We start from the raw sequence: 47,217 nt of genomic DNA, 5'->3' as shown, positions 1-47,217 counted from the left end.
CGAGGCCTCTCTCGTCGACATGCCGTCGTCGATCCCGAGCAGGAACAGCTCGACGGTCTCCCTGGAGTGCATGCGGACCTCCGTTCCGACGCCCGACGGGCGTCCAACTTTTTGTCCGCGGTCCCTTCTGAGGCTGATTTCGGAACATTCTTGCCCGAGTTTCGCGGAGTGTCTGCCACGGTGGGCGCGGCGAGCTCTGCTGCGCCCGCCACGGACGGAGTGGGAGGTGCTCGTGAGTAAGAAGAATCGGCAGAAAGCCAAGGCGAAGCGGTTCGGCGAGGGCTCGGCGCGCGCGGCGGTCGATGCTAGCACCTACGGCGCTGGCAACGCATTTGGCTCGGCCTTTGTGTCGTCCACCGTGGTCGACCCCGCCCGCGGCACCAACTCACGCGGCCAGCGCGAGCTTTTGGTGGTCGATGGCTACAACGTCATCCACGCGACGCCGCGCTACGAGCAGCTCATCTTCGACCGCTCCGATGACCCGTATTCCAACGACGTCTACGACCGCGCCCGCACCGCGCTCATCGCGGACGTGGCCGCGTTCGCGCAGCGCCGTTATGATGCTGTGATCGTGTTCGACGGCGCGGGCAACGTTTCGGCGGATCGGCCCAACCTCCCGCAGGCGGGCGTGCGAATCGAGTTCTCGCCCACGGGTGTATCTGCGGACACGGTGGTGCAGCGCCTGTGCATCGAGGCGCGCGAGGCGGGACGCGCGTGCTCGGTGGTGACGAGCGACGGTACCATTCAGGCGACGGTCATGGGCAAGGGTGTCACGCGTATTTCGGCGAGAATGCTCGTAGACGAGATTCGCTCGATCGATGCCGATGTGGCGGAGGCAGAGGAGGCGCCGCAGGTGAAGCTCACGCTCGGGAGCCGTCTTTCGCCCGAAGCTTTGGCCAAACTCGAGGCCCTGCGCAATCGCGGATAGCCGGACGCGAGCAACCGCTGACGTGCGATGCGAATTCCCTCTGTCCTGATTTCGCATGCTTGCGCGGTTGGCGCACTTTCAGTATCCTGAACAAACTAGACGCCAGCGTGGCTCAACGGTAGAGCAGCTGATTTGTAATCAGCGGGTTGCGGGTTCGATTCCTGTCGCTGGCTCCAGAAGCATGAGAAGCCCGGTGCCCTCGCGGTGCCGGGCTTTTTGCTGCCGCGCGATAGAAACGAGTTCGGTTGCGGACTTTCTGGCGAGATGTAGTTGCCCTCCGCGCTGCCGGTCGAGGTTCAGACACCACCGGCGCCGCCGGGCGACATTCGGACGCTCGCCGCGCTTTCGGGCCGGATTTGGACGCTAGCTGGCTTCTCGGGCGACAATCGGACGCTCGGAGGCCTCTGAGCGTACGAAACCCGCTCGAAGACGGCGTTTGTGTCCGAAACCCGCCCGAGTTTCGAGACGAGACGGTTGTGCCGGAGACATGAGACAGTTGTGCCGGGTGAAACTGTCTCACGTGAGGCATGAGACAGTTGTGCCGGGTGAAACTGTCTCAGGTGGGGACCGTTGTAAGCCACGGCACGCGCGATGGGCTTATCGCGTGAGGAGCAACGGGCAATCCACAGGACATTCACGACTGGAGCTCCTGAATCAGCTCAAAAAACAGCAGGTCAGCGTCTATAGATACGCCCGGGCGCGTGTATTTAAGCAATTTGGTTGACAGCTCAACGCACATCGTCGTACTATTCATCTGCTCGCAGGGGCGGTAGTTCCGTTATGGACGTATCCAATCCGGCGAGGCTTGCTTCTCTGGGAGTGTGCCCGAGTGGTTAATGGGGACGGGCTGTAAACCCGTTGGCTCTGCCTACCAAGGTTCGAATCCTTGCGCTCCCACCAGCAAGCAAGCGCCTGTGTAGCTCAGTCGGTAGAGCACCTCGTTGGTAACGAGGAGGTCACCGGTTCAAGTCCGGTCGCAGGCTCCAGTACGGCGGTGTAGCTCAGCTGGTTAGAGCACACGGTTCATACCCGTGGCGTCACTGGTTCGAATCCAGTCACCGCTACCAGGTAACACGGTGGCTTTCCTATGTACGTGGGGGAGCCACTTAGTTCAAAGAGGCATGTCCCGGCGGGGACGACCTTAAGGAGGAGGGCTTTATGGCCAAGGAAAAGTTCGAGCGTACAAAGCCGCATGTTAACATCGGCACCATCGGCCACGTCGACCACGGCAAGACCACGTTGACGGCCGCCATCACCAAGGTTCTCTCCGAGACCGAGGGCTGCAAGGCTGACTTCACTGCCTTCGAGAACATCGACAAGGCTCCCGAGGAGCGCGAGCGCGGCATTACCATTTCCGTCGCCCACGTTGAGTATGAGACCCAGAACCGTCACTATGCTCACGTCGACTGCCCCGGCCACGCCGACTACATCAAGAACATGATCTCCGGTGCTGCCCAGATGGACGGCGCTATCCTGGTCATCGCCGCCACCGACGGCCCCATGGCCCAGACCCGCGAGCACATCCTGCTCGCCCGTCAGGTCGGCGTGCCCTACATCGTCGTGTTCCTGAACAAGTGCGACATGGTTGACGACGAGGAGCTTATCGACCTCGTTGAGATGGAGACCCGTGAGCTCCTCTCCGAGTACGATTTCCCCGGTGACGACATCCCCGTCATCCGTGGTTCCGCTCTCGGTGCCCTCAACGGCGAGGAGAAGTGGATGGATTCCGTCCGCGAGCTCATGGCTGCCGTTGACGAGTACATCCCGACCCCCGAGCGTGACGACGCCAAGCCGTTCCTCATGGCCGTCGAGGACACCATGACCATTTCCGGCCGTGGTACCGTTGCTACCGGCCGTGTCGAGCGCGGCGTGCTCAAGCTCAACGAGCCCGTCGAGATCGTCGGCATCAAGGAGACCCAGTCCTCCGTTGCCACCGGCATCGAGATGTTCCGTAAGACCATGGACTTCTGCGAGGCTGGCGATAACGTCGGTATCCTCCTGCGCGGCATCAAGCGCGAGGACATCGAGCGCGGCCAGGTTCTCTGCAAGCCCGGTTCGGTGCACCCGCACACCAAGTTCACCGGCGAGGTCTACGTCCTCACCAAGGAGGAGGGCGGCCGTCACACCCCGTTCTTCGATGGCTATCGTCCGCAGTTCTACTTCCGTACCACTGACGTGACCGGTACCGTCAAGCTCCCCGAGGGCACCGAGATGGCTATGCCTGGTGACCACATCACCATCGAGGGCGACCTCATTCACCCGATCGCCATGGAGGAGGGCCTCCGCTTCGCTATCCGCGAGGGTGGCCACACCGTTGGCTCCGGCGTCGTGAGCACCATCATCGAGTAACTTAGGCTATTCCTGAGTAATCTCGGTTTCGCCGACTTCAAGGGACCCGGCTCCATCTCGGGGCTGGGTCCTTTTCTGTGGGGCCGTGTCACGGGCCGTCTGCAGGTATGTTGAGCTGAGCACGTATAGGCTCAGGTGCACATACCGTCGAAAGATGTGGAACGTATCTGCAGATAAACCGCGACATGGAACATCACATTGACAACGTCGCAGGTAAGATGCTAGTCTTTTCCATCGTGCCCGTTGGGGGCGGTATTTGGAGGTAATTGATTCATGCGTACTCTCGTCACCCTTGCATGCACTGAGTGCAAGCGTCGCAACTACACGACGACCAAGAACAAGGCAACCATGCCTGATCGTATGGAGATCAAGAAGTATTGCCCCTGGTGCCGTCGTCACACGGTGCACAAAGAGACTCGCTAGTCTCTTATCGTTTACACGCCAGTAGTTCAATTGGTAGAGCATCGGTCTCCAAAACCGAGTGTTGAGGGTTCGAGTCCTTCCTGGCGTGCCAGTCTTCAATCCGTAAGCCTCGTCGTTTCGGGGCTTACGGTTTCCTGTGTTAAGCGCTCATTGCGCCGGAGGTAGCTACTATGGCCAACAAGAAGAACAAGAAGAAGGCTACGCAGAAGACCGACGCTGCCGCTGCGCCGTCTTCGAAGGCCGAGGCGAAGGCTACCAAGAAGAGCGCCGAGGCTAAGCCTAGCAAGGGCGCTCGCGGCGCTAAGGCCACAAAGGCCACTGCGGTGACCAAGTCCAATGAAAAGGCGGCCAAGGCGAAGGACAAGAAGGGCAGCAAGCCTGGGTTCTTTGCCGGCATCGTGCGCTACTTCGCCTCCGTGAAGAGCGAGATGCACCGCGTGACCTGGCCGAGCAAGAAGGAGCTCATCAACTACTCCGTGGTGGTGTGCGCTTCGCTCGTGGTGGTCGGCGTCGTCATCGCGCTGCTTGACTTCGTGATCGGCGAGGGTCTCTTCCTCGTCTCTGGATTGAGGGGCTAAGCCATGTCGAAGCGTTGGTATGTAGTTCACACCTACTCTGGTTACGAGAAGAAGGTCAAGGACACCCTTCAGCATCGCATCGAGACGATGGGCATGCAGGACCGCATCTTCGATATCCAGATCCCCATGGAGAGCGTGACCGAGATCAAGGAAGGCGGTAAGCGCGAGACCAAGGATGTCAAGGTCTTCCCGGGCTATGTACTCGTCCGTATGGAGATGGACGACGATGCCTGGACGTGCGTCCGCAACACCGAGGGCGTCACTGGTTTTCTTGGCGGTAACGGCAAGCCCGCTCCGCTCTCCCGCGATGAATATAACAAGATGATGCGCAAGTCCAAGACGGGCGACGCTCCCAAGCGCACCACCGTTGGGCTCGAGGTCGATATGGCCGTTAAGGTTACCTCTGGTCCGCTTGCAGATTTCGACGGCAAGATTTCCGAGATCAACGCCGAGGCCGGCAAGGTCAAGGTCACGCTCGAAATCTTTGGCCGCGAGACCCCGGTCGAGCTTGGGTTCGACCAGATCGAGGTCATTTCCTAAGGTTGGATTGTACGCGGGCCGGTGTTTCCCGTTCAGACCGCTCATCCGAACGGGTGCTTCTAGCACGGGCGCGCTTACGATAGTTCGATTTCACGTCATTCGGTTCAGGAAGGTTTTGAGATGGCTGAGAAGAAGATTGCCACCGTCATCAAGCTTCAGATTCCTGCCGGTCAGGCCAACCCGGCGCCCCCTGTCGGTCCTGCCCTTGGTGCTGCCCAGGTTAACATCATGCAGTTCTGCCAGGCGTTCAACGCCGCCACGCAGGACAAGGCGGGCGATATCATCCCCGTCGAGATCTTCGTCTACGAGGATCGCTCCTTCGACTTCGTGACCCACACGCCTCCGGCGGCCCACCTCATCAAGAAGGCCCTCGGCCTCAAGAGCGGTTCCGCCGTGCCGCAGCGCGACAAGGTTGGTCAGCTCTCCCAGGAGCAGCTCACCCAGATCGCCGAGACCAAGATGCCGGACCTCAATGCCAACGACATCGAGGCCGCTAAGAAGATCATCGCCGGTACCGCTCGCTCCATGGGCGTCACCGTCGCTGAGTAACGTTGTTTTCCTGCGGGTGCGCTAAGGTGGAGCACCCGTTTGCGCGCAATGGGGCGCGCGTTTGATGTGGGAGGGCATATGCCCGTTGACCACAGGAGGTAGAACATGCCGAAGCATGGAAAGAATTTCCGCGCCGCTGCGGAGAAGGTCGAGAAGTTCAAGCTCTACAGCCCGCTTGAGGCCGTGAAGCTCGTCAAGGAGGTCGCTCCGGCCAAGTTTGACGAGACCGTTGAGGCCCACTTCCGTCTGGGTATCGACACCCGCAAGGCTGACCAGAACATCCGTGGTTCCATCTCCCTGCCCCACGGCACCGGCAAGACCGTTCGCGTCGCCGTGTTCGCCGAGGGCGAGAAGGCTCGCGAGGCCGAGGAGGCCGGCGCCGACGTCATCGGTTCCGACGAGCTCGTTGCTGCCATCCAGGGCGGCGAGATCAACTTCGACGCCGCCATCGCTACGCCGAACATGATGGCCAAGGTTGGCCGCATCGGTAAGATCCTTGGTCCCCGTGGCCTCATGCCGAACCCCAAGCTCGGCACCGTGACCATGGATGTTGCCAAGATAGTTGGCGAGCTCAAGGCCGGCCGCGTGGAGTATCGCGCCGATCGCTATGGCATCTGCCATGTGCCGCTGGGTCGCGTGTCCTTCGACGACCAGAAGCTCGTTGAGAACTACGCCGCTCTCTACACCGAGATCCTGCGCGTGAAGCCCTCTTCCGCCAAGGGTCGCTATGTGAAGAGCATTGCGCTCAGCTCCACCATGGGCCCCGGCGTCAAGGTCGACCCGTCTGTCCAGCGTGACTTCATGGCTGAGTAGCTCCTGCGACATAGCTCTTGCAGCTTGTTTGCTAAAGCCCGAGTGCCCCTGCGGCACCCGGGCTTTTTTCAGTGAGACAGTTGTGCCAGGTGAAACTGTCTCATGGGGCGTTTTTATACGCAAAGTGATAAAACGAACCCGGTTCGTTTTATCACTTTCCGAAGAGGCGAGCAGCGAGAAACGTTACAACAGAAAATATATTTCTAAAAAAGTATATCGACACACATAGTACTCTGTGTTACAGTTACCTCAGAGTAAGAGCGGGGGAATACGCCCCCGCATCGAAAACGCCAGGAGGTGACGGTATGGCAACACGAGATGCGGTGAGCGACCTCATCAGGGGAAACATCGATGCCATCATCTTGTGCACACTCAAGGACGGCGATAGCTACGGCTACGAGATCCTCAAGGATATCGCCATCGCCAGCCACGGTGAGTACGAGATGAAGGAGCCCTCGCTCTACACCTGCCTCAAACGCCTTGAAGGTCAGGGCAATGTGGAGAGCTACTGGGGCAACGAGACGCAGGGAGCTCGGCGCAAGTACTATCGCATCACAGATGCGGGTATCGGCGAGTTGGCCGAAGCGACCGAGCGCTGGGTACGCGTTCGCAGAATTATTGACAGACTGCTCAAACAGGACGGGGGAGACCGATGAACGAGCTGCGTATGTACGTCGAGCACCTCTTTGAAGGACGGGTGCTCACGCAGGAAAGTATTGAGCTGAAGGAAGAGATCTACGGTAACCTCGTCGCGCGGTACGAGGATTACGTCGCGGGCGGCATGTCTGAGGCCGAGGCGCTGGAGAAGACAAAGGCGAGCTTCACGAGCATCGAGGACGTGTTCAAGGAGTCTGGAGAGGCCGAGGGCTCGAGTGCGGAGGAGGCTGCATCCGCCGAGGCGGGAGTGCGTGGGGCTGCGAGCTGGAATGCAGGCGCTACGCAGGCTGTGCCCGGTGCAGACGGAATGGGCTCCGCTGCCGAGACCGCGCAGATGCCGCACCCCGAGGGAGTGCCGGTGCCGCCCGATGGCGTGGGCACCGAGGGCCAGGCCACGGCGGCCGCCCAGACTACGTCCAAGACCCGCGCGCCGCGCAAGATATGGCCGTTTGTCGTGGGCGGTGTGTTGGCAGCATTCATTTTGCTGGCCATTGTGGGCACTGCCGTGTTCGGTCTTATAGACGAGGCCGATGTGGGCGAGCCGTCTTCGACCGCACAGAGCATCACGCAGAGCGATTCTGTGGCAACCGATGCGACCCAGGGGACCGCGAACGGCCAAGATAGCTCGATCAGAGGCGGAGGCACCTCGAACCAAACCTATGACGACCTCGATGACCAGCGGGAATACGAGGCAACAAAGGCTGTGGACGACGCCATTGCGGCGCACTCCATCGACACGCTCAAGAGCTATACGGGAAACAGCCTGCCCGACCAAGGGTTCTTCGAGCACTTGCCGCTGAGCATGTATGTGTCGAGCACGGGCTCGGAACAGGGGAGCAACGCGAGCTACAACGTTTACTACGCCGGAGTGTCGGACGACATCGATGGCGATGGCGTCGATCGAGCGCTGGTCTACAACGCGGTGGCGGCGTTCAGCGTGTATCCGGAGCTGCAGACGATTAACTTCACCGTGCAGGACGCAGACGATACGGCCCACGACGCAAATGTCTACTCGTTCAATCGCGATACGCTGGAGCACGCCTTCGATAACGCGAGCGGCGGGGCCATCACGCAGCTCAACAGCTCGCTGTACGAGTCGCAGGAGAGCTGGGACCAGGTGCGTGATTACGTGACACGCAACCACTTCTACGACCGTCAGACCGACTTGGCCGAGATTGACGACTAGCCAACGACCATCAGCCGCGCCAAATGGGGACAGACCCCGATTTGGCGCGGCCTCGGCAATTCCCGGCCCTTGCGTTAACAGACGGGACGCTTGCCGAGAGCAGGCTTGCGCGCCGTGCGCATTCTGCTAGACTTTAGCGCAATGCAGTGCCCGCCGGGCGCTGCGGGCGAAGGGATGGACATGATGCTCGCATCGAACAACAGCGCACGGGTGGCCCCGGTGGCCGCTGCCGCGCTGATGCTATCCCTAGACGAGCTACTACTAGGCGCTTGCGCGTAGGGTACTTCGTCTGCTTATTCGCTAGATGGCTCATCTGAAGCACCCCACGCGTATCGGACGTCTTGCAGGACGTGAAACGCGGCGGGGTGCTTCTCGTGTATCGCATGGAAACGCTTTACCTCCTGCAAGCGCAAGCAACGAGCCCGGGCACAACCGCTGCGGGCGAGAGCAGGAGGAAGCATGACCAGGAAAATCAACATCTTCGATACGACCCTGCGTGATGGCGAGCAGTCGCCCGGCGCCAGCATGAACACCGAGGAAAAGCTCATCATCGCGCGGCAGCTCATCCGCATGAACGTCGATGTTATCGAGGCGGGCTTCCCCATCTCCAGCCCCGGCGACTTCAAGAGCGTCGCCGAGATTGGCCGCATCGCGGACGATAGGTGCACCGTATGCGGTCTCACGCGCGCCGTCGACAAAGACATCGAGGTTGCAGCCGAGGCGCTCAAGACCGCCAAGCGCCCGCGCATCCATACCGGCCTGGGCGTTTCGCCGAGCCACCTGCGCGACAAGCTGCGCATGACCGAAGACGAGGCCATCGAGCGCGCCATCCATGCCGTGAAGTTCGCCCGCAACTTCGTGGACGACGTGGAGTTCTATGCCGAGGACGCCGGCCGTGCGGACCAGGATTTCCTCTGCCGCATCATCGAGGCAGCCGTGAAGGCGGGTGCCACCGTGGTGAACATCCCCGACACGACCGGTTACAACATGCCGTGGGCCTTCGGTGCGCGCATCGCCGACCTGCGCGAGCGCGTGGACGGCATCGAGGACGTGACCATCTCCGTACACACCCACAACGACCTGGGCATGGCCACGGCGCTCGCGATCGAGGCCGTTCGCAACGGAGCCACGCAGGTCGAGTGCACCATCAACGGCTTGGGCGAGCGCGCCGGCAACACGGCGCTCGAAGAGGTCGTCATGGTCATCCGCATGCACGGGCAGGAGCTCGATGCGCACACCGATATCGTGACGCAGGAGCTTACGCGCGCAAGCAAGCTGGTGAGCTCCATCACCGGCATGACGGTGCAGGCCAACAAGGCCATCGTGGGCGTCAACGCCTTCGCGCACTCCTCGGGCATTCACCAGGATGGCGTACTCAAGGCGCGCGACACCTACGAGATCATCGACCCCGCCGATGTGGGCGCCGGTGGCTCGCAGATCATCCTCTCGGCGCGCTCCGGCCACGCAGCGCTCCGCCACCGTATGGCAGAGCTCGGCTATACCTTTGAGGACGACGAGTTCGAGAGCATCTACCAGGCGTTCCTCGAGGTCGCTGACAAGAAGAAGGAAGTCTACGACGAGGACTTGGAGAGCATCGTGCACGAGCGCGAGCGCGTGACCAAGGCCATCTGGACGCTCGGTGCGGTGCAGGTGAGCTGCGGCTTCCCGCTTACGCCCACGGCGACGCTCACGCTCGTGGACGAGGGCGGCGAAGAGCACACCGTGGCTGCCTTCGGTACGGGTCCGGTGGATGCCGTCTACAAGGCCGTGAACCAGATCGTGAGCGTGGAGAACGACCTTTCCGAGTTCGCGATCAAGGCCGTGACGCGCGGCATCGACGCGCTGGGCGAGGTTACGGTGCGCGTAACTGCAGGCGACGGCCAGGTGTACACCGGGCGCGGCTCCGATAACGACATCATCGTGAGCTCCACGAAGGCCTACATCAACGCCCTCAACCGCCTCATCTCCGATCGCCAGTGAGTCATTTTGGGACGGGGTTGTTTTGACCCATTTTGAGACAGTTTAACCCGGTACAACTGTCTCATGCGCGTTCCCCGGAGGAAACCGTCACGTACATGTCCGATTTCCCTTCATCAGCAGGAAGGATTGATCCAATGCCACGACCGATGACCGTAGCAGAGAAGATTCTCGCAGCTCATGCTGGGCTGGACGAGGTTCGCCCCGGCCAGCTCGTAGAGTGCGATTTGGACCTCGTGCTCGCGAACGATATCACCGCGCCCATCGCGATCGACGTGTTCCGCGAGCTGGGCGCCACCGAGGTGTTCGACCGCGACCGCGTGTGCCTGGTGCCTGACCACTACGCGCCCAACAAGGACATCAAGAGCGCCGAGCAGACCAAGAAGATGCGTGACTTCGCCCACGAGCAGAAGATCACCCATTACTGGGAGCAGGGCTGCGCGGGCATCGAGCATGCCCTTCTGCCCGAGACCGGCACCGTGGTGCCCGGCGACCTCGTGATCGGTGCGGATTCTCACACCTGCACGTACGGCGCGCTCGGCGCGTTCACCACGGGCGTGGGTTCCACCGACGCCGGCGTGGGCCTCGCCACGGGCCGTGCGTGGTTCAAGGTGCCGCCCACCATTAAGTTTGAGATTGAGGGCGAGCTCACGGACGGCGCCACCGCGAAGGACATCATTCTGCACATCATCGGCCTCATCGGGGTTGATGGCGCGCTCTATCAGGCCATGGAGTTCACCGGATCCACCATCGCGAGCCTCTCCATGGAGGGCCGCATGTGCATCTCGAATATGGCGATCGAGGCCGGCGGCAAGGCGGGCATCATGGAAGTCGACGATGTGGCGCGTGCGTGGCTCGAGGGCCGTTGCCAGCGCCCGCCGGTGGAGTACCACGCCGACCCGGACGCCGAGTACGCGCGGGTCGTGCGCATCGACGCGGCGGACATCAAGCCGTGTGTGAGCTGGCCGCACCTGCCGAGCAACACGCACCCGGTGAGCGAGTCCGGCCACATCACCATCGACCAGGCGGTGATCGGCTCGTGCACGAACGGGCGAATCGAGGATATGCGCGCCGCCGCCGAGGTGCTGCGCGGACGGCGCGTGGCCGAGGGCGTGCGCTGCATCGTGATCCCCGCGACGCAGGCGGTCTTCAAGCAGTGCATGGCAGAGGGCCTGGCGGATGCGTTCATTGATGCTGGCTGCGTGTTCTCCACGCCTACGTGCGGCCCGTGCCTGGGCGGCTACATGGGCATCCTTGCCGCGGGCGAGCGCTGCGTGTCCACGACGAACCGCAACTTCGTGGGCCGCATGGGCGACCCGACCTCCGAGGTGTATCTGGCGAGCCCGGCCGTCGCCGCTGCGAGCGCCGTGGCCGGCCGCATCTGCGCCCCGTCCGACCTGTGAGTCAATTGAGTCATTTTGGGACGGGGTCATTTTGAGTCATTTTGTCTTACGCCCCGTTCTAGCCTGCTCCTTTTCCCGTTCCCGTCCATCCCTTCCTGCGAAAGGATTTCTCTATGCACTATGAAGGTACCGTTTTCCGCTACGGGCGCGATGTCGACACCGACGTCATCATCCCCGCGCGCTACCTCAACAGCTCAGACCATGCTCACCTGGCAGCGCATGCGATGGAGGACCTCGATCCCACCTTTGCCGAGCGCGTGCAGCCCGGTGACATCGTGGTGGCGGAGGAGAACTTCGGCTGCGGCTCCAGTCGCGAGCACGCGCCGGTGGCGCTCAAAGCGGCGGGCGTGAGCTGCGTTATCGCCAAGAGCTTCGCGCGCATCTTCTATCGCAACGCCATTAACGTTGGCCTCGCCATCTTGGAGTGCCCGGATGCCGTGGACGCCATCGCCGACGGCGCGCGCGTGGCCGTGGACACCGAGACCGGCACCATCACGAACCTCGATACGGGTGCGGCCTTCACCGCTGAGCCCTTCCCGCCGTTCATCGCTGAGATTATCGAGGCCGGTGGTTTGGTGGAGCGCACGCGCCAGAAGCTCGCTCGCGGGAACTGAGACACCGCGCTTGGCGCGGCCGTCGGTGGCCGTACGCAGGGTGTGTTCCCCCTCATTCACGCCAATGTGCGGTACCTCGGCCTCGCTATGGGAAACCCGCTCAGTTCCCTGCTTCATTTGCGAGACAGTTTAACCCGGCACAACTGTCTCATTGCCGTTATGAGACAGTTTAACCCGGCACAACTGTCTCATCCGATTGCCAAGGAGGGCATATGCCGCTTGATAATCCGTTCGCATCTGGCCCCAGCTCGGAGAGCTGGAGCTGCAACGTGAAGAAGACCTACAAGATTTGCTGCTTGCCGGGCGACGGCATCGGTCCGGAGATCATCGCCGAGGGTAAGAAGGTGCTCGCCGCAGTGGGCAAGCGTTACGGCGTTGATTTCAAATGCGAGGACGCGCTCATTGGCGGCGCAGCTATCGATGCCTGCGGCGACCCGCTGCCCGAGGAGACGCTCGCTGCCGCTCGTGCGTCCGACGCCGTGCTGCTGGCTTCGGTAGGCGGGCCCAAATGGGATTCGACCGATCCTGCAGCGCCCCGTCCCGAGCAGGGGTTGCTGCGCATCCGCAAAGAGCTCGGCCTGTACACCAACCTGCGTCCGGTCCAAATCTTCGCGGCGCTCGCCGATGCATCAACGCTGCGCCCCGAGGTCATCGACGGCGTGGATATGATGATCGTGCGCGAGCTCACGGGCGGTCTGTACTTCGGTAAGCGCGAGCGTTTCTACGACGAGCCCGGCGCCGGCACGGCGGGGGCGCCCGGCCAGCGCGCGTACGACACGCTCGAGTACCGCGAGTACGAGATCGAGCGCATCGCGCGGCAGGCGTTCGAGGCGGCGCGCAAGCGCCGCGGCAAGGTGTCGAGCGTGGACAAGGCCAACGTGCTGGAGACAAGCCGCATGTGGCGAGAGATCGTTCACCGAATCGGCGCCGCGGAGTACCCGGACGTGGAGCTCGAGGACGTGCTCGTGGACAATGCGGCCATGCAGCTCATCAGCCGCCCGGCCGATTTCGACGTGGTGGTGACGGAGAACATGTTCGGCGACATCCTCTCCGACGAGGCCGCGCAGATCACGGGCTCGCTCGGCATGCTCGCCTCGGCGAGTTTGGGCGACGGCGTGGCGCTCTACGAGCCGAGCCACGGCAGCGCGCCCGACATCGCGGGGCAGGGAATCGCCAACCCGCTCGCGCAGATCCTCTCCGTGGAGATGATGCTGCGCTACAGCTTCAACATGGGCGAGGCGGCCGACGCGGTGCGCGTCGCGGTGACGGCCGTGCTCGACGAGGGCTGGCGCACGCGCGACATCGCCGACGCCGCGACGCCCGTGGACCGCATCCTCGGCACCGCCGCCATGGGTGACGAGGTGGCCAAGCGGATCTAAGGGCGAGCGCCGTCGGACGCCGCGCCGCGCACCCATATACACCATCCATCGGGGGCTTTCGCAGAGGCGAGGCCCCCTTTTTCTGGTGCCGTTTTGGAGCAACAGGGCCTCGCCGGCGCTCCCGATATTAGATTCGCGACACTAACAGCTGGTTGATGGATACATGAGCCTCCGCCGCCTCGATGGCAACTCGTCGGTGCTGCTCGGGTGTCATGCGCAAGGGAAACTTTCCGCTGAACCGACGACGCCCCAAGGGGATTGGCGGCTGCTCTCCTGCTTCAGCCATATCGGAAAGCACATCGCCAACAAGGCCAACCAAGCCGTTCAAGGCGTCCTGTTGATGGTCGGCGATATGGGAGAGACTGGGGAATTCCGCGACCGTTGCGACGTAGCCCTCATCCTCATCGGACCAGAAGACGCGATAGGTGTACTCATCTGCCTTGATATCCATCGTTCACCACCCGTTCTACTGCGGCTATCATCTGACGTACTTGATATGGGGAGACCATGCCGCCGCGGTTTTGGATGTTGACCCGCGGGTCTCCGACCCAAGTGTGTGCACAAACATATGTTCTATATACTAGAACAGATGTTCGTACTTTGCAAGAAACACTCTGTCCTGTTTTCGCATATCCTGTTTCTGCACACGGAGGGGCATGAGCAGGCTTCAAATCGTTCATGGCTCTCCATGAGAAGCCATCTTCTACAGAAAGGGTATCATGGTGATGCTGCGCGGAAGGTGAGAGGGGGAGGCATGACCGAGGAACATCTGACGGCGGACTTACTCAAGCAGCTTTCCGCTGCTGCAAGACCAGAAGACTACCTGCTCCAGGGCGAGACCATCGATCGAGAGCTGTCGGATTACCTCAATGAGCTGAGAAATGATCGCGGTATGAAGCGCGCTGCGGTGGTACGCGAATCTGCGGTGAACGAAACCTTTGTTTATGACATCTTCAAAGGGAAGAGCCTCCCCGGTCGCGACAATGCTCTCAAGCTTGCATTTGCTTTGCGCTGCAGTCTCATTGAAACGCAGCGGATTTTGCGGCTTGCAGGCGTTTCAGAGCTTTGGCCCAAACGCTCACGTGACGCGGTCATTATCTGGTGCATCGAACGTGGCCTCACGCTGGCGCAATGCGATGACGAGCTCTATCGCCTGGGTGAGCAAACGCTGGTAAACCCAGAGGATGATTCCGCATGAGCCAAGACGGCAAGCGCGTTCTGCATGGGATGAATATCGACGATGTCTACGTGGTCGAGCGCCAGCTAGCGCATGGAGTCGACGGTGTGACGGAGCTCGTGTCGCTCGACGGCACCGGGCCGTTTGTGCGTAAGCGCATTCCGACCGATCGGGCGCACCGCATGGTGTGGGCCGCGCTTTCCGAATGCGATAGCCCGCATCTTCCGCATGTTCACGCCGTGTATGAGATGCCCGATGAGTATGTTGTGGTATATGACTACGTACCGGGTAAAACGCTTGAGGACGCCATGGGGGAGCGAGGGCATCTTCCGCTGGTTGAGGTGGCGCCGATCCTTGCGTCTCTATGCGAGGCTACGGCCGAGCTCCATGCGCACGGGATAATCCACGCGGATATTGCCCCTCGTAACGTGGTGCTCGCTGCTGACGGTGCGCATCTTATTGATTTCGGAATCGCGCAGATGGCGTTCGACGAGCCGAAGCGCGATGATGCGGCGTGGGGGACCAGGGGGTTCGCCGCGCCAGAGCAGCACGGCTTCGCGGCGATGGACGCGAGGTCCGATATCTATGCTATCGGCCGGCTTGCAGGGTATCTGTTGACGGGTGCGGTGCTGCCAGACAAGACCTTCGAGGGCGAGCTCCGCTGCTCGGGAGTGGTGCCTGAGGGCGTGTGCCGGGTGCTGGGACGCGCTTGCGCTTTCGAGCCGAGCGCTCGCTACCAAACGGCCAAGGACCTTGCAACTGCGTTTGCCGCAGCATGTGCGGGAGATGCTGCTCCAGCGAGTCAGAGCACTCCTCCGGTAGGCTGGCCGGCGTACGAGCAAAACGCCACGTATGCAAGGCAACCTGCGCCGCATGATTCGGAGCCTATCAAGCGGAGCGGTGAACGGCCGCCCCTGTATCGCAAGGTCATCATGCTCGCGCTCACGGCTCTTGCCATCGCATGCGCGATAACTGCCATGTATCTGCTGGTCTCCGATAGGTCAACTCCACATAGGGCACAGCAAGATACGCCGATATCGATGTTGGCGAATAGCTCTGGCGGGTATGAAGACACGGGCGATGCCTATGCAGGCAACTCATCGACCGATTTGGTCGAAAAGGCTGTTGAAGGTCTTAGAATTGCCGAATCGACGTGGTACGTATCGAACGGATTCGTGCATTATGCGATAGCGATAGAAAACGCGAGCGACGACGTGGTCGCACTGTTCCCTACGGTGACCATAACGGGCAGAGCGGAGGACGGCAGCGTCCTCTTCTCGAGCGAACAGGTACTCAATGAGCTGTATCCAGGTGAGACCAGGTATTGGGGGAGCATAGCGGGCGACGGATCGTCGGTGCCGGCTAGCGTTGAGTTTTCTATGAGCCGACCGGCAGACGGAGAGGTGCAAGCTGCCTCGGGCGAGCCAAGTAGGCTGAGCGTATCTAACGTTTCGACAAGAAGGAACCAGTTTTCTGACGTCGTCGTTACAGGTGAGGTGACCCTGGAATCGCTTTCTGCGGGAAGCACCGCTTCCCAAGTGCAAGTTATTGCTATCGGGCGCGACGCTCAGGGTGCTATGGTCTTCGGATTCGAGGGATATGTCTCGCTGCCTGCGGAGGGCGACACGGTGCCGTTTGGAGTAACCAGCTTCGATGACGTTCCCGAGTTCGAAACGGTTGAGGTCTACGCTTACACCTGGTAGGCGGGCCGGTCTACCAACTTGGCGGCTGAGCTCTCCACTCCTATTCTCACTGCAAGGCGAATGCTTGCGATTGGTGTCTGCCGTCGCGGGCGCTTCGTGCCCATAACGGGCAGAGCGGGTGCGCGCCTGCGCGGACGGCGCGCCAGCACCGTGCCGCCCGTATAACCGTCCGTTCGCCGGAACGTTTCCAAAACTCAGTTGGCAACTGAGGAAACCCCGAGACTTCTCGCGAAAATTGCAATCGCTCTTCCGGAAGAGCCCGCCCACAGGGCGGTGCTGCGGTTCTCCAGAAGGGAGTTGCGATGAAAGAAAGGCAAGGGCTTGGAGCTACGGGCGCGGGGCGTGAGCTGCGTGCCTGGCTGCTCGGCCGCTCGCCGGGCCTCGGTGTTCACATGCTTGCCGCCCGCTTACCGGGCGGTACAGCATGGAGGGCGAGGGAGGTGCCTATGTGGAAGCGGTCGGACGTTGAGCGCCTGACGGGCCTCACGCGCCACATGATCCAGGACCTATGCAACCCCAATACCAGCAGGGATGGCCTGGGGTTCTGGGAGCCGGCGATATCCAAGCCGGGGTATTCGCGCTTTGACGAAGGCGATCTGCTGGCGTTCTACCTAGTGCGCCAGCTCATGAAGGCTGGGTTCACGCTCAAAGAGATCGAGTCGGCGGTGTTTGATCTGATGGAAGATGACGATTCGTTTGAGCGCACGCTGCGTCGGAAGGCGACGGTGCTTCATCGGCGCCGGGCTGAGCTCGATAGCAAGCTGAGTGCGCTCGAGTATTTGGAGGTGGCCGCGACGGCGGCGACCGATGATCGCCTGTACGCCGTGATGGAGGTCGCATTAACGCAGAGTGCTGAGCGCGCTGTGCAAGTTGCGACGACTGAGACACAGGCGGCGGAGGCGGATGAGGTGCTTGTGCGTCGTGGCATGCGCGAGCTGGTTGCTGCCGTGCTTGGCGTGTTGCGTGGCGAGGGCGCGCCTGCCGAGATGGGCGGGCGCGGGATTGCCCCGCTAGTTGCTGGCTGGGCGAGAGCAGTTGCCGACCTTCTTGCCGATGACGCGGCGCCTGCCACCGCCGGTGCCCAGAGGCTGATCCGGAAGATGGCGCATGCAGTTGCGGGCGAGGGTGCGAGTGCGGGCAGGCACGCTGGCAACGCGTGCGACGCCCTTGCAAGCGAAGACGCCGGCAACGCACGTGACGTCCTTGCAAGCGAATGCACCAGTAGCGCACGCGATGCTCTGGCGGTCCGTGCCCTCGCCGCATTCCTCAACGAATCGGAAAACGGCGTTCCCATCGAGCTCGTTTTTGGCGAGGGCTCGTTCGCGTTTCTCGCGCAGGCAGCTGTAGCCCGCGTGAACGATATGGATAAGCAGCTCAGATAGAAGGGATGGCTGGATATGGGAGAGGCAAAGATGCCGCGCGCGGGGTTGGGGGCAGCGCGCCTCGTGGCTCGTATCGCGATGGTCGTAGGCGCCCTCATGTTGGTGGCGGCGTTCTTCTTGCCATGGGCTTCGGCGGGGGACGAGTTCCGCGATGCTGCAGCGCTCGCACCCGACGTTGTGTTCTATGAGCCAACGGGGATGACGGTTTCCGGTGCGACCGATATCTCGCTCATGGAGTACGCCCAGGTGTATGGCTCCATGGGAGGAACGTGGCAGGTATATATGGTCATCATGTACGCGACGGTGGGCGTAGCCGCTGTTGCCTTGGTTTTCGCTGCATTTGGGAGGCCCGTTCCAACGGTGGTCTTCGGCATCGCAGCCTTTGCTGTCTCACGCCTTTTGGTGTGGGACTTCGGTGATCGCGGGGTGCTTCCCAGCAGTACGCACGATTGGGGCCTCGCGCCAGCGGTGTACGTCGTTGGCCTTGTTGTGGTGTTAGCTGCGTCGGTTTGGATGTTCATGCTCAAGCGGCAGGAGGGCAAACGTCAGGGGAAAGACGCTTCCGCTCGGCCGGCGGGGGCGCCTCGCTAGATGTGCTGGAGCAAAACGTAATGGTATTCGAGGTAAGGAGAGTACGATGAAACGATTCTGGATGATTGCTGCGATGGGTGCCTTGGCCATCGTCCTTACGGGTTGCAACAATGGGGGAGGTGCTGAGCCCTCTGCGGCGGGATCGCAGTCGGCGGGGCAGGACGCGTCTGCTGGCGCGGCCTCCGCTCAGCAGAGCACGGTCGAAGCGGGGAGCCCGGAGGAGGTTCTCGCCAATATACAGGCCGATTTTAACGATACCGCTCAGAAGTTGTATGACGAGCAGGCGGCGATGTTTGATGAGGTTGGTGAGAGCTTTGACGACTATACTGCCAACCAGCAGCTCGTTAATGACTGGTACGCGCTTGCGCTGAGCGAGACGGAGGCGCTTGGAGAGCGCACCTATGAGAACAGCAAGGTGTACTTCCAATCGGTGATTAACACGGTTGATCCCAGTGACGATGATGCAATTCACGATGCCATCGAAGCGTACTATGATGCGATTTATGAAGACGCCTATGGCGACTACTACGATGCCGTCTACGAGGACGCGTTCAAGGACGCCTATGATCAGTTCTACGACGGCATTCTTGCTGATGCGCTTGATGCTGAGGACTATGGTGTCGTTTCGGATGCAAGGTCTGAGGAGTATGACAGCTGGTCCGATGCGCGCTCGGACATCTATAACGCGATTTCCGATGCTCGTTCGGATGTTTACGATGTGAGCTCCGATGCATACAGCGCGTACTATGACGATGAATTCATTCTCGATGAAATCTTCCGGGATCCGGTCGTCAACGTGAAAAAGAATGACGAGGAGTAAGGACCTGGAGGCGCGGTGCCGTTCGGTCCAAGTGGCTTAGAACTCCACGAGTTCGCGCACCGGCGTATCAAGCGCTCGCGCGATGCAAATGAGGATATCGATGCCGATGTCGGCCGTTCCTGTCTCAATCTTCCAGAGATAGGAACGGCTGATTCCCGTCATGAGGGCAAGTTGCCGCTGCGAGATGCCTTGCTCGGTGCGAACGGCCCTGATCCGGGAGCCCAAACTTCTCTTTTCGCGCACGTTATCCATGTTCTGAGCATACGTGCGGTATAGTGTGATGTGGCTCACTGTAGAGAGCATATATCGGGGAAGCATGATTGGGGTGCATCATGGCATTTAATCTATCGAAGGGAAAGATGAAGCTGGCAAAAGCTGGTGCTATCGGCGCGTTAGTCGGCCTGTTGCTGGGTATCGTGGGCACGCTATTTCTCTCAAATTACAATCCGCCCGATGACAACTCGCATAACGAGGCGTCGGTCGTATTCGGTAGAATCGTTTCTCAGAATGAGCTCGTATCGGTTTCGCAGGATTACAACATCGTCGATAAAGTCTCAGACGCTAATTCTTTTTTCGGATTATTCGATATTCCGTTTACTGGGAACAGCTTTTGGTATCGCTATACCGGGACAATTAAGGCTGGCGTGAACTTGGAGACGGCGAATATCGACGCGCAGGGGACCAAGATTACCATCACGCTCGATCCCGCGTACATTATTTCGAACGAGCCGGATATGGATCAGTCCGGGGTGCTCGAAGAGAACAACAACGTCCTTAATCCAATTCACGTAGATGATGTTGACGAGTTTCAGCGTTGGTGCATTGAACAGAGCGAGGCGGACGCAATTGAAGGCGGTTTGCTCGAGGACGCCCAGGTTGAAGCGGAAAGCAGGCTGTCTAATCTCTTTTACGTTGCGCTCGGAGACGAATATACCGTTGAATTTGTCTGGCGCGAGGCACCGTTAGAGACGGAAGAGGCTGCGGATTAAGTCGAGCCGCCTTGAGCGGGGAACTTTGATGATGAAGAACAGGTGCACTAGCGCATGCGGCCGTCGATGCAGCGCACCTTCGGTCTCACACGCAGAGTTGGGGGCTACTATGGCGTTTTGCGCTTCTTGCGGAAATCAGTTGGCACACGGAGCTCGGTTTTGTCCCAAGTGCGGTGCTCCGGTCGATTCTACTCGGGAAGATGCAGCGCCAGATGGCGCGGAGCTTGCGGTTCCTGTGCCCAAGGCTGAATCATCGCAAGCGTCAGAAGATGAGCTGTTCGAAAAAGCCCTCGATATGATCGGGGTGGTATCGAAGATTCAGTTTATCAAGGTCGATCGCAGCGATTTTCTCACCAAGCAGTTCGCGAACTCCCCGTATCTTGAGCAGATACTTGCTGACGGACCGCAGGTAGTGTATTCCGCCGACGCGTTACGCAAAGAGGCAGACAAAGTGATTATGGAAAACACGACCAAGTCCGCTGCCACCTCTTTCGTCTCTGGCCTTCCATCAAATCCAGTTGTTATGGTTGCTGCCGGCGGAGCCGACGTGGTGCAATACTTCGGCTTCGCTATGAATCTTGCCCAGAAACTTGCCTATCTCTTTGGCGAAGACGCGCTGTTTATCGACGGAACCTCCGATATGCCGCTTGAGGCCAAGTATCGTGTGGTTGCATATCTTGGCGCCATGTTCGGAGCGGGTGGTGCGGCGAAGCTCATTTCAACCACATCGGTTAAGGTGGGCGAACAGGTTGGTAAGCGCGTGGCGGCAAAAGCGCTTACCAAGACGGCGTGGTACCCGCTGTTCAAAAAGGTCGGCTCGCTGGTTGGTCAGAAGATCACGAAGAAAACGGTCGAAAAGACCATCACCAAGGCCGTTCCCGTCATTGGCGGTGTTGTTTCCGGTGCGTTGACGTTCGTCACCTTTAAGCCAATGGGCGAGCGGCTCGCGGATGTGTTCACTCAGAACTTGAAGGGCGAGTTTGCCACCGATGGCGTCTTGGAGCTCAATCCAGAGTTTGTCGCAACGTTGGACGCGGAGTCTGGTCGCGCATTGACGGAGTAGGATGGATGCTGCTTCGGCTGATGTTGCGAGCATCAACGTGGGAACACGCGACAACGATGCCCCCTGTTCTGTACATAATTATGTACGTTATTAGCTACAATATAGTCTGAGACCAAGGAGGTGGCCATGGATGCAATCTATTCGGCAACGGCGCTGCGCGATCATCCCCGTGAGGTGAAGCGTGCTGCTCAAGAGCGTCTCGTACGCATTACCGAGAACGGCAAAGGCGCCTATGTGTTTTGTTCTGAGGAAGTCTTTCAGCAGCAGATAGACGATGCGGTCGAACGTGCTCTATACGTGCAGCGCGCTGAGGCGGCGATTGATGCGGGGCGGCGTGCGTTCGAAGCGGGGGACTATATCGAGGGCATCGATGCCGCTCGACAGGCAGTGGCAAAGCGGCGGGTTCCTCGTGGCTAAGCTGCTGTTCACCGCTCCGTTTCTCGATGATCTGGCCCAACTCGATGAGCGAGTTGAGGCAGAGGTGTGGCGCAAGCTCGAATTAGTGCAGAGCGTGCCGGGCGTGGGCACTTCTCTTGTTGAGCCCCAGCTCATCCGCTCGTATGGCACATCCTGCCTGAAGATAGCTGTTTTTGGCTTTGATGCCCTGTATGAGCGACATCCCGCTGCCGACGATGCGGGTGATGAGTTCGTTGTTGTTTTGGGAATCATCTCCCAGCGGCGCGTTCGCTGAGCGTATCAGCGTTTCACGCATCGCGACGCCCGGTAGGTGGTAGACGCCTGTAGCGATGTCCGCATACCGTCGCGATGCATACGTGGTAGAAAAATGCTCCAAATGGATTATCTCGGATTGCTTTGCCGCTAAAGCTCTTGTTCGGCAATTGCTAGCCGTTCGCTCACGTTGGCTCTTGCAAACAACACGCGGGCAATAGTGACGCGCTGGGTATCTTCCTCGACCCAATAGAATGCGACGTAGTGGCCTGAGCGTATGGTTCGATACTCATGGGCAAGCGGTCGAACCGGTACGTATACGGAGCGACGGTACGGCATGCTGGTCAGGCTTTCCGCAGCAGCGATGATCCCTTCAATGGTGCGAGTTGCCGCTTCAGGATTATCAAGGGCAAGGGTAATGTACCGTGCGATATCTTCGAGGTCCTGCCGAGCGGTAGGAAGATATGAAACGCTATACATGGCTGGCGGCATAGGTTTGCTCGGCGGCCCTTGAAATGACGTTTCGAATCGACTCCAGCACCTCATCTGAAGAGTATCGCGTGCCCGTCGTTTCGGCTTTGCGCTCTGCCTCCTGCAGTTTTGCGTATACGCGGCTATCAAATTCCAACGCCTCGTACGTCTCCATGCTCATGACCACCATGTCGCCGACGCCGTTTTTTGTGAGGAATATAGGCTCGCCGCTATCGTGCACATCCCGCGAAATCTCGGCAAACTTGTTGCGAAGGTCGGATATGGGGCGAATGCTTTGCATGACAGCTCCTCAAAGTACAGATGCCTTAGCTATCATAATTATGATAGCTAAGGCAAAGAGCAGGAGCAAGAACAATAGCCTGGAGTAAATCGTCGCTGTTCGGAGAGTATAAATATGAGCAAAGCTTTTCTGATCCATGGTAGCCTGTACCGTGGTTAGACAACTTCTTTTGAGCAGGCGAATGAAAAAGAGGTGGCTTGCATGAACATCCAGATCTTCGGAACCAAGAAGAGCTTCGACACCAAGAAGGCGCAGCGCTACTTCAAGGAGCGGCGCATCAAGTTCCAGTTCATCGACCTGCGCGAGAAGGAGATGAGCAAGGGCGAGCTGCAGAGCGTGATGCGCGCGGTGGGCGGTCTCGACGCGCTCATCGACCCCAAAGCCAAGGACCAGGACACGGTCGCGCTCATCACCTACCTCGCCGAGAGCCAGAAGTTCGACAAGCTGCTGGAAAACCAGCAGATTCTGCGCGAGCCCATCGTCCGTAACGGCAAGCAGGCCACAGTGGGCTACGAACCCGATACCTGGAAGACCTGGGAGTAGCGGTGCCCTTCGCTGCTGCGTTCTAGGGAGGCTGCGGCACAAACGGCCCGATGCGCCCGCATCCCCAGAGCGAAGCCGCTCCCTCCACCCGCCGGCCCGCGCCCTCCGCGGTGCCCATGCCCAGCCAGACTGTCGCTTCTGCCGCCGTCATCCATCTCGCGCCTCCGAAAGGAACCCCCATGAGCACCCTCATCGTCTACTGCCACCCCTACGAGCAGAGCTTCTGCCACGCGATGCTCGATGCCCTCTGCGAACGCTACGACCGCGAGGGCACTCCGTACCAGGTCATCGACCTGCATGCAGACGGCTTCGACCCCGTCCTCTCGCGCGACGAGCTCGCGGTCTACGGCGAGGGCACGGCGCTCGATCCGCTCGTGACGCGCTACCAGGGGCTCGTCGCCGGCTCCGACCGCCTCGTGTTCATCTTCCCCATCTGGTGGAACGACATGCCCGCCATGCTTAAGGGCTGGCTCGACAAGGTGCTGCTGCAGGGCTTCTCGTGGGAGCCCACGGGCGCGGGCCTCAAAGGCACGCTCACCTACATCACATCGGCAGAGGTCTACACCGCGTCTTCGAACCCCACCGAGTTCCTGCGCGAGCAAACCGGTGACGCCATCCAGCGCATGTTCATCGAAGGCACGCTGTGGCAGCTCGGTATCTCGAGCGGTACCTGGGAGAACTTCGGTAGCATGGATGTCTCCACGGAAGAGGAGCGCGCGGCGTTTTTGCGGCGGCTGGCGGGGAAGGACGAGTGGCCCGGCGTGCTGCGGCTGGCAGGGAAGGACGAGTGACCCGGCGTGCGGCGGCTGGCCGGGAAGGGCGCATAACCGGCGTCCAGCGGGCTTTTCGGCGGTTTCCCCGGGGGGCGCGTACTTGGTTTTGTATGATTTGAGGCGGTCTACTTTAGCGACTGCCCAAAAACTGAAAAACTCATCTTTACCAGGCAGGCAGTCTACCTGCTAAAACGCAGTGTTTCCGCAGCTCGATGAGTTTGGAGATTTTTCAACTTTTGGGCAGTTTATCCCGGGGCCATAAAGTAGACCATGCGAACAATGAATAAAACCAATGCGATTCTGCATATTATCCCAGCATTGCCGCAATGGCGCGCACAACGGCATCCTTGGCGGCGGAGGTTTTGCTCGCGTCGGCCACCGTCAACACGACGCTGCCCTTGATGCCCAGCTCGCCAACCTCGGAGAAAAACACGCTGGGCCCGTCGGTCACGGCCGACGCGCTTTCTGCTGCGCGGCGCGCCTCGGCAATGATCTGGGCGGAGAGCTCGTCGAGGTCGACGGGTTTGCCCGCACGCGCGCGGTCGCGCGCGGTGGTAGCCTCGTCGTTCCCGGCGGCGCTGGCATCCCCGCGACGCGCCTCGAGTTCGCGCAGCGTGGGATAGGTGCGCGGCACGCTGAAGGGCACCGTTACCCGGCTTGCAGGCAGAAGGTGCACGAGCGCCGTCGTGGAGATGATCGAGTTGGGGATGATCACCGTCTGGCCCAGGCTGTCCTTGATGGTGGTGTGGCGCCATGTAACGTCCTGCACCACGCCGCGCTCGCTGCTCACCTCGATGTTGTCGCCGGGCTTCACGATGCCCATGAACGTAACCTGGAGTCCGCCAATGAGGTTGGAGAGCGTGTCTTGGAAGCCGAGCGAGACGGCGATGCCGCCGACGCCGAGGGCGGCGATTACCGAGCTCGTGTTGACGCCGAAGCAGCTGTCGAGCACGATGCTCGCGCTGACGATCCAAATGATGGCGCGCACGATGTTAATGATGATGCTCGAGCTGGGCAGCGGGTTGCTATCGTGGTGCAGCATGCGCATTGCCGCCTTGACAGTAAGCTTTTCGACCACCCGTGTCGCTATCACGATGATGACCGCCCATGCGACTTGTTGGAAAAGCGGGTGGGTGACGATTGCCTGAATGCTGGAAAGAACGCCGTCCATGATGCTCCGGTTCTCGCTGCGATGGTCCTTCTCCCATGGTACCCGAAGCGCCGTGTTCCAGTCTTGGCCGATGGGCGGTATCGGGGGCAGCGGGCTGCGGGCACGGTGGACTTTGCGCAGCAGATCGGGCACGAGACGGGCGGCGGGCGGCGCTATCCGTTCGGGTTGCGGTCGGGCTGGATCTTGGCGGCAATGTTAGAATCCAGCTTGACAGGAGCAGCCAGGGCGATTGATGTGACGGGTAGTGACGAGCATGAACATTAAACTCTACGAGCTGCGGGAAGACGAGAAGCCGGCGTTGGCCGAGGTCATGGCTCGAATCGGGGCTGGCGACGCTCGAGTTGGGGGCGACGCTCGGATGGCGGGCGACGCCCAAGTGGCAGGCGGCACCCAGGTGGCGGGCGACGAGCCGGTTGGCACGGGTGCGGCCTCGCGGGTAGGCGACGCTGCGAAACCAGGCGCGGCCCCGCAGGCGAGCGACGCTCCGAAGCGGGGCGCTGCTCTGCAGACGTGCGCGGCCCCGTCCGACATCACGATCGATGCCGTTCCCGACGAGCTCGGGATCGAGAACGTGGCGAGCGCTCAGGGCTTCGATGCGGTGGTTATCTCGGGCAGGAGCGCTATGACGGCCGAGGTGCTCGACCGGCTTGCGGAGCTCGGGGTGAAGTACCTCGCCACGCGCACCGTGGGCGTTGACCATATCGACGTGGCGCATGCACACGAGCTCGGGCTGCGCGTATGCAACACCGGCTACCCGCCCGAGGGCGTGGCGGAGTTCGCTGTGATGCTCATGCTTATCGTGCTGCGCCGCTACAAGCCGACGCTCTGGCGCCAGCAGGTGAACGACTACTCGCTCGGCGGGCTCGAAGGGCGCGAACTCGGCCGCCTTACCGTGGGAATCGTGGGCACGGGCCGTATCGGCCAGCAGGTCGCGCGCATCTTGGGCGGTTTCGGCTCCAAGGTACTCGGCTACGATCCCTATCCGAGCGACGCGGCGCGCGCGGCAGGGATCGAGTACGTGCCGCTCGAGGAGCTCTACCGGCGCTCGGATGTTGTGACACTGCATGTTCCGCTTACGGAGGAGAACCGCGGCATGGTCGACGCCGAGGCCATCAACCAGATGCGCGATGGCGTGGTGCTGGTCAACGTGAGTCGCGGTGAGCTCATCGATGTGGCGGCTGTTACGAGTGCCATCGAGTTCGAGAAGATCGGTGCGCTCGCCATGGATGTGTTCGCAGACGAGGGGGGCATCTACCACGAAAGCCGCGTGAACGATATCATTCGCAACCGCGATATGGCGTACCTGCGGCAATTCCCCAACGTGGTGCTCACGCCGCACATGGCGTTCTATACCGATACCAATGTGAACAGCATGGTCGAGCAGGGCGTGCGGGGCGTGATCGCCATGGCCGAGGGTCCTGGCAGCTGGGCGAGCGAGGTGTAGCGGGGTGCGGTTTGCGCCGCATATCGCTGGCGCATGGCTACGTTCGGTCCAAAATCCGTTGTTATCCATGTTCGAGGTTCGATAGGGGAAATATGGCGCAGCGCGAACGGCGCCCACAGCCGACACATATCCACGTGCGCGGCGCACGGGTGCACAACCTGAAGAACATCGATGTCGACATTCCGCTTGGCGAGCTCGTGGGCATCGCGGGCGTTTCGGGCTCGGGCAAGAGCTCGCTCGCGCTGGGCACGCTCTATGCCGAGGGAAGTCGCCGTTATTTGGACGCGCTCTCCACCTACACGCGCCGGCGCATCAGCCAGTCCGCGCGCGCCACGGTAGACGAAGTGCGCCATGTGCCGGCAGCGCTCGCACTGCGCCAGCGCCCGGGCATTCCCGGCGTGCACTCAACCTTCGGAACCTCAACCGAGCTTCTCAACTACCTGCGTCTTGTGTTCTCGCGCTTGGGTAGCCACCGCTGCCCGCATTGCGGCGCGCATGCCGCGCCGTCCATGGCCGTGGCGCTCATGCAGCCCATCACGTGCCCGTCATGCGGCCGGGAGTTCTTCGGCCCCGGTGCGGAGGACCTTGCCTTCAACAGCGCGGGCGCATGCCCCACCTGCGGCGGAACGGGCATCGTGCGCACGGTGGACGAGGCTTCGCTCGTGCCGGATGAGTCCCTCTCCATCGACGAAGGGGCTGTGGCTCCGTGGAACACCCTCATGTGGGACCTCATGAAGCAGGTCGCGCGGGAGATGGGCGTGCGCACGGACGTGCCGTTTTGCGAGCTCACGCCCCAAGAGCGCGACATCGTCTTCCATGGCCCGGCGGAGAAGAAGCACATCCTCTACCACGCCAAGAAGGGTGACAACTTCGCGGAGCTGGACTTCACCTACTTCAATGCTGTCTACACGGTGGAGAACGCGCTCGCCAAGGCCAAGGACGAAAAGGGGCTCGCGCGCGTGGCCAAGTTCCTGCGCGAGGAGGTGTGTCCCGATTGCGGCGGCACGCGCCTTTCTGCGGCTGCGCGCGGGCCGGTGATCGATGGCATGACGCTCGGCGACGCCACACGCATGACGCTCGATGAGCTCGCGGCATGGGCGCCTGGCGTGCCCGCGCTCATGCCGGAGGAGCTCCGGCCCATGGCCCAGGTCATCGTGGCCGAGATGGCGGAGCCCATCTGCCGCCTGCAGCAGCTGGGGCTCGGCTATCTGAGCCTCGACCGCGCGAGCTCCACGCTTTCTACGGGCGAGCGTCAGCGCGTGCAGCTTGCCCGTGCCGTGCGCAACCGTACGAACGGCGTGCTCTACGTGCTTGACGAGCCGTCCATCGGCCTGCACCCTTCCAACGTCGAGGGCCTGCTCGGCGTGGTGGACGATCTCTTGGACGACGGTAACTCCGTGGTGCTCGTGGACCACGACGTGCGGGTGCTCCGCCACGCCGACCATCTGATCGAGATTGGCCCCGGTTCAGGTGCGGATGGAGGCAGCATCATTGCCCAGGGCGCGGTGGAGGAGGTCGAGTCCTCGCCGGCCACGCGCATCGGGCCGTTCCTCTCGGGTGCAAGGAGCGTGCGCGTGCGTGAGCGCGCGGCGGCTAGCGATATGTTCGTCCATGGCGCGGTGCGGCTCGAGACGGGGGCGATTCACACGGTGAGGCCGCTTGCGGTCGAGATTCCGCGAGGACGGCTCACCGCGGTCACAGGGGTCTCGGGCAGCGGCAAGACGACGCTTGTGCTGGAGAGCCTTATTCCGGGGTTGCGCGCAGCCATCGCGGGCGAGCAGCTACCAGCGCATGTGCGTGCCGTGGAGGCCGAGGGGCTGCGCCGCGCCAACCTCATCGATGCCACGCCCATTGGGGCTAACGTGCGCTCTACGGTGGCGACCTACTCCGGCGTGCTCGACGACCTTCGCCGCGCCTACGCCAAGCTGCCCGAGGCCAAGGAGCGTGGCCTCAAGGCGGGCGCGTTCTCGTATAACACGGGGAGCTTGCGGTGCCCGACCTGCGACGGCACAGGGCAGATTTCGCTCGACGTGCAGTTTCTCCCGGACGTTGACATCCCGTGCCCGGATTGCGGGGGCTCGCGCTATAGCGGTGCGGCGGCCGAGGTTCGCTTGGCGGGCGACATCAGCCTGCCGGAGCTTCTCTCCTATACCGTTGACCAGGCGCGTGATGCGCTTGCCGAGACCGGCCTGCGTTCGGCCAAGGCCAAGCTTGCGGTGCTTTCCGACTTGGGGCTTGGGTACCTTACGCTCGGCGAGGCCACCCCGGCGCTTTCCGGCGGCGAGGCGCAGCGCCTCAAGCTGGCAAGCGAGCTCACGCGCAGCCAGGAAGACGCGCTTTTCGTATTTGACGAGCCTGCGATTGGCTTGCATCCGCTTGACGTGGAGGTGCTCCTCGGTGTGCTGCAGCGGCTTATCGACAACGGTGCCACGGTGGTGGTGATCGAGCACGATCTGGATATGATCGCGAACGCCGACTACGCGATCGACCTGGGTCCCGGCGGGGGAGAGGACGGCGGGCGCATCGTGTGCGCTGGCGCTCCCGAGGAGGTCGCCGCGTGCCCGCAAAGCATTACCGGTCGCTACATCGCCGAGGAGCTGGGGCGTTAGGTTCTTATCGCATGTGCTTCGATGCAGCCGATGCGCCGCGGTTCCGTGATGTTTTTTAGTGCTTGCCAGCAGATTTTGATGCGTCCTGCGTACCCGCTTCTTCGATTTGGGTGCCTCTATCTGCACTGGTGAGATGAAGGGACGAACGCGGTTGGGTTGATGTTTGATGGGGGAGACTCCTGCTGACGATTCGGTAAGGTCGCTCTGATATTGGTAGACATATTTCCAATGTGCCAATCAAGGAGCATCGCCCGTGGACATGGTGCTTGCCGGGAGAACGGCCTTTCAATTCCATCGCATTCCACCGCAGGTTGCGATGCTCGTCAATGAGGAACTCGATGTTACGAGCGCACTGGGTCCTCGCATGCTCGCGCGCAGGCAGTCGTATTTCCATTACCTGACGACGCCACTGGAAATACTGGTGTTCGAAAGGCGGGCTAGGCACGCTTCCAAAGGCATTCATAGAACGCTATGGACCGGTGAGCTTCCTGTTGGGAGCGTTTGGGATATCGACGCTTATCTCAAGGTCGCCTCTCCGGCTTTCACGCTCTTCTTATTAGCCCAGCGTGTAAGCATAATCCAGCTCGTGATGGCGATGTATGAGCTTACGGGACGCTTCACCGTGTTTGCGGCTGATCCGAAGCATATGGAATACCTCGAGCATGCGGGCGCGCTGTCGGATGCCTCGTGGAGGCTTGCCCCGGGCCGGTCCGGTCAAAGCACCTTATGGATGCGTCCTCCTCTGGTAACCATAGAGGAGCTTTGGGATATGTGCGAGAAAACCAGAGGCAGAAGGGGGCACAAGACTTTCGAGCGCGCGCTTAAGGAAGTGAAGGGGGTCGTGGCGTCTCCCCTTGAGGCGAGGGCTGTGATCCGGCTGTGCGGCAGCCGTTTGCTTGGAGGCGAGGGGTTCGGCCCGGTGGAACTCAATTCCAAGGTTCGGTTTAGCCGGGCGGCACGGGCGGTTACGGGGCAGGACCACGGTATCGTCGACATATTGTTTCCCGCAGATGATAGGCATAAGGATTTTGCCTATGAGTGCCAAGGGCGAGCAGTGCATGGTCCATACGGTTTGACGGGCGCCGATGCCAACCGGCTGCTGGGCCTGCAGCTCATGGGCATAGATACGGCGCTTCTCACCTATGAGCAGCTGGCAGATCAATATAGATTCGAGCAGGTGCGCCGCCTAACCGCTGACAAGCTTCACGCGAGGTATCAAGAGAAGTCGGCTGCCCTGCTCGAGCATGAGAGACAGCTGAGAAGAGAGCTGTTTATTGATTGGGAAGATTTGTGCGGGGAGGTGCGATGAGGAGCGACACCTGTTTCTCACGGTTGGATTGGTGGAACAAGTGGCGCTTGCTTCACGGGAAGGCGTGGGTTACGCGAAGTACTCAAATACTTTTCCAGAAGTGAGTGCGAAAATGCCGACTCCCGAAGTAGACCATGTTTTTGGACAGGAAAACCGCAGATAATTTCTTCGGCAATAAGGTGGCTACTCGGGGATTCTCGAATTAGGCACTCACTTCTGAAATTATTTGCTCTGGGGCCATTCGAAAGGGATTCAAATAGCGGATGCCCAAGTCGCCGCGCGCCCTATTGATGGGCGCAGCGGCTAGCCAAGCAGCTCGGAAACGGTGCTAGCGACCAGCGTGCGTGGGAGCAGCACGTCGAGACCGGATTCGCGCCGCGCTATATCGCGCATCGACACGGAGAATCCCATGCAATCGAGGCAGAGGAACGCGCAATTGCTGCCGCGCAGGGAGCGCGCCGCGTGCGCGATTGCGTCGAGGTCGCCGTAGGGAGAAGCCTGAACTACCTGAATGGAAAGGCCCGCGTCGCCCCACCATGCGCGCGCTTGCTCCACCTGGGCTTTATCAGGGACCATAACAGCGATGGTTCGCCCGCCGGCAAGGGCGTGCGCGACGCTGTAGAACAAGGGCTGCGGGATGATGAGAGGGACCTTGTGGCGTAGCTCTGGGAAGCCGCCGGTGCAGAGCAGGATGATCGCATCGGCGCCTGCTGCCTCGGCTTCGTCGATGCGCTTCTGTACCAGCGGAACAATTCGGGTGCCTGAGAAGGTGGCCTGGCGCCCGTCGCGCATGCGCGACACGAGCACCTCGTCGCCGGGCAGCGGTTTGAGTTCGCGTTCGACCTCTTCGAGGGTCATGTCATCGAGTGTGCCGTATTCGATGAGCTCGAGACCGGGGGCGAGTTTGCTACGGATGTCGTCTGTCATATCGATCCGGGGCGACTGGCCAACGGTGATTCCTGCGATCGATCTCATGTCTGCCCCTTTCGCGGCTTGATCCGGCGGCCTTAACGGCGGTTCGTATGAAAAGTAGCGAGGGGTCCGCGCGGACCCCTCGCTCGAGATGCGATGCTAGTTTGCGCCGCCCATGGTCTGGTAGCGCTCCATGGTTCCGTAGAGCTCCACGAGATGGGCCCATTCGCCCTCATCGTAGAACTTGCAGGAACCGGCTCCGAAGAGCTTGGCGACCTCGACCGCGAAGCGCGCGGCTTCCTCCACATCGTTCGCGTGGGTGGCTCCGGTCGCGCAGCCGGCGACCATCTGCTCGGTGGCGATGGCCACGCCCACAACGGGGGCCGAGGTAGCGGTCGTGGGCTGCAGGATGCTGTTCAGGTGGTAAAGGTCGTTGCCGTAGGGGGTGATGTCCTGCTGGGACAGGGCAAAGACCTGCGGCATCTTACCGGTCACCCGGGTCATGACATCCATCAGGTCGTTCGCAACGGGCAGGATGTAGCCGTCTTTGGTAGTGGGGGAGATGGCGATGCCGTTCACGTTGATGATGCGGTTGCCCTTGGTGGTGTCGATGGAGACGATTGCCTCCATGCGCGGGTCGACCTCCATGCGATTCATGGTAGCCATATCAATGGGGGAGTCCATGAACGGCACGGGCTCGTGCGGGAGTGTCGGGGCGTCGGGGCAGACATGCGTCGCCACGATGACGTCACCGGGCAGGACATCGCCGGCGGCGTGCATCTCGACGAGTTTGAGCGCGCACGTGAGCGCGGCGAGCGCGCCATCGCCGTCCGATACCGCACCGATGAGCTCGGGGCGGGCGCCCAAGCCGCCAAGACGGCCGATCACGCCGAGGGTGGGCGCGTCTCCGCCTTGGCTCTTGCCGTTCGAGCCGGGGATGAGGATCTTGATGCAGTCGGTGCTACCTGCCTCGGAGCCCACGGTTTCCACGGTGACATCGGTCGCACCACGCGAACGAAGCAGCTCGGCGACCTCCTCGCCGTTGGCCTGGGGCTTGTCGATGAGGTCGTAGATTTCGAGCAGTTGACGCAAAAGCATGGCGCTCCCTTCGGTCGAAGTAGATATCCGAGAGCAAAGTCTAGCGCAAATGGGGGTGCCGAATTGTCTGGGAACGGTGTAGTTGCGCCGCCCATTGTTTCCTAATGGTGAACTGACGCGTTTCCCCGCCGGTGGGAGTTCGCCCTCCCTATAGTTACCTACAAGTTCCACACTCCGGTGCGCTAAAGCGCTTGCAGGAACAAGCGACACGCATCGCGCACCGGTACGGTCGGGGTTAGGAGTCGATATGAGCAAGTTGACGAGTAAGCACGTCACCCGTAGAGGGTTCCTGGGCTGCGTCGCCATGGCGGGTGTTGCCGGAGCCGGGCTTATGCAGGCGGGTTGCGCGTCCGGCGATTCGGGCGGATCGGGTTCCGCTGCCACCGTCGAGGGCGGCACGTTGAACATCTCGCTGGCATCGTCGCCGGCTTACCTCGACCCGGCAAAATATACCGGTGTCTACGAATCCCAGATCATCAACAACGTCTGCGACACGGTCGTGCAGTACAGCATGGACCTCTCGGAGATCGTTCCGGCGCTTGCGACCGAGTGGACCGTTTCCGAGGATGGTGCGACCTACACCTTCACGCTGCGCGATGACGTCGTCTTCCAGGCGGGCGAGTACCAGGATGGCCGCGCGATGACCGCCGAAGACATCAAGTATTCGCTGGAGCGTTCCGCCAACGACTCGGCCATGAACCGTCTCGACATGCTCGACCACTGCAACGTCATCTCCGACACCGAGATCGAGTGCGTGCTCACGAACCCCAACTCATCGTTCCTCACCGCGCTTACCGACGCGGGCAACGCCATCGTTCCCAAGGAAGAGGTCGAGGGCTGGGGCGACAGCTTCGGCGAGCACCTCGTGGGTACCGGTCCTTTCCGGATGGTGCAGTTCACGCGTGACCAGCAGACCGAGCTTGCGCGCAACGACGCGTATTGGGGCGAGAAGCCCAACCTCGATGGCGTGATCTTCAAGGTCATCACGGACGCCACGCAGTCCGCCAACGCCCTGTTCACGGGTGATGTCGACATGGTGACGGATCTCAAGGGCGAGTCGCTGCAGACCGTGGAGAACGATTCCAGCTATGTGGTCGATCGCATGGACGGTCTGAACATCGCCTACATCTACATGAACATGGTCAACGGCCCCACCGCCGACCAGCGCGTGCGCAAGGCGATCCTCATGGCGGTGAACCGCGAGGACCTCATCGCCGCAGGTTACCCCTATGGCGGCGCCTCCGAAGCGACGTTGCCGCTTCCCAAGGGCAGCTGGGGCTATGACGAGTCGGTCGAGAGTACGGTCCCGGAGTACGACCCCGAGGCGGCGCGCGAGCTCCTCGCCGAAGCCGGTTACCCGGATGGCTTCTCGATGAACTACTACACGAGCAACACGACCCAGCGCCTGGACATCGCAACAGTGTTCCAGCAGCAGGTCAAGGAGAATCTGAACATCGACGTCGAGATCCATACCAACGACTGGGGAGCGTTCTCCGAGGTTGCCGCTTCCGGCCAGGCCGACATCTACGCCATGGGTTGGAGCTGGTACCCCGATCCGTTCTTCTTCCTGAACAAGCTGTTCTCGAGCTCCGAGATCGGCGCCCTCGGCAACGGCGCGGGCTTCAGCGATCCCGAGGTCGATGACCTGCTGCAGCAAGCGCTCGAGGTCACCGACCAGGACGAGCGCGCGGACCTCTACAAGCAGGCGCTTGCCAAGATCGTCGCGCAGGATCCCATGCTCGTGTACGCGTCCGAGGAGGTCTGCACCGGACTCACTCAGAGCGTCCAAGGGTACGTGCAGCGTGCCGACCAGCTCGTCTACGTCGTCAACTCCGAGGTCAACATGTCCAAGACCGCGTAGCTTTAAGCCCTGCTGCCTGAATGTCTTGGACGACGTTCCGGACACGATGGACGGCAATCGCCGGCTACGGCTGAGCGAAGCGGACTACAAAACAGACGCCATGGCGGCGCCGTATGGGAGACCATGCGGCGCCGTCGCATATGGAGAATTCGGGCGCGCGGAGGGGTATACATCGGCAATCTTGGGTATATCCGTGTGATGCATGAGGAGAGGGATGCGAGTTCATGTGGGCCGCTTTGTTGCGATAAAGTGTTTCTGATGGATAAATTGGGATTCCCGTCCGGAATGCTCGCGCCGCTCGACGTATAGTGAATTGATACAATACGTCCATTATATGCATAGCGCGTTGTAAGAACGTGCAGGTGAGATTGATGAAGAGGTTTATTGTATGGATAGTACGGCCGATCGCATAACGTTGCCTGACCTCGTGCCAGGGGGCTCTGTCGACAAGGCTCGCATTGATGCGCTCACCGACGGGTTCGCAAGCAGCCGTGCCAATCGGATCGCCCGTAACGCCGTGACGTCGATGGGCATCGCCGCTGCAGCGCGCGACCAGCGCGCCGTCCGCGCCTACAAGGACACCTACGGCGTCTCGCTCAAGGCCGCTAAGACCGTGACCCATCAGGACAAGTCGGGCCGCTGCTGGATGTTCTCCACGCTGAACGTGCTTCGCGCCCGCGCCCTTCAGATCCTCGACGTGGATGACTTCGAGTTTTCGCAGGCATATACCACGTTCTACGAGAAGCTCGAGAAGTCCAACTCGTTCCTCGAGCGCATCATCCAGACCGCTGATCGGCCTGCTAACGATCGCTTGGTCTACCACCTCACGCTCCATACAGCTTCTGATGGCGGCCAGTTCATGTTCTGCGCGAGCATCCTCGAGAAGTGGGGCATCGTCCCCAAGGACGCGATGCCCGAGACCGCGTGCACGCACGACACCAAGTACATGAACGAGGTCCTGGGCGACATCCTGATTCGGGATGCCGCCAAGCTGCGCGAGAGCGCTGAGGCGGGTGCCGCATACGAGGAGCTCGAGGCGGCCAAGGCGGACATGCTCGATGAGGTGCATCGCTTCCTGTGCTGCTGCTTGGGCGAGCCGCCGCTAGCGATCGATTTCGATTTCGAGGTCGGCGAGCATGCCGACGTCGATGCCAGCAAGGTCGAAATCACCTCCGACGGCCGCCGCATTCTGCGCGACCACGGTGTGACCCCGCTCGAGATCCTGGAGCGCTACACGCACTTCGATGCCAGCGATTATATCGAGCTCGTGAGCGTGCCGGGCGATTCGCGCCCCTTCGGCCACCTGTATGGCATCGATTGGTTCGACGCCGTCATGGGCGGCCGTCCGCTGCGCCTGCTCAACATGGAGATGCCCGTCGTCGAGCAGGCGGTCATCGCTTCGCTCAAGGGCGGTGTACCCGCCTACATGATGTGCGACGTGGGCAAGCGCACCCTGCGCGGCGATTCGGATTTCGCGGGCGTGCTGGCTACCGATTCACTCGACCTCGAAGGTCTCTTCGATATCGATTTGTCCATCGATCGCGCCGACAACCTCGACCTCAACGGCACCGGCCTGTCGCACTGCATGGTGTTCCAGGGCGTGCAGCTTGACGATGCGGGGGAGCCGCTCGCTTGGCGCGTGGAGAACAGCTGGGGTGCCGACCAGTGCAAGGACGGCTACCTCATCATCAGCCGCGATTGGTGGCGCGCCTACGGCGGCGACGTCGTGGTGGAGCGCCGGTTCGTGCCCGACGAGGTGCTCGAGCTGCGTGACTCCCTGCCCGTCGAGCACGTCGATCCCTGGGATGGCTTCATCAATTATCGAGCCTGGTAGCGTGGTATCTCACGGGTGCGCGACGTTCCGCGCGCACCTGTGGAAATAGCCCCTTTTGAAATGGAGGGAATGGGACATGAGCGAACTTACCAGCAAAACCGTATCGCGTCGCGGCTTCCTGAGCGGGCTCGGCGTCGTGGGTCTCACGGGCGCCGCGCTCTCCGTCGTCGGTTGCTCTTCCGAGGGCGGTTCGGGTTCCGCCGGTAGCGCCGAGGTCGCCGAGGGCGGTACGCTCAACATCTCGCTCGCGGCCTCCCCGGCCCTTCTCGACCCGGTTAAGTACACGGGCGTCTACGAGTCGCAGATCATCAACACCGTATGCGACACCTTGGTGCAGTACTCGATGGACCTCACCGAGATCGTGCCCTGCCTCGCGACCGAGTGGACCGTGTCCGACGACGGCATGACCTACACCTTCACCCTGCGCGACGACGTGACGTTCCAGCCCGGTGAGTACCAGGACGGCCGCGCCATGACCGCCGAGGACGTCAAGTACTCGCTCGAGCGCTCCAACGTCGAGTCCACCAACAACCGCCTCGACATGCTCGATCACTGCAACGTGATCTCCGACACCGAGATCGAGTGCGTCCTCAAGACCCCGAACTCCGCCTTCCTCACGGCGCTCACCGACGGCGGCAACGCCATCCTCCCGCAGGAGGAGGTCGAGGGCTGGGGCGACAGCTTCGGCGAGCACCTCGTGGGCACCGGCCCCTTCCAGATGGCGCAGTTCACGCGTGACCAGCAGACCGAGCTCACCCGTCATGAGGGCTATTGGGGCGAGCGCCCGAACCTCGACGGCGTGGTCTGGAAGGTCATCACCGACTCCACGCAGCAGGCAAACGCCCTGTTCACCGGCGAGGTCGATCTCGTCACCGACCTCGGTGGCGAGTCGCTGCAGACCGTTTCGGAGAACTCTGACTACATCGTGGAGCAGCAGGAGGGCCTGAACTTCTCCTACATCTACATGAACATGCAGAACGGCCCGACCGCGAACGCGGATGTGCGCCGCGCGATCCTCATGTCCATCGACCGCGACGAGATCCTCGCGGCCGCCTATCCGTACGGCGGCGGCTCGGTCGCATCGGTGCCGCTGCCGCGTGGCAGCTGGGGCTACGATGAGTCCGTCGAGGAACTCGTCCCGTCCTACGACCCCGAGGGCGCCAAGGAGCTCCTCGCCGGTGCCGGGTATCCCGACGGTCTCGAGCTCGAGCTCTTCACCGGCAACACCCCGGCGAGCCTCGACGTGGCGACGGTCGTCCAGCAGCAGCTCAAGGCGAACCTCAACATCGACCTCGTCATCCACCAGAACGACTGGGCCACGCTCTCCTCGAACGCGTCGTCTGGCCAGTGCAACATGGTGTGCATGAGCTGGACCTGGTACCCCGATCCGTACTTCTTCCTGAACAAGCAGTTCAGCACTGCTGAGATCGGCGGCAACGGCAACGCCGGCCTCTTCAGCGTCCCCGAGGTCGACGACCTGCTCCAGCAGGCGCTCGAGGTCACCGACCAGGACGAGCGCGCGGACCTCTACAAGCAGGCGCTGCGCCTCATCGTGGAGCAGAACCCCATGATCGTCTACAGCACGGCCAACTCCAAGAACGGCCTGAGCAAGAGCGTCCAGGGCTTCGTCCAGCGTGCCGATAACCTGGTCTATGTCGTGAACTCTGAGGTCAATATCTCGAAGACTGCGTAGTAACCGCTGCGCGTATCGCCGCGCGCGGTAGGGTAGGTGCCCGCCGCGCGCGGTGTTTGTTAGGAAAGGTAGGGATTCGTGGCTAAGACGATTCTCAAGAGGGTGCTGCAGGCGATCCCCGTGCTGTTCGTGGTGATCACAGCGACGTTCATCCTCACGCGCATGGTCCCCGGTGACCCCGCCATCACCATGTTGGGACCCCAGGCATCGCCCGATGCTGTCGCCGAGTTGCGTGAGCAGCTCGGTCTCAACGAGCCCATGTGGAAGCAGTACATCGACTATCTCCTCGGCGTGCTGCAGGGCGACTTCGGATGGTCGACCTCGTATAATGGCGATGTCATGCCCCTCATCCTGAGCCGTCTTCCGGCCACGCTCTCTATCACCATGACCGGCCTCATCATCGCCGCGCTCGTGGGAATCCCCATCGGAGTCGAGTCGGCGCTGCACCAGAACTCGATTCTCGACTACGTGTTCATGGTGGTCGCCCTCGTGGGCGTGTCGATGCCCATCTTCTGGCTCGGCCTCATGCTCGTCCTCACGTTCAGCGTGAACCTAGGGCTTTTGCCAGCCATGGGTATGGGCACGTTCTCGAACGGCGTTTGGGACGTGGTGAGCCACATGATCCTGCCGGTGTTCTGCCTTGCCACCATTCCCGCTGCCACGCTCGCGCGCATCTCGCGTTCGAGCATGCTGGACACGATCGGTACCGACTACATCAAGTCGCTCCGCTCGCGCGGTATCAAGGAGACCCTCGTCATCTGGAAGCATGCGTTCAAGAACGCCTTGCCGCCGATCGTGACGGTTCTCGGTCTGCAGATCGCATCCGCCTTCACCGGCGCCATCCTTACCGAGACGATCTTCTCGTGGCCGGGGCTCGGCACGCTGATCGTGAACGCGGTCAACGGGCGCGACTACTCCCTCATCCAGGGTACGGTCCTCTTCACCGCTGTCGTGTTCGTCGTGGTCAACCTTGTGGTTGACATCATCTACGCGGTCATCAACCCGCGCGTGAGTTACGAGGGAGGTGGCCAGAACTAATGGCAGCTACCGAGAACAAGGGCTCGGCGCTCGGTGTCGAGGCCCAGCTTGAGATGGTGCGCCGTGAGCGCAAGGCCAACAATGCCTGGCACAAGCTCTCGCGCAACAAGATGGCCGTCGTGGGCCTGGTCATCGTCGTGGTCATGGTCCTCATGGCGGTATTCGCCAACCAGCTCTCGCCCTACGATCCCAACGCCATCGACATGACGAATGCCTACGCGGCGCCGGGCAGCGAGGGCCATATCTTCGGAACCGATAACTACGGCCGCGATCTGCTGTCGCGCATCATCTTCGGTGCGCGCATCTCGATCTTCGTTGCCGTGGGCGGCACGCTCGTGGGCGCGCTCATCGGAGTCCTCGTGGGTCTCGTGGCAGGCTTCTTCGGCGGCCTGCTCGACTCGATCATCATGCGCGTCATGGACGGCATGATGTCGTTCCCGTTCGTTCTGCTCGCCCTCATCCTCATGACGATCCTAGGCCAGGGAGCCATCAACGTCGTGATCGCGCTCGGCATCGGCAACATCCCGTACTTTGCGCGCGTCGTGCGCGGCCAGGTGCATATCGTCAAGAACGAGGAGTACTGCAACGCCGAGCGCGTCCTCGGTGCCTCGCCGGTGCGCATCCTCTTCACGCATATCCTGCCCAACGCCATGTCGCCGATCATCGTGTACTTCACGCTGAACGTCGCGAGCGCCATCATCTCCGAGGCGGCGCTGTCGTTCCTCGGCATGGGCATCACCCCGCCGACCGCGTCGTGGGGCAACATCCTCTCGGGTGGGCGCACCTGCCTGCGCACCTCCCCGCACATCGCCACGATCTCGGGCATCTTCATCCTCATCACGGTGCTCGGCTTCAACCTTCTGGGCGATGGCATTCGTGACGTGTTCGACCCCAAGCAGAAGCAGTAAGGAGGGTGCCGCATGGCTGAAATCAATCAAGACGGGGCCCGTGAGCACCTTCTTTCGGTGAAGGACCTCAAGACCTACTTCCATACCTCCGCCGGCATCTCCAAGGCCGTCGATGGCGTGAGCTTCACGCTCGATCGCGGTAAGACCCTCGGCATCGTGGGCGAGTCCGGTTCGGGCAAGAGCGTTACCGCCTCATCGGTCATTCGCTTGCTGCCCAAGACGGGCTCCATCGAGTCCGGCGAGATCGAGTTCGACGGCAAGGATATGGTCAACATCAGCATGAGCGACCTGCTTGAGATTCGCGGCAAGGACATCGCGATGATCTACCAGGATCCCATGACCTCGCTCGACCCGGTGTTCAAAGTCGGCAGCCAGATGATCGAGCTCATCCGCGCTCATGAGAACGTGACCAAGGAAGAGGCCCGCAAGCGTTCCATCGAGATGCTGCGCTTGGTGGGCATCCCCGAGCCCGAGCGCCGTATGGACTCCTACCCTTACGAGCTCTCGGGCGGTATGTGCCAGCGCGTCATCATCGCCATGGCCATGAGCCTGCATCCCAAGTTCATCATCGCCGACGAGCCCACCACGGCTCTCGACGTGACGGTGCAATCGCAGGTGCTCGACCTGCTCCAGGGTCTGCAGGAGAAGTTCGGCACGGCCATCCTGCTCATCACCCATAACCTGGGCATCGTTTGGAAGATGGCGGATGACGTCATGGTCATGTACGCCGGACGCACCGTGGAGCACGCCTCTACCGGCGAGCTTTACGCCAATCCGCTGCACCCCTACACCTGGGGTCTCCTTGACTCCATGCCCAAGCTCTCGGACGACGAGGATGCCGACCTCAAGACCATTCCCGGCGTTCCCCCCGATCTGAGGCTCACCGGTACGTGCTGCAACTTCTGCGACCGCTGCCCGTACGCTAAGGAGATCTGCGAGCGCGAGGTGCCGCCTCTCAATGAGGTCGCGCCCGGCCACTTCGTCGCCTGCCACCTGCAGGACGGCAAGGGCGGACTTGTGAGAGGAGAGGTGAATCGATGAGCGAGATGACTCAGGCCACCGCAGCCGAGCAGGCGCAGGAGCACCAGCCGATCCTTTCCATCCGCCATCTGAGCAAGGATTTCAAGCTCCGTGGAGAGGGACTGTTCCACAAGTCCAAGACCCTCCATGCGCTGTCGGATGTGTCGCTCGACGTGTACGAGGGCGAGACGCTCGGCATCATCGGCGAGTCGGGTTGCGGCAAGTCCACGCTCGGCCGCTGCGTGGTGCAGCTGCACCAGGCAACGTCGGGTGAGATCCGCTACAAGGGCCAAGACATCAACGGCCTCAAGGGCCCCGAGCTCAAGGCCATGCGCAAGAACATCCAGATGGTGTTCCAAGACTCGTACTCATCGCTCGATCCGCGTTTCACCGCCGCGCGCGCCATCGAGGAGCCGCTGCGCATCTACAACCTCGTGCCCGACAAGGCGGAGCGCGAGAAGATCGTCTTCGACCTCATGAAGGAGGTCGGCCTCGACATCCAGCATATGGAGCGCTTCCCGCACGAGTTCTCCGGCGGGCAGCGGCAGCGCATCAACGTGGCGCGCGCTCTCGTGCTCGATCCCAAGATCATCGTGTGCGACGAGCCCGTCTCGGCCCTCGACGTGTCGATTCAGGCGCAGGTGCTGAACCTCTTCCGCCGTCTGCAGCGCGACCGCGGCCTCACGTACCTGTTCATCAGCCATGACCTTTCGGTCATCAAGCGCATCTCGGACCGTATCGCGATCATGTATCTCGGCCGCGTTGTGGAGCTGTGCCCGGCGCATCGCGTCTACGAGAACCCGATGCATCCCTACACGCAGGCGCTGCTCTCTGCCGTGCCGCCCGAGAGCCCCTTCCAGAAGACGGAGGAGCTCAAGCTCAAGGGCGAGATCGCGAGCCCTGTGGGCGATCAGGTGGGCTGCCCGCTTGCCGGCCGCTGCCCGTTCTGCGAGGAGCGCTGCCGCAAGGAGCGCCCCGCCCTCACCGAGGTGGAACCGGGGCACCAGGTCGCGTGCTTCCGCTACCACGATGCGGTGACCGCCTAGCGCTTCGATGCCGCGCTCGCGTAGGCTTTGTGCTTAGTCGCGTACAAACCGGCCCGCTGCCGATTCTGGCGGCGGGTCGTTCTATGATGAGAGGCGATACGCTCTAAGGCGGTCGCCGACGAAGAAAGGTGGGTATGCCCAATGGCACCAACGAAGGAATCCCTGCACCAGGCGGTGCTCGACCAGCAAGACGAGCTGCTCGAGCTCTGCCGTGACCTGATTCGCATCAAGAACCAGAGTCCCATCGATAGCCAGGCTCCGGCAATCGCGTTCGTCCGCGACTACCTTGCGCAGGCGGGCATAGAGACCGAGGAGATCGTCGGCGATGGCGGCGAGGATTATCCGGTGGTCTACGCCCAGATGGGAGATCCCACGGGCTTCCGCGTGGTTCTCAACGGTCATGTGGACGTGGTGCCGGTGGGGCAGCTTTCTGGATGGGATTTCGATCCCTTTGGTGCCGAGATGCACGACGGCAAGATCTTTGGCCGCGGCGCGTCGGACATGAAGTGCGGCCTGGCTGTGCTGCTCTTCACCATGAAGATGCTTAAACAATCGGGCGCCGAGCTCAAGGGCGATATCCGCCTGCACATGGTGTGCGATGAGGAGATCGCGGGCAGCGGAACCAAATGGTTCTGCGAGAACGGCTATGCCGACGGAGCCGATGCGGTCATGGTGGGCGAGCCGACCGGTCACGAGACGATCGAGATCGGCCAGAAGGGCATCCTGCATGTGACGCTCACGGCGCATGGCGTGCCCGGCCATGGTTCAACCAACAACTACAAGGGCGACAACGCCATCGTCAAGCTGGCGCGCGTGCTCGTGAACATCGACCAGATCATCTCCGTGCCGGGACACTTCCTCCCCGAGCACGAGCGCGCGGTACGGAACTCGCGCATCGTGGCCGAGCGGACCATTCCTGCAGAGGGCGTCGGCAACGTCGTCGACCACATCTCGTGCAATGTGGGCCTCATCGAAGGCGGCGGCAAGATCAACCAGGTGCCCGACCTCGCGACCGCCCACATCGACGTGCGCCTGCCGTACGGCACCGATCACGATGAGGTCGTAGCCGCCGTCGAGCACGTGATCGCCGAGAGCGGCGTTACCGGCGTGGAGGCCACCTATGAGTGGATTACCGAGGGCAACGTGACCTCTGACACCTGCACGCTTGTGACGAGCCTCAAGAAGAACATCGAGGACGTCTGGGGCGAGGAATGCCTGCCGGCATACCAGTGGGCGTCGAGCGATGCGGCGAACTACCGCCTGCTGGGATGCCCCACCATCCAGTTCGGCCCGTGCAACAACGACGGCATCCACGGCTACAACGAAGACGTGGACGTGATCGATGTCGTGCATGCGGCCGAGATCTACATGCTCACGCTCTGCGACATGCTGGGTGTTGCGTAAAGGAGGATTGCAATGGCAGAGATGGAGAGCGCGGCCGCAAAGCAAGCCGTGCCAGCGCAAGCGGTGCCCGAGCCGGCTGAGGCGAGCCTCATCTGGCGTGCCGGTGGTCGCGAGATCTCATACACGGCCCGCGCCGGCCACCTCGACGTGATCGATAGCGAGGGCGTGCTCGAGGGAAAGATGTTCAACGTCTCCTACCTTGCAGAGAAGGTGGATGGCCAGTGCGTTGACGCGCGCCGTCGCCCGGTGAGTTTCTGCTTCAACGGCGGTCCCGGGTCCGCCTCGGTCCCCATCAACTTCGGCGGCATCGGGCCTCGCCGCGTGGTGCCCAACGGATGCGGGTTCGTCGATGCGGCCAACTACGAGGTGGAGGACAACCCCGGTACGCTCCTGACCGAGAGCGACCTGGTATTCCTCGACGCGCTCGGCACGGGCTGGTCGTTCGTTGCCGAGGGGTACGGTACCGAGCGCGTCTACGGCCTGGAGGCGGATGCGCGTGCGTTCTGTCGCGCCATATGCCAGTGGCTCGAGGATAACGGTCGTTGGGGCTCGCCGCTCTATCTGGTGGGCGAGTCGTACGGGACCATGCGTAACTCCGTGCTCATGCGCTATCTCGGCGAGGCGGGCGTGCCGGTCGCCGGCGTGGTCATGGTGTCCGCCCTCTTCGACTGGACGCAGAACCTACCGGGCAACGACCTCTATTACGTGGGCATGATGCCTTCGTTCGCAGCGACAGCGCAGTACTTCGGCCTTGTCGGCGAGGATGTTGACGAGGATGAGTGGTTCGATCGCGCCTCCGCCTTCGCCGGTGATGAGTACGCCTCGGCGTTGCTCCAGGGCGATCGCATCGATGCGTCGCGCCAGCGCGCCGTGGCAGAGCAGCTCTCGGCGTTCATCGGCCTTCCGGTCGAGTATCTCATCGCACGCAACCTGCGCGTCTCGCTCGAGGAGTTCCGCCGCGACCTCATGGCTGCCGATGAGAAGGTCATCGGTCGCCTCGACATGCGCTTTGCCGGAAGCGCCTTGCTGCCCATCCAGAAGGCATCGTTCTACTTCGCGTGCGACGATCCCGCGAGCCATGCCATCGAGGGCGCTTGGTATGCCGCGTTCCGAGCGTTCCTCCGCAACGAGGTGGGCTACCGGGGGCCGGCGAACTACCGACTGAGCGTGTGGGGCGAGATCGGCATCGGCTGGAATTGGGTCCACGACGAGCCCGGCGTGGACGAGACGACGGTCGCGGCGCCCAACGTAGCGCTCGACATCGCCGTGGCGCTCCGCCGCAGCCCCACCACGAAGCTCATGATCATGGGCGGGCGCTTTGATGCGGCGACCCCGTGGTGGAACATGGAGCACACCATCGCCCAGCTCTACCTGCCGCGCGAGCTGCGCGAGAAGATCCGGTTCTGCCGTTACGGCTGCGGGCACATGTGCTATGTCGACGAGCCAACGCTGGCTCGCATGACCCAGGACTTCCACGAGTTCTACCAGGCCTAATGTCATCGATGCGGCGGCGTGGGAATCGGGGAGCGCAGGGAAGCGCTACCCGGTTATGATAGCTGCGTGCTCGAGCCCGGCGAGCAGAGTCGGGCAAGACATCGCAAGCAAGCCCGCGCCGAGCGCGGACGACCAGAGAGGATTGCAATGATCAAGGAGATCGTGAAGGATCGCGAGTTTCTTTCGAAGCCCGCGGAGGCAGCGACCATCGAAGACGTGGAGGTCATGCAGGACCTGCGCGACACGCTCGAATCGCTTGAGGATGCCGTGTGCCTGGCGGCGAACCAGATCGGGTCACTCAAGGCTATCATCGCCTACGAGGATGGCGGTCGCATCTACACGATGATGAACCCCAAGATCAAGATCGCGGCGCAACCCTACACCGCTCAGGAGAGCTGCCTTTCGCTGGAAGAGGTCACCGAGGTCAAGCGCTTCCGCATGATCACCGTGACCTACCAGGTCCCCCAGGAGGGCAATCTGGTGCGCCGCACCAAGCGCTTCAGCGGTTGGACTGCCGAGGTTGTGCAGCATGCGATCGACCACTGCGCGGGCAAGCTCGTCTAATTGGGCGCCACGTCCTCGATTGTTCAACTGCTAAGGAGTAGATCATGGTAGAAGAGCTTGATGTGAAAGCAGCCGAGGAGCTCATCGATTTCATCCAGGCGTGCCCGAGCATGTTCCACACCACGCGCACCATCGCCGCCGAGTTCGACCGAGCGGGGTTCACCCGCCTCGCGGAGGGAGACGCGTGGGAGCTCTCGGCGGGTGGGCGCTACTACACCACCCGTAACGGATCGAGCATCATCGCGTTCAAGGTGGGGGAGCGCGCCGTCGCGGAGGGGAGCTATCACTTCCAAGTTACCGCGTCGCACGGTGATTCGCCCACCTTCAAGCTAAAGGCGCTGCCGCTTATCGAAGGACCCGAGGGAATGCTCCGCCTGAACGTCGAGGCATACGGCGGGATGATCGACTACACGTGGTTCGATCGCCCGCTGTCCATCGCGGGGCGCGTGCTCGTTGAGGTGGATGGCCGTGTGGAGAGCCGCCTCGTCGCGCCCGATCGCGACCTCGTCATGATCCCGAGCCTCGCGATTCACCTCGACCGCAGCGTGAACGACTCGTTCTCTCCTAATCGTGCGACCGACATCGTTCCTTTGGTCTCTGCAGGTGAGCTCACGGCGGAGGGCTTCGACGAACTCATCGCCCGCGAGGCCGGCGTCGAGCGGACGCAGATTCTTGCGCGCGACCTCTTCCTGGTAAGCCGCGTGCCGGCACGCGTGTGGGGTGCGGCGCGGGAGTTCGTCTCCTCGCCTAAGCTCGATGACCTCATGTGCGCGTTCACCTCGCTCAAGGCCTTCATGGCGGCCGAGAATCCCGCGAGCGTGAACGTGTACTGCTGCTTCGATAACGAGGAGGTGGGCTCCAACACCAAGCAGGGAGCGATGTCCACCTTCCTGCCCGATGCGCTCACCCGACTGACCGCAGCGCTCGGCCTCACGCCCGAGGACTATCGCCGCGCGCTCGCGAAGTCGATGATGGTGAGCTGCGACAACGCCCACGCGCTGCATCCCAACAAGACCGATAAGTACGACGGGCAGAACCGCTGCCACCTGAACGGCGGCATCGTGATCAAGGAGGCGGCGAACCAGCATTACTGCACCGATGCCTTCAGCCGTGCCGCCTTCATCGCCGTGTGCCGCCGCGCGGGCGTGCCGTACCAGACATTCGCGAACCGCAGCGACATGGCGGGCGGGTCGACGCTCGGCAACCTCTCGAACATCCAGGCCAGCATGCACGCCGTCGATGTGGGCTGCCCGCAGCTTGCCATGCACTCCTCGTACGAGACGGCGGGCACGCGCGACGTGCGCCTTGCCACGCAGGCACTTCAAGCGTTCTTTGAGGCGAACATGGTGATTGAGGGGGCCGAGTCGGTCCGATTCTGCTAGGAAAACGCTGATTATTGGGCGCCGGAGCCGTCTGTTCCGTCAAGGTTTCAACTTTTGGGCACTTCCCGACGCGGCGGGCGGGTAGAGGAAAGCGAGGGGAAGGGAAAGCCGCAGCTCAGGCGGCCGGCGCCCTCCCGGCTGCGGTACGGCTACTCGGGCCCTCCGCCCCAAAGTGCCCAAAAGCTGAAATCACGATCGCCCGCGAAGATATAATCAGCGTTTCCTTAGTGCCTTACCTGCGAAGGCCCTCCATGGTTTTACTGCGGATGGAGCCGCTTGTCTGCAAGCTCACCGGGGTCCCGCGGATGGGTCCATCATCCATGGGTCCACCCGCCTACAGGTCTATCGGTGCCCTGTGCGAATGCGGCTGCTCGCTCATGGACCGCCATCACTTCTGCACGAATAGAACCTTTTGTCTATAAGTCTGAACCGCACCCCGTTTCTTGGACAAGGAAACCTTGATCCGGGAGACGGGAGGCATGCATGGCGATCGACCTGCGGCTGAGATACGACCGCGCCACCAAGGAGCGGGCGGCGGCGATGTTCGCCGAG

The 47,217-nt window shown here is 61.8% G+C and carries 46 protein-coding genes, 5 tRNA genes and 1 pseudogene; 45 read left to right on the top strand and 7 right to left on the bottom strand.

Features of this window, described 5'->3' with window-relative positions:
* The 19 genes from GJE22_RS10130 to leuB all read left to right on the top strand — a co-directional run.
* Positions 1-240 (top strand): hypothetical protein (locus GJE22_RS10130; RefSeq protein ID WP_218958386.1); only part of this gene is annotated, 240 nt, incomplete at its 5' end.
* Positions 233-928, top strand: a complete 696-nt coding sequence (locus GJE22_RS10125) for an NYN domain-containing protein (RefSeq protein ID WP_087186811.1) — start codon at positions 233-235, stop codon at positions 926-928. The genes GJE22_RS10130 and GJE22_RS10125, both read left to right, overlap by 8 nt.
* 101 nt (positions 929-1,029) lie before the next feature.
* A tRNA-Thr gene (locus GJE22_RS09850) sits at positions 1,030-1,104 on the top strand.
* Positions 1,105-1,743: 639 nt separating this feature from the next.
* Positions 1,744-1,828, top strand: a tRNA-Tyr gene (locus GJE22_RS09845).
* Between the two features lie 10 nt (positions 1,829-1,838).
* Positions 1,839-1,914, top strand: a tRNA-Thr gene (locus GJE22_RS09840).
* 4 nt (positions 1,915-1,918) lie between these two features.
* Positions 1,919-1,995: transfer RNA gene (locus tag GJE22_RS09835), tRNA-Met, on the top strand.
* Positions 1,996-2,086: 91 nt separating this feature from the next.
* The gene (gene tuf / locus GJE22_RS09830) at positions 2,087-3,277 is read left to right on the top strand and encodes an elongation factor Tu (RefSeq protein ID WP_019127808.1); all 1,191 of its coding nucleotides are present in this window, start codon (positions 2,087-2,089) and stop codon (positions 3,275-3,277) included.
* A gap of 273 nt (positions 3,278-3,550) precedes the next feature.
* A complete protein-coding gene (rpmG, locus tag GJE22_RS09825; RefSeq protein WP_019127809.1) occupies positions 3,551-3,700 on the top strand; it encodes a 50S ribosomal protein L33 in 150 nt (49 codons plus the stop codon).
* A gap of 15 nt (positions 3,701-3,715) precedes the next feature.
* Positions 3,716-3,791: transfer RNA gene (locus tag GJE22_RS09820), tRNA-Trp, on the top strand.
* A gap of 79 nt (positions 3,792-3,870) precedes the next feature.
* Positions 3,871-4,278 (top strand): preprotein translocase subunit SecE, encoded by a 408-nt coding sequence (gene secE / locus GJE22_RS09815; RefSeq protein ID WP_144688904.1) that lies wholly within the window; start codon positions 3,871-3,873, stop codon positions 4,276-4,278.
* Positions 4,279-4,281: 3 nt separating this feature from the next.
* The gene (gene nusG / locus GJE22_RS09810; RefSeq protein WP_019127811.1) at positions 4,282-4,818 is read left to right on the top strand and encodes a transcription termination/antitermination protein NusG; all 537 of its coding nucleotides are present in this window, start codon (positions 4,282-4,284) and stop codon (positions 4,816-4,818) included.
* A gap of 120 nt (positions 4,819-4,938) precedes the next feature.
* Positions 4,939-5,367 carry a 50S ribosomal protein L11 gene (rplK, locus tag GJE22_RS09805; RefSeq protein WP_019127812.1) on the top strand — a complete coding sequence of 143 codons (429 nt, stop codon included), beginning with the start codon at positions 4,939-4,941 and terminating at the stop codon, positions 5,365-5,367.
* Positions 5,368-5,472: 105 nt separating this feature from the next.
* Positions 5,473-6,180, top strand: a complete 708-nt coding sequence (rplA, locus tag GJE22_RS09800) for a 50S ribosomal protein L1 (protein WP_144688903.1) — start codon at positions 5,473-5,475, stop codon at positions 6,178-6,180.
* 305 nt (positions 6,181-6,485) lie between these two features.
* Positions 6,486-6,836 carry a PadR family transcriptional regulator gene (locus GJE22_RS09795; RefSeq protein WP_022348972.1) on the top strand — a complete coding sequence of 117 codons (351 nt, stop codon included), beginning with the start codon at positions 6,486-6,488 and terminating at the stop codon, positions 6,834-6,836.
* Complete coding sequence (locus GJE22_RS09790) at positions 6,833-8,023, top strand: permease prefix domain 1-containing protein (protein WP_144688902.1); 1,191 nt, start codon at positions 6,833-6,835, stop codon at positions 8,021-8,023. The genes GJE22_RS09795 and GJE22_RS09790 overlap by 4 nt, the downstream gene beginning before the upstream one ends.
* Positions 8,024-8,482: 459 nt before the next feature.
* Complete coding sequence (locus tag GJE22_RS09785; protein WP_144688901.1) at positions 8,483-10,003, top strand: 2-isopropylmalate synthase; 1,521 nt, start codon at positions 8,483-8,485, stop codon at positions 10,001-10,003.
* Between the two features lie 134 nt (positions 10,004-10,137).
* Complete coding sequence (gene leuC, locus GJE22_RS09780; protein WP_186297465.1) at positions 10,138-11,403, top strand: 3-isopropylmalate dehydratase large subunit; 1,266 nt, start codon at positions 10,138-10,140, stop codon at positions 11,401-11,403.
* Positions 11,404-11,516: 113 nt separating this feature from the next.
* A complete protein-coding gene (locus GJE22_RS09775; RefSeq protein WP_144688900.1) occupies positions 11,517-12,017 on the top strand; it encodes a 3-isopropylmalate dehydratase small subunit in 501 nt (166 codons plus the stop codon).
* Between the two features lie 212 nt (positions 12,018-12,229).
* Complete coding sequence (leuB, locus tag GJE22_RS09770; RefSeq protein WP_154324172.1) at positions 12,230-13,396, top strand: 3-isopropylmalate dehydrogenase; 1,167 nt, start codon at positions 12,230-12,232, stop codon at positions 13,394-13,396.
* A 127-nt stretch (positions 13,397-13,523) separates the two neighbouring features.
* On the opposite strand, the gene GJE22_RS09765 is transcribed toward leuB, so the two are convergent.
* Complete coding sequence (locus GJE22_RS09765) at positions 13,524-13,847, bottom strand: type II toxin-antitoxin system HicB family antitoxin (RefSeq protein WP_144688899.1); 324 nt, start codon at positions 13,845-13,847, stop codon at positions 13,524-13,526.
* Between the two features lie 303 nt (positions 13,848-14,150).
* Between GJE22_RS09765 and GJE22_RS09760 the strand changes: the two genes are divergently transcribed.
* The 5 genes from GJE22_RS09760 (at position 14,151) to GJE22_RS09740 (ending at position 19,069) form a co-directional block, all read left to right on the top strand.
* Complete coding sequence (locus GJE22_RS09760; protein WP_144688898.1) at positions 14,151-14,594, top strand: helix-turn-helix domain-containing protein; 444 nt, start codon at positions 14,151-14,153, stop codon at positions 14,592-14,594.
* Entirely contained in the window at positions 14,591-16,276 is a 1,686-nt protein-coding gene (locus tag GJE22_RS09755) for a serine/threonine protein kinase (protein WP_144688897.1), read from the top strand. Before GJE22_RS09760 ends, GJE22_RS09755 begins: the two co-directional genes overlap by 4 nt.
* Before the next feature lie 302 nt (positions 16,277-16,578).
* Positions 16,579-17,658 (top strand): helix-turn-helix domain-containing protein, encoded by a 1,080-nt coding sequence (locus tag GJE22_RS09750; RefSeq protein WP_144688896.1) that lies wholly within the window; start codon positions 16,579-16,581, stop codon positions 17,656-17,658.
* Positions 17,659-17,673: 15 nt separating this feature from the next.
* Positions 17,674-18,249 (top strand): hypothetical protein, encoded by a 576-nt coding sequence (locus GJE22_RS09745; RefSeq protein ID WP_144688895.1) that lies wholly within the window; start codon positions 17,674-17,676, stop codon positions 18,247-18,249.
* A 46-nt stretch (positions 18,250-18,295) separates the two neighbouring features.
* Positions 18,296-19,069 carry a hypothetical protein gene (locus GJE22_RS09740; RefSeq protein ID WP_144688894.1) on the top strand — a complete coding sequence of 258 codons (774 nt, stop codon included), beginning with the start codon at positions 18,296-18,298 and terminating at the stop codon, positions 19,067-19,069.
* A 36-nt stretch (positions 19,070-19,105) separates the two neighbouring features.
* Here the strand turns inward: GJE22_RS09740 and GJE22_RS09735 are convergent, their stop codons facing one another.
* Complete coding sequence (locus GJE22_RS09735; RefSeq protein WP_235895875.1) at positions 19,106-19,387, bottom strand: helix-turn-helix domain-containing protein; 282 nt, start codon at positions 19,385-19,387, stop codon at positions 19,106-19,108.
* A 14-nt stretch (positions 19,388-19,401) separates the two neighbouring features.
* Between GJE22_RS09735 and GJE22_RS09730 the strand changes: the two genes are divergently transcribed.
* The 5 genes and pseudogenes from GJE22_RS09730 (at position 19,402) to GJE22_RS09715 (ending at position 21,812) form a co-directional block, all read left to right on the top strand.
* Positions 19,402-20,058 (top strand): DUF4230 domain-containing protein, encoded by a 657-nt coding sequence (locus GJE22_RS09730; protein WP_144688893.1) that lies wholly within the window; start codon positions 19,402-19,404, stop codon positions 20,056-20,058.
* Positions 20,059-20,086: 28 nt separating this feature from the next.
* A pseudogene (locus GJE22_RS10335) lies at positions 20,087-20,236 on the top strand (zinc-ribbon domain-containing protein); the annotation flags it as partial.
* Between the two features lie 57 nt (positions 20,237-20,293).
* Positions 20,294-21,121, top strand: coding sequence for a hypothetical protein (locus tag GJE22_RS09725; protein ID WP_235895874.1), 828 nt, complete (start codon positions 20,294-20,296; stop codon positions 21,119-21,121).
* A gap of 126 nt (positions 21,122-21,247) precedes the next feature.
* Complete coding sequence (locus GJE22_RS09720; RefSeq protein ID WP_144688891.1) at positions 21,248-21,538, top strand: hypothetical protein; 291 nt, start codon at positions 21,248-21,250, stop codon at positions 21,536-21,538.
* Positions 21,531-21,812 carry a hypothetical protein gene (locus GJE22_RS09715; protein WP_144688890.1) on the top strand — a complete coding sequence of 94 codons (282 nt, stop codon included), beginning with the start codon at positions 21,531-21,533 and terminating at the stop codon, positions 21,810-21,812. The genes GJE22_RS09720 and GJE22_RS09715 overlap by 8 nt, the downstream gene beginning before the upstream one ends.
* Before the next feature lie 128 nt (positions 21,813-21,940).
* Here the strand turns inward: GJE22_RS09715 and GJE22_RS09710 are convergent, their stop codons facing one another.
* Positions 21,941-22,270 carry a type II toxin-antitoxin system RelE/ParE family toxin gene (locus GJE22_RS09710; protein WP_186297463.1) on the bottom strand — a complete coding sequence of 110 codons (330 nt, stop codon included), beginning with the start codon at positions 22,268-22,270 and terminating at the stop codon, positions 21,941-21,943.
* Positions 22,263-22,562 carry a type II toxin-antitoxin system Phd/YefM family antitoxin gene (locus GJE22_RS09705; RefSeq protein WP_144688888.1) on the bottom strand — a complete coding sequence of 100 codons (300 nt, stop codon included), beginning with the start codon at positions 22,560-22,562 and terminating at the stop codon, positions 22,263-22,265. Before GJE22_RS09705 ends, GJE22_RS09710 begins: the two co-directional genes overlap by 8 nt.
* A 201-nt stretch (positions 22,563-22,763) precedes the next feature.
* Here GJE22_RS09705 and GJE22_RS09700 point away from each other — a divergent pair, with 201 nt between their 5' ends.
* Together GJE22_RS09700 and GJE22_RS09695 are read left to right on the top strand one after the other, a co-directional pair.
* Positions 22,764-23,105 carry an arsenate reductase family protein gene (locus GJE22_RS09700; protein ID WP_019127836.1) on the top strand — a complete coding sequence of 114 codons (342 nt, stop codon included), beginning with the start codon at positions 22,764-22,766 and terminating at the stop codon, positions 23,103-23,105.
* A 179-nt stretch (positions 23,106-23,284) separates the two neighbouring features.
* A complete protein-coding gene (locus tag GJE22_RS09695) occupies positions 23,285-23,896 on the top strand; it encodes an NAD(P)H-dependent oxidoreductase (RefSeq protein WP_144688887.1) in 612 nt (203 codons plus the stop codon).
* Between the two features lie 289 nt (positions 23,897-24,185).
* Here GJE22_RS09695 and GJE22_RS09690 read toward each other — a convergent pair whose 3' ends face one another.
* On the bottom strand, positions 24,186-25,049 hold the full coding sequence (locus GJE22_RS09690) for a mechanosensitive ion channel family protein (RefSeq protein ID WP_144688886.1): 864 nt from the start codon (positions 25,047-25,049) through the stop codon (positions 24,186-24,188).
* Between the two features lie 253 nt (positions 25,050-25,302).
* Here GJE22_RS09690 and GJE22_RS09685 point away from each other — a divergent pair, with 253 nt between their 5' ends.
* The 3 genes from GJE22_RS09685 (at position 25,303) to GJE22_RS09675 (ending at position 30,411) form a co-directional block, all read left to right on the top strand.
* Positions 25,303-26,493: an NAD(P)-dependent oxidoreductase gene (locus tag GJE22_RS09685; protein ID WP_235895873.1), complete on the top strand. Its 1,191-nt coding sequence runs from the start codon at positions 25,303-25,305 to the stop codon at positions 26,491-26,493.
* Positions 26,494-26,585: 92 nt separating this feature from the next.
* Positions 26,586-29,102, top strand: coding sequence for an excinuclease ABC subunit UvrA (locus GJE22_RS09680; RefSeq protein ID WP_144688885.1), 2,517 nt, complete (start codon positions 26,586-26,588; stop codon positions 29,100-29,102).
* Between the two features lie 253 nt (positions 29,103-29,355).
* Complete coding sequence (locus tag GJE22_RS09675; RefSeq protein WP_144688884.1) at positions 29,356-30,411, top strand: hypothetical protein; 1,056 nt, start codon at positions 29,356-29,358, stop codon at positions 30,409-30,411.
* A gap of 303 nt (positions 30,412-30,714) precedes the next feature.
* On the opposite strand, the gene GJE22_RS09670 is transcribed toward GJE22_RS09675, so the two are convergent.
* Both GJE22_RS09670 and GJE22_RS09665 read right to left on the bottom strand, forming a co-directional pair.
* A complete protein-coding gene (locus GJE22_RS09670) occupies positions 30,715-31,386 on the bottom strand; it encodes an AroM family protein (protein ID WP_144688883.1) in 672 nt (223 codons plus the stop codon).
* Between the two features lie 96 nt (positions 31,387-31,482).
* Positions 31,483-32,421, bottom strand: a complete 939-nt coding sequence (locus GJE22_RS09665; protein WP_144688882.1) for a DUF1177 domain-containing protein — start codon at positions 32,419-32,421, stop codon at positions 31,483-31,485.
* Positions 32,422-32,668: 247 nt separating this feature from the next.
* Between GJE22_RS09665 and GJE22_RS09660 the strand changes: the two genes are divergently transcribed.
* The 11 genes from GJE22_RS09660 (at position 32,669) to GJE22_RS09610 (ending at position 46,665) form a co-directional block, all read left to right on the top strand.
* Entirely contained in the window at positions 32,669-34,282 is a 1,614-nt protein-coding gene (locus GJE22_RS09660) for an ABC transporter substrate-binding protein (RefSeq protein ID WP_144688881.1), read from the top strand.
* Between the two features lie 388 nt (positions 34,283-34,670).
* Positions 34,671-36,116, top strand: a complete 1,446-nt coding sequence (locus tag GJE22_RS09655) for a C1 family peptidase (RefSeq protein ID WP_144688880.1) — start codon at positions 34,671-34,673, stop codon at positions 36,114-36,116.
* 76 nt (positions 36,117-36,192) lie between these two features.
* Positions 36,193-37,809 carry an ABC transporter substrate-binding protein gene (locus tag GJE22_RS09650; RefSeq protein WP_144688879.1) on the top strand — a complete coding sequence of 539 codons (1,617 nt, stop codon included), beginning with the start codon at positions 36,193-36,195 and terminating at the stop codon, positions 37,807-37,809.
* 78 nt (positions 37,810-37,887) lie between these two features.
* Positions 37,888-38,847, top strand: coding sequence for an ABC transporter permease (locus GJE22_RS09645; RefSeq protein WP_144688878.1), 960 nt, complete (start codon positions 37,888-37,890; stop codon positions 38,845-38,847).
* A complete protein-coding gene (locus tag GJE22_RS09640; RefSeq protein WP_218957908.1) occupies positions 38,847-39,755 on the top strand; it encodes an ABC transporter permease in 909 nt (302 codons plus the stop codon). Before GJE22_RS09645 ends, GJE22_RS09640 begins: the two co-directional genes overlap by 1 nt.
* A 12-nt stretch (positions 39,756-39,767) precedes the next feature.
* Positions 39,768-40,796 carry an ABC transporter ATP-binding protein gene (locus GJE22_RS09635; RefSeq protein WP_144688877.1) on the top strand — a complete coding sequence of 343 codons (1,029 nt, stop codon included), beginning with the start codon at positions 39,768-39,770 and terminating at the stop codon, positions 40,794-40,796.
* A complete protein-coding gene (locus tag GJE22_RS09630; RefSeq protein WP_235895872.1) occupies positions 40,793-41,821 on the top strand; it encodes an ABC transporter ATP-binding protein in 1,029 nt (342 codons plus the stop codon). Before GJE22_RS09635 ends, GJE22_RS09630 begins: the two co-directional genes overlap by 4 nt.
* 141 nt (positions 41,822-41,962) lie before the next feature.
* The gene (locus GJE22_RS09625) at positions 41,963-43,225 is read left to right on the top strand and encodes a M20 family metallopeptidase (protein ID WP_144688876.1); all 1,263 of its coding nucleotides are present in this window, start codon (positions 41,963-41,965) and stop codon (positions 43,223-43,225) included.
* Between the two features lie 12 nt (positions 43,226-43,237).
* The gene (locus GJE22_RS09620; protein ID WP_144688875.1) at positions 43,238-44,719 is read left to right on the top strand and encodes a S10 family peptidase; all 1,482 of its coding nucleotides are present in this window, start codon (positions 43,238-43,240) and stop codon (positions 44,717-44,719) included.
* Positions 44,720-44,866: 147 nt separating this feature from the next.
* On the top strand, positions 44,867-45,283 hold the full coding sequence (locus GJE22_RS09615; RefSeq protein WP_102372604.1) for a peptide deformylase: 417 nt from the start codon (positions 44,867-44,869) through the stop codon (positions 45,281-45,283).
* Between the two features lie 44 nt (positions 45,284-45,327).
* A complete protein-coding gene (locus GJE22_RS09610) occupies positions 45,328-46,665 on the top strand; it encodes a M18 family aminopeptidase (protein WP_144688874.1) in 1,338 nt (445 codons plus the stop codon).
* Positions 46,666-47,217 lie beyond the last annotated feature (552 nt).

Origin of the sequence: Enorma shizhengliae (assembly GCF_009676995.1) — a bacterium.
Lineage (GTDB): Bacteria > Actinomycetota > Coriobacteriia > Coriobacteriales > Coriobacteriaceae > Enorma > Enorma massiliensis.
The sequence above is the reverse complement of the archived record's forward strand: the minus strand, read 5'-3'. Positions and strand labels throughout refer to the sequence as shown.

Excerpts from the sequence above, each read along its gene's own strand:
- GJE22_RS09785 (WP_144688901.1), top strand. The coding sequence starts at position 8,483 with ATGACCAGGAAAATCAACATCTTCGATACGACCCTGCGTGATGGCGAG.
- GJE22_RS09620 (WP_144688875.1), top strand. The coding sequence starts at position 43,238 with ATGGCAGAGATGGAGAGCGCGGCCGCAAAGCAAGCCGTGCCAGCGCAA.
- GJE22_RS09730 (WP_144688893.1), top strand. The coding sequence starts at position 19,402 with ATGGCATTTAATCTATCGAAGGGAAAGATGAAGCTGGCAAAAGCTGGT.
- GJE22_RS09745 (WP_144688895.1), top strand. The coding sequence starts at position 17,674 with ATGGGAGAGGCAAAGATGCCGCGCGCGGGGTTGGGGGCAGCGCGCCTC.
- GJE22_RS09700 (WP_019127836.1), top strand. The coding sequence starts at position 22,764 with ATGAACATCCAGATCTTCGGAACCAAGAAGAGCTTCGACACCAAGAAG.
- GJE22_RS09710 (WP_186297463.1), bottom strand. The coding sequence starts at position 22,270 with ATGTATAGCGTTTCATATCTTCCTACCGCTCGGCAGGACCTCGAAGAT.
- nusG (WP_019127811.1), top strand. The coding sequence starts at position 4,282 with ATGTCGAAGCGTTGGTATGTAGTTCACACCTACTCTGGTTACGAGAAG.
- GJE22_RS09775 (WP_144688900.1), top strand. The coding sequence starts at position 11,517 with ATGCACTATGAAGGTACCGTTTTCCGCTACGGGCGCGATGTCGACACC.
- GJE22_RS09670 (WP_144688883.1), bottom strand. The coding sequence starts at position 31,386 with ATGAGATCGATCGCAGGAATCACCGTTGGCCAGTCGCCCCGGATCGAT.
- GJE22_RS09735 (WP_235895875.1), bottom strand. The coding sequence starts at position 19,387 with ATGCTTCCCCGATATATGCTCTCTACAGTGAGCCACATCACACTATAC.
- GJE22_RS09795 (WP_022348972.1), top strand. The coding sequence starts at position 6,486 with ATGGCAACACGAGATGCGGTGAGCGACCTCATCAGGGGAAACATCGAT.
- GJE22_RS09685 (WP_235895873.1), top strand. The coding sequence starts at position 25,303 with ATGAACATTAAACTCTACGAGCTGCGGGAAGACGAGAAGCCGGCGTTG.
- GJE22_RS09680 (WP_144688885.1), top strand. The coding sequence starts at position 26,586 with ATGGCGCAGCGCGAACGGCGCCCACAGCCGACACATATCCACGTGCGC.
- secE (WP_144688904.1), top strand. The coding sequence starts at position 3,871 with ATGGCCAACAAGAAGAACAAGAAGAAGGCTACGCAGAAGACCGACGCT.
- GJE22_RS09610 (WP_144688874.1), top strand. The coding sequence starts at position 45,328 with ATGGTAGAAGAGCTTGATGTGAAAGCAGCCGAGGAGCTCATCGATTTC.
- leuC (WP_186297465.1), top strand. The coding sequence starts at position 10,138 with ATGCCACGACCGATGACCGTAGCAGAGAAGATTCTCGCAGCTCATGCT.
- GJE22_RS09740 (WP_144688894.1), top strand. The coding sequence starts at position 18,296 with ATGAAACGATTCTGGATGATTGCTGCGATGGGTGCCTTGGCCATCGTC.
- rplK (WP_019127812.1), top strand. The coding sequence starts at position 4,939 with ATGGCTGAGAAGAAGATTGCCACCGTCATCAAGCTTCAGATTCCTGCC.
- GJE22_RS09650 (WP_144688879.1), top strand. The coding sequence starts at position 36,193 with ATGAGCGAACTTACCAGCAAAACCGTATCGCGTCGCGGCTTCCTGAGC.
- GJE22_RS09695 (WP_144688887.1), top strand. The coding sequence starts at position 23,285 with ATGAGCACCCTCATCGTCTACTGCCACCCCTACGAGCAGAGCTTCTGC.
- rpmG (WP_019127809.1), top strand. The coding sequence starts at position 3,551 with ATGCGTACTCTCGTCACCCTTGCATGCACTGAGTGCAAGCGTCGCAAC.
- GJE22_RS09625 (WP_144688876.1), top strand. The coding sequence starts at position 41,963 with ATGGCACCAACGAAGGAATCCCTGCACCAGGCGGTGCTCGACCAGCAA.
- GJE22_RS09760 (WP_144688898.1), top strand. The coding sequence starts at position 14,151 with ATGACCGAGGAACATCTGACGGCGGACTTACTCAAGCAGCTTTCCGCT.
- GJE22_RS09630 (WP_235895872.1), top strand. The coding sequence starts at position 40,793 with ATGAGCGAGATGACTCAGGCCACCGCAGCCGAGCAGGCGCAGGAGCAC.
- GJE22_RS09640 (WP_218957908.1), top strand. The coding sequence starts at position 38,847 with ATGGCAGCTACCGAGAACAAGGGCTCGGCGCTCGGTGTCGAGGCCCAG.
- GJE22_RS09765 (WP_144688899.1), bottom strand. The coding sequence starts at position 13,847 with ATGGATATCAAGGCAGATGAGTACACCTATCGCGTCTTCTGGTCCGAT.
- GJE22_RS09755 (WP_144688897.1), top strand. The coding sequence starts at position 14,591 with ATGAGCCAAGACGGCAAGCGCGTTCTGCATGGGATGAATATCGACGAT.
- GJE22_RS09660 (WP_144688881.1), top strand. The coding sequence starts at position 32,669 with ATGAGCAAGTTGACGAGTAAGCACGTCACCCGTAGAGGGTTCCTGGGC.
- GJE22_RS09705 (WP_144688888.1), bottom strand. The coding sequence starts at position 22,562 with ATGCAAAGCATTCGCCCCATATCCGACCTTCGCAACAAGTTTGCCGAG.
- GJE22_RS09665 (WP_144688882.1), bottom strand. The coding sequence starts at position 32,421 with ATGCTTTTGCGTCAACTGCTCGAAATCTACGACCTCATCGACAAGCCC.
- leuB (WP_154324172.1), top strand. The coding sequence starts at position 12,230 with ATGCCGCTTGATAATCCGTTCGCATCTGGCCCCAGCTCGGAGAGCTGG.
- GJE22_RS09690 (WP_144688886.1), bottom strand. The coding sequence starts at position 25,049 with ATGGACGGCGTTCTTTCCAGCATTCAGGCAATCGTCACCCACCCGCTT.
- tuf (WP_019127808.1), top strand. The coding sequence starts at position 2,087 with ATGGCCAAGGAAAAGTTCGAGCGTACAAAGCCGCATGTTAACATCGGC.
- GJE22_RS09655 (WP_144688880.1), top strand. The coding sequence starts at position 34,671 with ATGGATAGTACGGCCGATCGCATAACGTTGCCTGACCTCGTGCCAGGG.
- rplA (WP_144688903.1), top strand. The coding sequence starts at position 5,473 with ATGCCGAAGCATGGAAAGAATTTCCGCGCCGCTGCGGAGAAGGTCGAG.
- GJE22_RS09635 (WP_144688877.1), top strand. The coding sequence starts at position 39,768 with ATGGCTGAAATCAATCAAGACGGGGCCCGTGAGCACCTTCTTTCGGTG.
- GJE22_RS09750 (WP_144688896.1), top strand. The coding sequence starts at position 16,579 with ATGAAAGAAAGGCAAGGGCTTGGAGCTACGGGCGCGGGGCGTGAGCTG.
- GJE22_RS09790 (WP_144688902.1), top strand. The coding sequence starts at position 6,833 with ATGAACGAGCTGCGTATGTACGTCGAGCACCTCTTTGAAGGACGGGTG.
- GJE22_RS09615 (WP_102372604.1), top strand. The coding sequence starts at position 44,867 with ATGATCAAGGAGATCGTGAAGGATCGCGAGTTTCTTTCGAAGCCCGCG.
- GJE22_RS09720 (WP_144688891.1), top strand. The coding sequence starts at position 21,248 with ATGGATGCAATCTATTCGGCAACGGCGCTGCGCGATCATCCCCGTGAG.